Below are 57,671 nucleotides of genomic sequence, written 5' to 3' on the forward strand. Positions count from 1 at the left end.
GCCCCGCACCGACCGGTGCGGGGCCCTCGCGCGTATCCGCCCGGTCGTCAGGAGGCGGCCTTCCTGGCGCCGGAGAAGGCGGCGACGGGGCCGAGCGCGAGGAAGAGGAAGGTCATGGCGTCCTTGCCGTCGTTCCACGCGTCGGTGAGCATGCCGAACTGCTCGAAGAAGAGCTCGGTGAAGGAGAAGCCGAACTCCTTGGAGGCGAAGACCGCGATGCCGACGAGCTGGCCGAGGTAGACGGCGCCGAGGGCGAGGATCGCGGAGACGACCGGCAGCACGGGGTTGGCGCCGCCGACCTTGCCGGCGGCGAAGCCGACCGCGAAGCCGACGCCGACCGCCGCCCAGCCGATCTGGGCCTCGATGCCGCCGAGGATCGCGCCGTAGACGCCGGCGGTGACCAGCGCGGCGGCGAGGGCGGCGAGGATGCCGAGGCCGACGTTGTTCCGGCGGGGCGCGGGCGCGGGGGCGGCCGGGTAGGCGCCGAAGGGGTTCTGCCCGGCGGGGGACTGACCGTACGGGTTCTGCCCGGCCGGCGGCTGGCCGTACGGGTTCTGGCCCGCGGGACCCTGGCCGTACGGGTTCGGGCCCGCCGGGTTCTGCGCGTACGGGTTCTGGTCGGCGGGCTGCCCGCCGGGGCCGTACGGGTTGCCGGGCGGCGGAACGGGCTGGCTCATGGTGGTCCCCCTGGACGGTGGCGCACGGGTGTGCGACCGAGAGGGCCGGAGACTAGCAGCCGTCCCGGACAGCGGCCCATCCGTCGCGCGGAGGGCGGAGGCGCTAGAGGCGGTGCGCGGTGCCCGCCGGGGTCGCGCCCCGGGTGTCGAGGAGGAGCTGGGCCTTCACGGCGAGGCCCTGGAGGTCGTACACGCGGTGGTGCTGGAGCAGGACCGTCAGGTCGGCGTGGGCGGCGGCCTCGTAGAGCGAGTCCGCGCGGGGGACGGGGACGTCGCGGACCCGCCAGTCGGGGACGTGCGGGTCGTGGAAGCTGACCGCCGCGCCGAGGTCCATGAGGCGGCCCGCGATCTCGTCGGCGGGGGAGCCCTCGCGGTCGGCGAGGTCGGGCTTGTACGTGACGCCGAGCAGCAGGATCCGGGCGCCGCGCGCGGACTTGCCGTGCTCGTTGAGGAGGGCGGCGGCGCGCTGGACGACGTACGCCGGCATGCGCTGGTTGACCTGGCCGGCGAGTTCGACGAGGCGGAGCGGGCGGTGGCCGCCGAGGCGTTCGACGGGGACGCCGTGGCCGCCGACGCCGGGGCCGGGGCGGAACGCCTGGAAGCCGAAGGGCTTGGTCTCGGCGCAGCGGATGACGTCCCAGAGGTCCACGCCGAGTTCGTGGCAGAGCACGGCCATCTCGTTGACGAGGGCGATGTTGACGTGCCGGAAGTTGGTCTCCAGCAGTTTGACCGTCTCGGCCTCGCGGGGGCCGCGCGCGCGGACCACCTTGTCGGTGAAGCGGCCGTAGAAGGCGGCGGCGGACTCGGTGCACGCGGGCGTGAGGCCGCCGATGACCTTGGGGGTGCCGGCGAGGCCGGGCAGGCGGGAGCCGGGGTCGATGCGGCCGGGGGAGTACGCGAGGTGGAAGTCGCGGCCGGCCCGCAGGCCCGAGCCCTCCTCCAGGAGCTCCCGGAGCGGGCCCTCGGTGGTGCCGGGCGGGACGGGGGACTCCAGGACGACGGTGGTGTGCGGGCGGAGCCGGGCGGCGAGGGCGCGGGCGGCGGCGGTGACGGCGGTGAGGTCGAGGTCGCCGTCGGGGCCCGCCGGGGTCGGGGCGCAGATGACCGCCGTGCGGACCCGGCCGAGTTCGGCGGGGCCGGTGGTGGCGCGGAAGCCGCCGGAGAGCATCCGGCGGATCTCGGAGGCGGTGAGGGAGCCGTCGACCGGGGGGCGGCCCGCGGCGAGCTCGGCGACCGGGCGGGGGTCGGTGTCGAAGCCGACGGTGGCGATGCCGGCGGCGGTCGCGGCCTGGGCGAGGGGGAGTCCGTGGTGGCCGAGGCCGATGACGGCGAGGTCTGCGGGCATGGTGGGCCGTCCTTCCCGGGAGCCGTGACTGACGTGCGTGCCGTACGTATGCAATGTCAGACTAGGAGTAAATATGACCGATATGCGGCATTGCGGGAGCGAAGGTCGCCGAGTGTTATCCACAGGTCCGTGCGGGGGCGGTGGCCGAAGCCACCGGGCCGGTCCAGAATCGGGACTGTGAGCCGGGCCACACCGCGGTCCGGTCGCCCCTGCCCGGACGCGCGACGACGGGCGGGGACCGAGGCACGTACGGACGACGGGAGGCGGCAGCCGTGAGGACAGCGACACTGGGACCCGCCGAGCGCGCCGCCGCCCTGGCGGAGATGGCCGACCGCGAGCTGGACGTGCTCGTCGTCGGCGGCGGCGTGGTCGGCGCCGGCACCGCCCTCGACGCGGTCACGCGCGGGCTCTCCACCGGCATCGTCGAGGCCCGCGACTGGGCCTCCGGCACCTCCAGCCGCTCCAGCAAGCTCATCCACGGCGGCCTCCGCTACCTGGAGATGCTCGACTTCGCCCTGGTCCGCGAGGCCCTCAAGGAGCGCGGCCTGCTCCTGGAACGGCTCGCCCCCCACCTGGTGAAACCCGTCCCGTTCCTCTACCCCCTCCAGCACCGGGGCTGGGAGCGGCTGTACGCCGGCTCCGGCGTCGCCCTGTACGACGCCATGTCCGTCTCCTCCGGGCACGGCCGCGGCCTCCCCGTCCACCGCCACCTCAGCCGCAAGGGCGCCCTCCGCGTGGCCCCCTGCCTCCGCAAGGACGCCCTCACCGGCGCCCTCCAGTACTACGACGCCCAGATGGACGACGCCCGCTTCGTCCTCACCCTGGTCCGCACCGCCGCCGCCTACGGCGCCCTGGCCGCCTCCCGGGCCCGGGTCACCGGCTTCCTCCGGGAGGGCGAGCGGGTCGTCGGCGCCCGCGTCCAGGACGTCGAGACCGGCGGCGAGCACGTCGTCCGCGCCAAGCAGATCGTCAACGCCACCGGCGTCTGGACCGACGACACCCAGGCCCTCATCGGCGAGCGCGGCCAGTTCCACGTCCGCGCCTCCAAGGGCATCCACCTCGTCGTCCCCAAGGACCGGATCCACTCCACCACCGGCCTCATCCTGCGCACCGAGAAGTCCGTCCTCTTCGTCATCCCCTGGGGACGGCACTGGATCATCGGCACCACCGACACCGACTGGGACCTCGACAAAGCCCACCCCGCCGCCTCCAGCGCCGACATCGACTACCTGCTGGAACACGTCAACACCGTGCTCGCCACCCCCCTCACCCGCGACGACGTCGAAGGCGTCTACGCCGGCCTGCGCCCGCTGCTCGCCGGCGAGTCCGACGCCACCAGCAAGCTCTCCCGGGAGCACACCGTCGCTCACCCGGTGCCCGGCCTGGTCGTCGTCGCCGGCGGCAAGTACACGACCTACCGGGTGATGGCCAAGGACGCCGTCGACGAGGCCGTGCACGGCCTCGGACTCGGGGCGTCCCCCGCGCGGAGCGGCTGGGGAGGCGTCGCCCCCTGCGTCACCGAGGACACCCCGCTGCTCGGCGCCGAGGGCTACCGCGCGCTGTGGAACGCGCGCGCCCGGACCGCCGCCCGCACCGGCCTCCACGTCGCCCGCGTGGAGCACCTGCTCAACCGGTACGGCTCCCTGACGGAGGAACTGCTCGCCCTCGTCGCCGAGGACCCCGCGCTCGGCGCGCCGCTCACCGGCGCCGAGGACCACCTCCGCGTCGAAGTCGTCTACGCCGCCTCCCACGAGGGCGCCCGCCACCTCGACGACGTCCTCACCCGGCGCACCCGCGTCTCCATCGAGACCTTCGACCGCGGCACCCGCTGCGCCCGCGAGGCGGCGGAGCTGATGGCGCCGGTCCTCGGCTGGGACGAGAGCCGGATCGCGAGAGAGGTCGAGCACTACGAGAAGCGGGTCGAGGCGGAGCGCGAGTCGCAGCGGCAGCCCGACGACCAGACGGCGGACGCCGCCCGGCTCGGTGCGCCCGACATCGTCCCGATCTGACGGGGGCTCCGCCTGACGGAGCGTCCGGGACGGGAGGGAACCCCGGGGCACCGGTGGCGCGTCGTCATACCGGAGTCTGGACCCGGGGGCGCCCGCCGCCGCGAGGTGAGGGACAATGGGCTCTCTTCCAGGGCGGGTTGCCGCAGCGTGCGGAGTGCGGCGGGCGCGGCGGAGATCAGGGATCGCAGAGGGGACGCATGTCGGAGTCGGAGCAGTCGCGGGACACGGCGAAGGACCCCCGGCGGGACGCCGCCGCGGGGGCCGCGACCGACGGCGGACGGGGGACGGTTCCGGCCGCGGGCGAGACGGAGCGGGACGCGGCGGAGCGGGGCGCGGCAGCGCCCGGCGCGACCGCGGCGGACCCGGCGGCCGGCACGGGCCGGGGCGGTACGGAGGGCGACGCCCCGGTAGCGGGACGCGCGGCCGGGACCGCGGCCTCCGCGGCACCGGAGGAGGAGCCGACGGCGCCTCAGGACGCCGTGCCCCCGCGGGCCGTACCGCAGGACGCGCGGCCGGACACCGGCGCCGGAGCGCCGCGGGACCGGGTGCCGGGGACCGAGCCGTCCACCGGGCGGGCCGGGTTCGGCGCCGGGGACGGCGACGGGCAGCGGCCCCCGGCCGACCGGCTCCGCAAGGGCGCCGCGTCCACCACCGCCGAGACCGAGGGCCGGCTGCTCGCCGGCCGCTACCGGCTCGGCGCCCTCGTCGGCCGCGGCGGCATGGGCACCGTCTGGCGCGCCGTCGACGAGACCCTCGGCCGCACCGTCGCCGTCAAGGAACTCCGCTTCCCCAGCAGCATCGACGAGGACGAGAAGCGCCGCCTCATCACCCGGACCCTGCGCGAGGCCAAGGCCATCGCCAAGATCCGCAACAACGGCGCCGTGACCGTCTACGACGTGGTCGACGAGGACGACCGCCCGTGGATCGTCATGGAGCTCATCGAGGGCAAGTCGCTCGCCGACGCCGTGCGCGAGGACGGCGTCCTCACCCCGCGCCGCGCCGCCGAGGTCGGCCTCGCCATCCTCGACGTGCTGCGCTCCGCGCACCGCGAGGGCATCCTGCACCGGGACGTGAAGCCGTCCAACGTCCTCATCGCCGACGACGGCCGCGTCGTCCTCACCGACTTCGGCATCGCCCAGGTGGAGGGCGACCCGTCCATCACCTCCACCGGCATGCTCGTCGGTGCCCCCTCGTACATCTCGCCCGAGCGGGCCCGCGGCCACAAGCCCGGCCCCGCCGCCGACCTGTGGTCGCTGGGCGGCCTGCTGTACGCGGCGGTCGAGGGCTGCCCGCCGTACGACAAGGGCTCCGCGATCGCGACGCTCACCGCCGTCATGACCGAGCCCGTCGACCCGCCGAAGAACGCGGGACCCGAGCTGGAGCAGGTCATCTACGGGCTGCTCGCCAAGGACCCGGCGCAGCGGCTCGACGACGCCCGCGCCCGGGTGCTGCTGCGTGCCGTCCTCGACGCCCCCGAGGCCGCGCCGGAGCCGTCGCCCGAGGTGACCAGGATCGTTCCGCTGCCGACCCGCCCCGAGCGGGAGCAGACGGCGCCCGTCACCGGCCGCGAGAAGGCCCCCGAGCCCGCCGCCGACCGGGTGCGGGGCGCGCTCGCCTCCGTACGGAACGCGGCCGCGGCGGCCAAGGCGGAGGCGAAGGCGAAGGACCGGACGAAGGACCGGGCCAGGGAGAAGGGCCGGGAGCCCGCCCGGCCGGTGCCCGCGCAGGGCGGTTCCCGTCCGGCGCCGGTCCGCGCCCCGCTCACCGACGTCGTGCCCCGGCGCACCCTGGTGATCATCGCCGCGGTCGCGGTCCTCGCCGTGCTCGGCACCATCCTCGCCGTCTCCCTCAACGGCGACGACAAGGGCTCCGAGGGCAAGGGCGGCGACACCACCGTCTCGGCCGGCACCACCGCCGGCGGCGACGGCGGCTCCGGCGACGGCGCGAACACCGGCGGCGCGTCCGGCGACCCCACCGAACAGGGCGGCGCCCAGCCCGGCGACAACGGCGCCACGGGAGACGGCGGCGCCACCGGTGCGAACGGCGCCACCGGTGCCGCGGACGGCTCCACCGGCCGGACGGACACCACGCCCACCGCCAAGCCCAGCACCGGCCCCACCCTCCCCGCCGGCTACGCCATGGTCACCAACGACCGCTTCCGCTTCTCCATGGCCATGCCCGCCGGCTTCACCATGCGTCCCATACCCGGCTACGACGGCGGCGCCATATGGAGCGAGAGCGGCGGCTTCCCGCGCGTCCAGGTGGACTTCAACGCCAGCCCCAAGGACGACGCCAAGGCCGCCTGGCTCGCCGCCATGGGCAGCGTCCGCCTGACCAGCACCGCCTACCAGCACATCCGCATCGACGCCGTCTCGTACAAGGGCTACCCGACCGTCGCGGACTGGGAGTTCGAGCGGACCCAGAAGGGCACGCGGGTCCACGTCCTCAACCGGGGCTTCAAGGTGGACGCCAAGCACGGCTACTCGATCATGGTCAGCTGCAGGGCCGAGGAGTGGAACGGCGCGGAGTGCCGGACGCTGCGCGAGACGGCGTTCGCCACGTTCAGCCCCAAGGACTGACCGACGCCCGTATCGTGAGGGACCCGGGACGACCGAAGCGCAGGGGGAGGCGCCGTGGACGAGTACGCGGGAAGAGTCCTCGCGGAGCGCTACCGCCTGCCGCTGCCGCCGTCCGCCGGTGACGGCGCGCTCGCCGACCCGGCCGAGACCGACATCCGGGCCTTCGACACGTACAGCGGGCAGGAGGTGCGGATCCGTCAGGTCCCGCTGCCCGAGTTCGTCGACGCCGAGGTCCTCGGCGAGGGACCGGAGCCCGCGGGCCCGTACGGGGGCGGCGCCACCCGCCGGCCGGCCGAACCGGTCGTCCGCCGGGCGATCGAGGCGGCCCAGGCCGCCGCCCAGGTCCCCGACCACCCGTTACTCGACCAGGTCTTCGACGTCTTCGCGGAGGCCGGCTCGCTGTGGATAGTGAGCGAGTACGTCGCCGCCCGCCCGCTCTCGGCCCTCCTCGCCGAGGGCCCGCTCAACCCGTTCCGCGCCGCCGAGATCGCCGCGGACGTCCTCACCGCCCTGCGCGCCCTCCACGCCCACGGCTGGGTCCACCGCAACATCACCGCCCGCACGGTCCTCGTCTGCGACGACGGGCGCGTCGTCCTCACCGGCCTGGCCGCCGGCGCCGCCGAGGAGGCCCTCTGCGGCTACGCCCCCGTCCCCGACCCCGAGGACCCGGCCTTCCGCACGCCCGCGGCGGAGTTCGGGGAGGCGGAGGGGTACGGGGAGGGGTACGGGTTCGGGGAGGGGCCCGGAGAGGAAGAGGACCCGGAGGAGCACGAGGGATACGCGGAGCACGAGGAGCACGAGGAGCACGAGGAGTACGCCGGGGAGACCGGCGAGGTGTACGAGCCCGAGGCGTACGACCCCGGGGACGACTCCGAGGTCTACGACACGGGCGAGTACGCGGCTCCCGAGGCGCCGCCCGAGCCCGAGACCGAGCCCGATCCCGTTCCCTACGGCGTCGATCCCTACGGCCGGGCGGCACCGGCGCCCCGGCCCGCGAGCCCGCCGGAGGTCCCGGCCGTGCCGCCCAGCGCCGATCCGCGGGCCGCCCGGGCGGGCGCCATCGCCGCCTACCGCGCGGCCACCCGCGCCGCCGCCGCCCGCCTCGGCGACACCCACGCGCTCCCGGCCCCGCGCCCCGCCGAGCCCGCCCCCGAAGCGGAAGCCGGACCCGAAGCCGTCACCGGACCGGAGGCCACCCGTCCCGGCCCGGCGCCCCAGTGGTGGGCCCGCACGCCGGACGACGAGGACGACGAGGACGACGACGGCGAGGACGGCGACGACGGGTACGACGGGTACGACGGCGGGTACGACCGGGGCGGTGGCGGCCCGCACCCGCCCCGTCTGATGCTCAAGGGCACCTGGAGCGACGGTCCGCACGCCTCCCGCGACGGCGCGCCGCACGTGCCGGCCGGCGGCGGGTCCGTCCTGCCCGGCTCCGGGCGGCCCGCGCTGCCCGCCGGCTTCGCGCCCGCCCCCGAGCCCGCGCGCACGGTGCCGGCCCCCCCGGTGCCGGCGGGGGAGCGGTACCGCGGCCCGGAGACCCGGCTCGCCGCCGAGCGGGCCCGGCAGACCCGGATCGCGGTCGTCGGCGCCGTCACCGAGCGCTGGGCGCCCGAACAGGCCGGGCCCGTGCACGAGAACTGGCGGCTCGCCCCACCCATCGGCCCCGCCACCGACCTGTGGGCGCTGGGCGCCCTGCTCTACCGGGCCGTGCAGGGCCACGCCCCGTACCCCGAGGACAGCGCGGCCGAACTGGTCCAGCTGGTCTGCGCCGAGCCGCCCGCCTTCGCCGAGGAGTGCGGCCCGCTGCGGCCGGTGGTGGAGTCGCTGCTGCGCCAGGACCCCACCGAGCGACCCGACTTCGAGGAGCTGCGCGGCTGGCTGCGGTCGCTGGTCCGGTCCGCGCCCGAACCGGAGCCGGAACCCGCCGCCGCGCCGCCGAGGTTCGACGCCAGGCGGCTGCCGATCCTGCGCCGCAGGGGCGAGCTGGTGCGCCGCCGTCGCGGGGCCGCCGGGTCGGGCCGCCACCGGCACCGGCGCGGCAAGGAGTCCCGCCGCGAGCAGGCCGCCCCGCCCGCCCCCGTACCGGAGGAGCAGCCGGCGGCGCCGCTGTTCGAGGAACAGCCGCCCGAGGCGTACGAGCCCCGCCGGGCCGCCGCGTACGACGACGGGCACGGCGCCTACGGCGACGGGTACGGCGACGGGTACGAGGACGGCTACGAGCACGCGGTGCCCGAGCCGCCGCGCCGGTCCGGGCGCGCCGGGGCCGCCCCGCGCGCGCTGGGGCGGCGGGTGCTGCTCCTCGTCCTGCTGCTGACCGGCGGCGCCCTCGCGTACATCGCGGTCGCGCTGCCGCGGGGGGACGAGGAGCCGCCCGGCGCCCGCCCGTCCGCGTCCGCGCCCCAGGCCACCACCGCGCCCGCCGCGCCGAGTTCACCGGCGGCCACCCCGTCGGCGCCGTCGACGCCGTCGACCCGGCCCCCGTCCTCCGCCCCGCCGCCGTCCGCCCCGCCGTCCGCCCCCGGTCCGGCCCTGGCCGCCGGGTACGCGCTGCGCGAGGACCCCGAGGGCTTCCGGATCGGCGTGCCGCGCGACTGGCGGCGCAGCCCCATCAACGACGCCGGTCAGGTCCGGTACACCGGCGGCGACTTCACGCTGATCGTGGTGCCGGGCCGGGACAGCGTCCAGGAGCACGGTTCCGACCCGCTGGAGTACCAGAACGCGCGCGAGCGGGAGCTGGAGCCGTACCGGCAGTCCAGCTGGTCGCAGCAGGTGAGGGCCCGGCGGGTCGACATCGGCCGCACGCCCACCGCCGAAGGGCAGTACACCTGGCTGGACAGCACCGGCCGCGAGGTCTTCGTCCACAACCTGGCGCTGATCGACGGCGGTCGCTACCACGTCGTCCAGGTCATCGGGCCGGAGAGCGACCGCGACAAGGTCTCGGAGATCTACGGCGAGGCCGTGAAGGGCTTCCGCCCGGGCCGCTGAACGGGCCGCTGAACGGGTCGCCGGGCGGGCCGTCCCCTCCGGCCCCCGGCTCCCCGGCGGCCGGCCCGCGTCACGGTGCGGTTCCTTTGCGGGCCCCGAGGTTCCGTCCACCGTGCCCTCCTCCGTAACCTGGCATCCGAAGCAACGGGGCGGGGGCACGTGGAACACACTCAGGGCACAGGGGCGGGGCTGCTGCTCGCCGGGCGGTACCGGCTGAGCGAGTCCATCGGGCGCGGCGGCATGGGCAAGGTCTGGCGCGCGCACGACGAGGTGCTGCACCGGGTCGTGGCGGTGAAGGAGCTGACGGCGGGTCGGTTTGTCGCCGAGGCCGACCGGCTGGTGCTGCACGCCCGCACCCAGAAGGAGGCGCGGGCCGCCGCCCGGATCACCCACCCCGGCGTGGTGACCGTCCACGACGTCCTCGAACACGACGACCGGCCCTGGATCGTCATGCAGTTCGTCGACGGCCCGTCGCTCGCCGACGCCGTCAAGGAGGCCGGCACGATCGAGCCCCGCGAGGCGGCCCGGGTCGGCCTGCACGTCGTCGGCGCGCTGCGGGCCGCGCACGCGGCCGGGGTGCTCCACCGGGACGTGAAGCCCGGGAACGTGCTGCTCGCCCGGGACGGGCGGGTCCTCATCACCGACTTCGGCATCGCGGCGATCGAGGGCGACTCCACCATCACCCGCACCGGCGAACTCGTCGGCTCCATCGACTACCTGGCGCCCGAGCGGGTCCGCGGCGGCGACCCCGGCCCGGCGTCCGACCTGTGGTCGCTCGGCGCGACCCTGTACACGGCGGTCGAGGGCACCTCGCCGTTCCGCCGCACCTCCCCGATCAGCACCATGCAGGCCGTCGTCGGCGAGGAACCGCCGTACCCGGCGAACGCGGGGCCGCTCGCCCCCGTCATCGTGGCGCTGCTGCGGAAGGACCCGGAGAAGCGGCCCAAGGCGGACGAGGCCGGGCGGATGCTGCTCGACGCGATGGAGGGCCGCAGCCCGGAGACCGCGCAGGCGTACGTGCCGACGCAGCGGATGCGGCTGGACGAGGGGCGGCCGGGCGCGCCGGGCGGCCCGGAGGAGGGGCCGGCGGGGGCGCCGCGCACCGCCGAGTGGCCCGTCGCCGGGCAGACCTCCACCACCCGGCACTCCGCACCGGTCCCGGACCCCGCCGTCCCGGCGCCGACGCCCGCCTCCGTCCCCGCCGGAGGGAAGGGCCGCTGGCGGTCCGCCGTGCTCACGGCGGTGCTCGGCGCGGTCGTCGCGGGCGGCGCCGTCTTCGCCGTGATGCAGTACGGCGGCGACGACCGCGGCCCCGGCCCTGGCCCCGCCCCGACCACCGGCGTCACCGCGTCCGGGCCCACGGCGGCCGGCCGCGGGGCAGTGGCGGCGGACGGCGTCCCGGAGGGCTGGCACCGGGTCGAGGACCCGGCGGGTTTCAGCCTCGTCGTGCCGGACGGCTGGAAGCGCCAGACGGACGGCGACAACATCGACTACACCCCGGACGGCGGGCGCCACCGGCTGCGGATCAGCATCGACACCAGCCCCGACTTCGAGAACCCGTACCTCCACCTCCTCGACCTGGAGAAGACGCTCAAGAAGCGGATGGACTACCGGCGGGTGTGGCTCAACCAGAACACCTACCGCGACCAGGTCCGGTCCGCGCTCTGGGAGTTCACCTGGACCGAGAAGCAGAACTTCCCGGGGCCGCGGCACGCGATCGACCAGATGTACTTCGCCGACGACGGCACCGAGTACGCGCTCTACATGACGTCGCCGGAGTCGAGCTGGGAGACGACCCGACAGCAGTTCGACACCGTCCTCCAGCACTGGCGGGCACCCGGCGCCTGACGGCCGGAAAAATCTTCCCCAGGACCCCCCGTCGGCCGTAAGCCCCTGATCAGGGCTTATGTGCCAGTGATCACTGGCGGTATGTGTGCGGGGGGTGAAAACGCGTTACCGGCGGGTACCCAAAGGCCGGAACGCCGCCTACCCTCGGCGTCATGACGGACACGCAGGCTGCCACCGCCGCTTCCCCGGTTCCCGCCGACGCCGCGCAGGCGGCCCGCCCCGCCGCCCCGGCCGGCGCGACCAACCCGGTCGCCCCCGCGCCCGCCGGCGCCCGGACCGCCGCCGACGTCGTCACGCCCGACCTCGTCGCCCGGCTCACCCGGGGCGTGATCGGATCCGGCCGCACCGCCAACCACACCCCCTTCACCGGGAAGAAGCTGGCGGACCTGCCCGAGGCCACCCCCGAGGACGTCGCCGAGGCGTTCGACCGCGCCCGCGCCGCGCAGACCGCCTGGGCCGCCACCCCCGTCCGGGCCCGCGCCGCCGTCCTGCTCCGCTTCCACGACCTGGTCCTCGCCCGCCAGTCCGAGGTCCTCGACCTCATCCAGCTGGAGACCGGCAAGGCCCGGCTGCACGCCCACGAAGAAGTCCTCGCGGTCGCCGTCGCCGCCCGCCACTACGGCCGCAGGGCCGCCGCGTACCTGCGTCCCAAGCGGCACACCGGCGTCGTCCCGGCCCTCACCAAGGTCACCGAGCTGCGCCAGCCGCGCGGGGTCGTCGGCCAGATCGCCCCCTGGAACTACCCGCTCGAACTCTCCGTCGGCGACGCCCTGCCCGCCTTCGTGGCCGGCAACGCCCTCGTGATGAAGCCCGACACCGAGACCGCGCTCACCGCGCTCTGGGCCCGCGACCTGCTCATCGAGGCCGGACTCCCGGCCGAGGTCTTCCAGGTCGTGCTGGGCGAGGGCCCGGTCGTCGGCCCCGAGGTCGTCCGGCACGCCGACTACGTCTCCTTCACCGGCTCCACCCGCACCGGCCGCGAGGTCGCCCAGGGCGCCGCCGCCCGCCTCGTCGGCGTCTCCCTGGAGCTCGGCGGCAAGAACGCCATGCTGGTCCTGGAGGACGCCGACGTCGAGAAGGCCGCCGCCGGCGCCGTCCGCGCCTGCTTCTCCTCCGCCGGCCAGCTCTGCATCTCCATCGAGCGCCTGTACGTGCACGAGTCGGTGGCCGACGCCTTCCTGGAGCGCTTCGCCGCCCGCACCCGCGCCATGCGGCTCGGCAATTCCCTCGCGTACGGCGCCGACATGGGCTCCCTCGTCGGCGAGCGGCAGCTGGAGACCGTCGTCCGGCACGTCGACGAGGCCGTCGCCAAGGGCGCCCGACTGGTCGCCGGCGGCGTCGCCCGCCCCGACATCGGCCCCCTCTTCTACGAGCCGACCATCCTCGACGGCGTCGAGGCCCCGATGTCCGTCTGCGCCGAGGAGACCTTCGGCCCGGTCGTCTCGGTCTACCGCTTCCGCGACGAGGACGAGGTGATCGAGCGCGCCAACGCCACCCCGTACGGCCTCAACTCCTCCGTCTGGACCACGGACGCGCGCCGCGGTCACGCCGTCGCCGCCCGGCTGCGCACCGGCACCGTCAACATCAACGAGGGGTACGCGCCCGCGTACGGCAGCGTCCGCGCCCCGATGGGCGGCATGAAGGACTCCGGCCTCGGCCGCCGCCACGGCTCCGAGGGCATCCTCAAGTACACCGAGGCCCAGACCGTCGCCCAGCAGCGCGTGATGCCGCTCGCGCCGTCCTTCGGGATGGACGACGAGACGTACGCGAAGGTGATGAGCCTCTCCCTGAAGGCGCTCAAGGCCCTGCGCCTGAGCTGACCCGCCGCGCCCGTTCCCGCCCCTTTCCCGTCCTTTTCCCGCCCTTTCCCGCCCTTTTCCCGGCGACGTCCTGCGAGGAGAGCCATGACCGCGGTACCCCCTGCCCGAAATCAGGACGAGGACGACGCGTACGACTACGACGTCGTCGTGGTCGGCTCCGGCTTCGGCGGCTCGGTCACCGCCCTCCGGCTCACCGAGAAGGGCTACCGGGTCGGCGTCCTGGAGGCCGGCCGCCGCTTCACCCGGGAGACCCTGCCGAAGAACTCCTGGGACCTGAAGAACTTCCTGTGGGCCCCGGCGCTCGGTCTGTACGGCATCCAGCGCATCCACCTGCTCGGCAACGTGATGGTACTGGCCGGCGCGGGCGTCGGCGGCGGCTCGCTCAACTACGCGAACACGCTGTACGAGCCGCTGGCGCCGTTCTTCGACGACCCGCAGTGGAAGGACATCACCGACTGGCGGGCCGAGCTCGCCCCGTACTACGACCAGGCCAAGCGGATGCTGGGCGTCCGCCTCAACCCGACGATGACCCCCTCGGACGTGCACCTGAAGGCCACCGCCGAGGCCATGGGGATCGGCGACACCTTCCACATGGCACCGGTCGGCGTCTTCTTCGGCGACGGGCAGGACGCCGACGGCACGGCACGGGCCAAGCCCGGCGGCGAGGTCCCCGACCCCTTCTTCGGCGGCGCGGGCCCGTCCCGCAAGGCGTGCACCGAGTGCGGCGAGTGCATGACGGGCTGCCGCCACGGCGCCAAGAACACCCTCAACGAGAACTACCTCTACCTCGCCGAACAGGCGGGCGCGGTCGTCCACCCGATGACCTCGGTCGTCGCCGTCACCGAGGACTCGCGCGGCGGCTTCGCCGTGAAGACCCTCCCCACCGACGACCGCAGGAAGGGCCGAGGCCGCACCTTCACCGCCCGCCGGGTGGTGCTCGCCGCCGGCACGTACGGCACCCAGACCCTGCTGCACCGGATGAAGGACAGCGGGCTGCTGCCCCGGATCTCCGCCCGGCTCGGCGAGCTGACCCGCACCAACTCCGAGGGGCTGGTCGGCGCCCAGACCACCGACCGCCGCTACCGGCGCAAGCACGGCCACCCGAAGGCCGACTTCACCCGCGGCGTCGCCATCACCTCGTCCGTGCACCCCGACGCGCACACCCACATCGAACCGGTCCGCTACGGCAAGGGCTCCAACTCGATGGGCGGGCTCACCGTCCTCCAGGTCCCCTACAGCGCCCACCGGGTGCGCGACTGGGCCCTCCACATGGCCCGGCACCCCGTCCTCGCGCTCCGCTCGCTCTCCAACCGGCGCTGGTCCGAGAAGACGATCATCGGCCTGGTCATGCAGTCCCTCGACAACTCGCTGACCACCTACCGCAAGCCCGGCGGCATCGGAAAGGGCCTGCTCACCGCCCGGCAGGGGCACGGCGCGCCCAACCCGACGCAGATCGAGGCCGCGACCCGGGCCGCCACCCTGCTCTCCGAGGAGATCAACGGCTTCGCCGGCTCCAACATCGGCGAACTGATGGGCACCCCGCTTACCGCGCACTTCCTCGGCGGCTGCCCGATCGGCGCCGACGCGGAGTCCGGCGTCATCGACCCGTACCACCGGCTCTACGGCCACCCCGGCATCTCGGTCGTCGACGGCTCGGCGGTCTCCGCCAACCTCGGGGTGAACCCGTCCCTGACGATCACCGCCCAGGCGGAGCGGGCCATGTCCTTCTGGCCCAACAAGGGCGAGGAGGACCCGCGGCCCCGGCAGGGCGAGGCGTACGCGCGCCTGGCGGCGGTCGAGCCGAAGACGCCGGCGGTCCCGGCCGAGGCGTTCGGCGCCCTGCGGCTGCCCTTCCTCGGCATCCCGGCGGTCCCGCCGAAGAAGACGCCCTGAGGCGTAAGGAAGTGGAAAGAGCGCGGAAAGGGCGCTGCACCCCCCTCCGAGTGCAGCGCCCTTCCGGCTTTTCGGTGTTGCTGCATAGATGACCAGCGGGCCCCGTCATTGGTTGTAGGCGTTGCGCGGGATCTTCGTGTGACGCGCGTCACACGCGGAGGGGTGCTGGGTGGGGCTGGGCGGGCCCGGGCGTGAAGAGGGCCCGTGCCGCGATTCCGGTCGCGGCACGGGCCCTGGGGCGGCACCGGTGTCAGGGCAGCGGCGGTGCCGAGCGGAGCGGCGCCGGGGGGTCGCGCCGCGTCGGGGGAGGGAAGTCGGAGGGGACGGGTCGGAACGGTGGGGGAGGAGGATGAGCCGGTTGCGGTCGGCCCCGGGCGTCCCCGGGACCGACCGCCCTTTCTGGGTGACCGGGCTGCTGTCCCCTGCCGTCCGGTCACGCGCGCTGGAGCGAGGTCCCACGACGTACGAGAAGCACGTCACACGCTCCAGCGAAGCCACGCGTGGTTTCTTACGGGCCCGCCCCTGGCTGGCACGGACACCCCGCTCAACGAAGCCCGGCGGGGGCCGGTCACGCGCCGTACGGGTGAGTCCGGCACCGAACGCGGGTGCGGAACCCCACCCGCGGGGTGGGGCTCTCCGGGCGGCGGGGCTGGGCTCTCGGCTCGCGGGGTGCGGCTCTCCCGTCGGATCGGGGCGGGCTCAGACGCGGCCCCGGCACAGCTCCAGCATCGTCATCGCCAGCGCCGTGCCCGGCTTGCCCAGCGCGTCCCGGTAGTGGGCGAGCACCTCCATCTCACGCGCCAGGTTCACCCGCCGGCCGCCCGAGGAGATCCGGGCCTCCTGGATCACCGCCGAGACCGCCATCCGCTCCTGGATGAGGCCGATGATCCGGTCGTCCAGCGCGTCGATCCGCTCGCGCGCGTCACCGATCAGCGAGGCCGCCTCGTCGGTGCGGGCGCCGGTCAGCTCGGTGGGGGTCTTCGTGGTCATGCGGGGCTCCTGGTGTTCCTCGTGGGGTGGAGGCCCCGGCCCGGCACGGCCCGGGAAACGCCAGACGCCCCGGGCCTTGTCGGCCCGGGGCGCCTGGGGAAGTCGCTGTTGTCAGTTGCTCAAGCAGCACGACCATGGCAGCCGGTGGGCCGGTTGCCATAGGTAAACAGGAAGGTCGAGTGCGTGCGCATGGCGCCCAGTATGGACCCCGCCCGGCACCCCGGGGCAAGCCGGGCCCGGATGGTGAGACGAAGGCCACCCGCGTTCGGATGGTGAGACGAAAAGCGACACGCGCACGCCGGTAGAATCGACAAATAGCCCCCTCCTTCGGGAACCCCCTACCGCCGGAAGGCCGCCGTAGTGTCATCAGCGTCCCCCGCTGCCGCGCCCGACGTCACCAACCCGGACGTAGTCCTCGTTGTCGACTTCGGCGCCCAGTACGCCCAGCTCATCGCCCGCCGCGTCCGCGAGGCCCGGGTCTACAGCGAGATCGTCCCGTCCACCATGCCGGTGGCCGAGATGCTGGCCAAGAACCCGAAGGCGATCATCCTCTCCGGCGGTCCGTCGTCCGTGTACGCCGAGGGCGCCCCGCGCCTCGACCGCGCGCTCTTCGAGGCCGGCGTCCCCGTCTTCGGCATGTGCTACGGCTTCCAGCTCATGGCGACGACCCTCGGCGGCACCGTCGACAACACCGGCGCCCGCGAGTACGGCCGCACCCCGCTGCACGTCACCAAGGCCGGCTCCACCCTCTTCGAGGGCACCCCGGTCGAGCAGTCCGTGTGGATGTCGCACGGCGACGCCTGCTCCGCCGCCCCCGAGGGCTTCACCGTCACCGCGTCCACCGACGTGGTCCCGGTCGCCGCCTTCGAGAACGACGAGAAGAAGCTGTACGGCGTCCAGTACCACCCCGAGGTGCTGCACTCCACGCACGGCCAGCAGATCCTGGAGCACTTCCTCTACCGCGGCGCCGGCATCCAGCCCACCTGGACCACCGGCAACGTCATCGAGGAGCAGGTCGCGGCCATCCGCGCCCAGGTCGGCGACAAGCGCGCCATCTGCGGCCTCTCCGGCGGCGTCGACTCCGCCGTGGCCGCCGCCCTCGTGCAGAAGGCCATCGGCGACCAGCTCACCTGCGTCTACGTCGACCACGGCCTGATGCGCAAGGGCGAGACCGAGCAGGTCGAGAAGGACTTCGTGGCCGCCACCGGCGCCCGCCTGGTCGTCGTCGACGCGCAGGAGCGCTTCCTCACCGCCCTCGCCGGCGTCTCCGACCCGGAGACCAAGCGCAAGATCATCGGCCGTGAGTTCATCCGCGTCTTCGAGCAGGCGCAGCTGGAGATCCTCCAGGAGGAGGGCCCCGAGGTCGCCTTCCTCGTGCAGGGCACCCTCTACCCGGACATCGTCGAGTCCGGCGGCGGCACCGGCACCGCCAACATCAAGTCGCACCACAACGTGGGCGGCCTCCCCGACGACATCGAGTTCGAGCTGGTCGAGCCGCTGCGGCAGCTCTTCAAGGACGAGGTCCGGATGGTCGGCCAGGAGCTCGGCCTGCCCGAGGAGATCGTCCAGCGCCAGCCCTTCCCGGGCCCCGGCCTCGGCATCCGCATCGTCGGCGAGGTCACCAAGGAGCGCCTGGACCTGCTCCGCGAGGCCGACGCCATCGCCCGCGAGGAGCTGACCGCCGCCGGTCTCGACCGCGAGATCTGGCAGTGCCCGGTCGTGCTGCTCGCCGACGTCCGCTCCGTCGGCGTCCAGGGCGACGGCCGCACCTACGGCCACCCGATCGTCCTGCGCCCGGTCTCCTCCGAGGACGCCATGACGGCCGACTGGTCCCGCCTGCCGTACGAGGTCCTCGCCAAGATCTCGACCCGCATCACCAACGAGGTCGCCGACGTCAACCGCGTCGTCCTCGACGTCACCAGCAAGCCCCCGGGCACCATCGAGTGGGAGTGACCCCTCCCGCACGCGCCTGAGGCCGCCGCCCCGCACCGCGGGCGGCGGCCTCGCCGCTTCCCGCCCCGTGTGTTTGAGTGCTGCGACCCGTCCGACCAGACCGGTCCCGTCCGGCCTCTGGTGACTTGACCGGCCGGGCGTTACCTTCCGGCGCATGACCGAGACACCGGCCCCCGTCCCCGTCGACCGGCTCCACTTCGCCATGCCGCCCGTCCACGCGACGGCCGAGGAGGAACGCGCCCACCGCAAGCAGCGGCTCGCCGGCGCCCTCCGGCTCTTCGGGCGGCTCGGTTACGAGGAGGGCGTCTCCGGCCACATCACCGTCCGCGACCCCGAGTACGACGACTGCTACTGGGTGAACCCCTTCGGCGAACCCTTCGGCGACCTCACCGCGAGCGACCTCGTCCTCGCCAACGGAGAGGGCCAGGTCGTCCACGGCGACCACCACGTCAACCAGGCCGCCTTCACCGTCCACGCCGCCGTCCACCGGGCCCGCCCCGACGCCGTCGCCGTCGCCCACACCCACTCCACCCACGGCCGCGCCCTCGCCGCCCTCGGCGAACTCCTCGACCCCCTCACCCAGGAAGCCTGCGCCTTCTACCAGGACCACGCCCTCTACGACGCCTACACCGGCGTCACCGTCGACGCCGAGGAAGCCCGCCGCGTCGCCGTCGCCCTCGGCCCCTTCAAGGGCATCGTCCTGCGCAACCACGGCCTCCTCACCGTCGGCACCTCCGTCGACGCCGCCGCCTGGTGGTTCCTCTCCATGGACCGCTGCGCCCGCATCCAGCTCGCCGCCCGCGCCGCCGGCAAACCCGTCCTCATCGCCCACCAGGACGCCGTCGCCACCCGCGAACAACTCGGCGGCGACCTCGTCGCCTGGATCAACTACCAGCCGCTCTGGCGCAGGATCAGCCGCGCGGAGCCCGAACTCCTGTCGTAGCACCATCGCTTCACCCTTCTGTACGTCAAGGCGATGGCCCGGCAATCACTCTCCGGCGGGGCGCACGCGGCCCTTCCGAGCCCCCTCGGTGCGGCACAATTCCGAGGAACCAGCGGCACGTTGGGCTCGGGACTCGGGAAGTGACGGCACCGTGGCGGTTCAAGAGGCGAGACAGTACGGCGGGCGCCACGGCGCCGGCGACCATCCGACGGCCTGCGCCGGCTGCGCCCACTGCGGCGAGACCGGCCACCGCCGCGCCGTCGCCGCCTTCCTCGCCCGCCGCGAGGAACTCGCCGCCGGCCACGGCGTCCCCGCCGCCGTCGCCCACTCCCCGGTCGCCGCCCGCCAGTGGGTCTCCGACGAACTCGCCCAGTCCGCCCGCGCCGTGACCGCCCACGGCCGGGAGGCCGGACTCGCCTGGCTCGCCCGCGTCCGCACCGGCAGCCTCGCCGCGATCTGGGCCGCCGTCCTCGCCCTCCTCCTCGGCCAGGCCCTCACCGCCCTCGGCACCGGCTGGACCGCCGCCCGCACCGCCGGCCTCTGCACCGCCGTCCTCCTCGCCGTCCCCCTCACCGCCGCCGCCCACGCCCACCGCGCCCGCGGCGGCCTGCTCGCCGCCGTCACCGGAGAGGACAACCGGCTCTCCACCACCCGGGCCGTCGCCGCCGCCTGGCTCCTCCTGCTCTGCTACGCCCTTCTCTTCCTCACCCTCCGCTCCCTCACCACGCCCACTCCCACTCCCACCCCCACCCCGGGGCCCTTCGACCTGGCCGGCGCCGCCGCCCTCGTCACCGTCCTCGCCCTCGTCTCGGCCGTCGCCGTCACCGCCCGGCTCGTCGTCTCCACCCGGATCGCCGCCCGGCGGCTCCAGAAGGTCCGCGCCGAACGGCCCCGCGCCGCCGACCTCCTCTGCGACGACAACGGCCGCGCCGACCTCGCCGACGTCCAGTACGTCCTCGTCTCCGGCGCCGTCCTCGTCTTCACCGCCGTCCGGCTCGCCACCGCCCCCGACCGCCTCCCCGCACCGCCCTGGTCCCTCGCCCTCCTCGTCGCCGTCTCCGCCGCCTGGCACCTCGCCGCCAAGTGCACCGAAGGCGGCCCGCCCGTCGTCCACGCCGTCGTCCGCGCCCGCGAGGCCGGCGACCTCGACGCCCCCATCCGGGTCGGCGACGACATCGAGATCCGCGGCCACGGCTTCGTCCCGCCCGGCGCCGCCGCCCCCGACCCACTGACCCGGCTCGTCGTCCGGATCGGCGCCGTCCACGCCCACGTCCCCCTGGTGCCCGTCCCCGGCGGCTTCGCCAACCCCACCGACACCCTCCTCACCGTGCCGCTCCCCGCCGACGTCGAACCCGGCCGGGTCGAGGTCTCCGTCGTCACCGCCGCCGGATTCGAGACCGACCGGGTCACGATCGACGTCGCCGACTGAACATCCGGCCCCTTCCTGTGTCCCTCCACAGGCCGAGCGGAGAGAATCAGTCCGCGAACAGTCGTACGGCTGCGTGGAGAGGTGACCGGACATGAGCGAGCACACGGACCGCCCCGGCGGACCCACCCTGAGGGACCGCACCGACGCCTGGAAGGCCACCGCCTCCCGTTACGCGCTCCTCCCGCTCCGGATCTTCCTCGGCGTCACCTTCGTCTACGCCGGCCTCGACAAGCTCACCGACCCGGCCTTCCTCGCCGACACCGGCACCGGCTCCATCGGCGAGACCATGCGCGGTGTCCGCGACTCCTCCGCCGTCCCGTGGCTCGTCGACCTGGCCCTCCACAGCCCCAGCGGCTTCGGCTACGCCCTCGCCCTCGGCGAACTCGCCGTCGGCCTCGGCACCCTCCTCGGCCTCCTCGCCCGGCCGGCCGCTCTCGGCGGCGCCCTCATCTCGCTGAGCCTCTGGCTCACCGTGAGCTGGCAGGTGCACCCGTACTACCTCGGCAACGACCTCGCCTATCTCATGGCCTGGCTGCCGCTGCTGCTCGCCGGCGCCCCGGTGCTGTCCGCCGACCGTCTCCTCGCCGAACGCCGCCGCAGGCCGTAGGCCACCCAGGTCAGCAGCCCCGCCAGACCCAGCCCGCCGCACATCACCGGCACCGCCAGCCACCACGGGGCGGTCCACCAGCCGGCCAGATCCCCGCCGTACGCGGCGGCCAGGCCGAGCGCGGCCAGACCCACGACCAGCCGGCCGGGCCGGAACTCATGAAGCAGCACGGGTGACCTCCACCTGTCCGAGACCGACCTCCAGCGAGAGGTCGAGCGTCCCCGCCGGCTCCGTGCCGGCGGGCGGGTTCAGCGTCCGCGTCTCGTCGCGGTCCGGGGCGATGTCGATGTCGTCGGCCGGCTGCCCCGGCAGCTGGAGGTCGCCGAGCCCCACCTGGGCGCGCAGCCGCACCACCGCGTCCCGCGGCACCAGCACCTCCAGCTTGCCCGCGCCCACATCGACCGCCGTCCGCACCGTCGTCCCCTCGGGCACCGACAGCCGGGACAGGTCCAGCGTCCCCACCCCGGCACCCAGGTCGTACCGCGGCTCCACCGCGGCCACCGCGGCCGGCGTCCACGTCCGGCGCGTCCACTCCGTGGTGATCTTCTCCGGCAGCGCGACCGCACCGGCCAGCAGCGCCGCCGTCACCACCACCTGGAAGATCGTGCCGAACCCGGTCCGGCCCAGAAAACTGCTGACCACGAGCCCCGTGCCGAACACGGCCAGCGCCGCCGTGAGCCCCGTCGCCAGGCTGACGCCCAGCGGCTGCGACTCCCACGTCAGGGCCGTGCCCGTGATCGCCGCCGCCAGCGCGAGGAGATGGACGAGCCCCGCGATCGACGCCGGGCCGCGCCGCACCGACGGCTCCGGCCGCGCGCCGACTGGCGCGCCCCACCGGCTGCCCGGTCGGGGCACCTCGCCGCCGACCCGGCCCTCCGCGTCGACGATCCCGGCCGGCCCCCACATGTAACCGAAGGCCACCTTGCCCGTCGAACCGTCCTTCACGATCGGGTCGCGCCACCACGACATCATCTGGCTCTCGATGTACGTCAGCGGCGGCGCCTTCGCCTCCGGCGGCACCGGGACCCGCACGTGCGGCACCTTCGGCCGCGCCTCCGGGTCCCGCTCCGCCTCCTCCTCGGCCGTGTGCCGGCGCTGCGACCAGTACGCGGCACCCGCCGTCACCAGCGACAGCAGCACCGCGAAGCCCACCATCGAGTTGGTGCGCAGCATCGACAGGAAGATCCCGCAGCCCACCAGCGCCATCAGGATCGCCGCCAGCGTCGCCCCGGACACCCGGCCGGTCAGCAGCCGTCTGCCCTCGCTCTCGTCCTCGCCCACGAGCGGGATCAGCAGCCAGGCGAAGCCGTAGAAGATCAGCCCGATGCCGCCCGTCACCGCCAGCACCGCGAGCACGATCCGGAAGATCACCGGATCCATGTCGAAGTGCCGGCCGAGACCGCCGCAGACCCCGCCGACCACTCGGCTCGTCCGCGAGCGGCGCGGCGGGAACGCGGGAGCGTCACCGGCCGCGGGTGGGGCCTCGTGCTGCGTGGGCCGCGAAGGCGTCGAACTCGTCATGGCTCCATGGTGAACGCCCGGGGCCCCGGGTCGGCACCGGGAACGACCCTGGCACGACCCTGATATTCGGCGGCCCGGCACGCCGGTGCCGACCCCGAGGAGAACCAGGGGGCGATCTCAGGGCCGACCCTGATGCCCGGCGGCGGCCGGACGTGTGACGATCGGTGCATGTCCGCAACCGCTCGCGTCACCGACCTCGACGAACCGCCCGTGCGCAGGCTCTACCGCAGCGCCGACGGGCGGTGGCTCGGCGGTGTCGCCCGCGGTCTCGCCGGACACCTCGGCCTGCCGGTCGCCTGGGTGCGCGCCGTGTTCGCGGTGCTCGTGTTTACCGAGGGCCTCGGGCTGCTGCTCTACGCGGTCTTCTGGATCGTCGTCCCGCTCGGCCTCGCCGGCCGGGCCGAACCCCTCTCCCTCTTCGAGCGCACGGAGGACGGCAGACGCCGGCTCCGCAAACCCGACCGCGGCCAGATCGTCGCCCTCGTCGCCCTCGCGGCCGGCGCGTCCGTCTTCATCGCGAACCTGCGGATCGACGGCGAGACCGGACGGTACGTGTGGCCGACGATGCTCATCGGTCTCGGCGTCGTCCTGGTGTGGCGGCAGGCCGACAACGCCCGCCGCGACACGTGGACCGGCCGGACCGTCGGCCAGGGGCGCGGCTTCCACCTCGTCCGGGGGCTCGTCGGCGTCGCCCTGGTCGGCACCGGCCTCGCCGTCTTCGTGGTCGTGCGCGGCTCCGTCGCCCAGATCGGCACCGCACTGACCGCCGCTGTCGCCGTGCTCACCGGCATAGCGCTGCTCGCCGGTCCCTGGCTGATAAGGATGTCGCAGGACCTCTCCGCCGAGCGGACCCTGCGCATCCGCGCCCAGGAGCGGGCGGAGGTCGCCGCCCACGTCCACGACTCCGTCCTCCACACCCTGACCCTGATCCAGCGGAACGCCGACGACGCCGGCGAGGTCCGCAGACTCGCCCGCGCCCAGGAGCGCGAGCTGCGGAACTGGCTGTACCGGCCGGAGGGCTCCGGCGGGGACGACGAGGAGCCGGAGACCCTGGCGGAGGCGGTGAAGCGGGCCGCCGCCGAGGTCGAGGACAAGCACGGGGTGCCGCTGGAGGTCGTGGTCGTCGGCGACTGCCCGCTCGACGAGAAGCTGACCGCGCAGATGAAGGCCGCGCGCGAGGCGATGGTCAACGCCGCGAAGTACGGTGGCGAGGGCGGGGCGGTCCAGGTGTACGCGGAGGTGGAGGGGCGCACGGTGTTCGTGTCGGTGCGCGACCGCGGCCCCGGGTTCGACCTGGACGAGGTCCCCGAGGACAGAATGGGCGTACGAGAATCGATCATCGGCCGGATGCAGCGCAACGGCGGCACGGCCCGGCTGCGGGCCGTGCCGGGCGGGGGCACCGAGGTCGAGCTGGAGATGGAGAGGGCGGACGGATGAGCGACGACAGCGGGGCGGCGGCCGGGGCCGGCGGGACGACGGAGCCGGGTGCGGCGGGCGGCCCCGGCCGCCGGGTGCGGGTCGTCCTCGTCGACGACCACCGCATGTTCCGTACCGGGGTGCAGGCCGAGATCGGCCGGACCGACGTCACCGGGGTCGAGGTCGTCGGCGAGGCCGCCGACGTCGACCAGGCCGTCACCGTGATCACCGCGACCCGGCCGGAGGTCGTCCTCCTCGACGTGCACCTGCCCGGTGGCGGCGGGGTCGAGGTGCTGCGCCGCTGCGCCGGGCTGATGGCCGCCGCAGAGGACCCGGTCCGCTTCCTCGCGCTCTCGGTGTCGGACGCGGCGGAGGACGTGATCGGCGTGATCCGGGGCGGCGCCCGCGGCTACGTCACCAAGACGATCACCGGCGACGCCCTGGTGGACTCGATCTTCCGGGTGCAGGAGGGCGACGCCGTGTTCTCCCCGCGGCTGGCCGGCTTCGTCCTGGACGCCTTCGCCTCCACCGACGCGCCCCCGGTGGACGAGGACCTGGACCGGCTCACCCAGCGGGAGCGCGAGGTGCTGCGGCTGATCGCCCGTGGCTACGCGTACAAGGAGGTCGCCAAGCAGCTCTACATCTCGGTGAAGACCGTCGAGTCGCACGTCTCCGCGGTGCTCCGCAAGCTCCAGCTGTCCAACCGGCACGAGCTGACCCGCTGGGCCGCCGCGCGCCGGCTGGTCTGACGGAGCAGGCGCTCGCCGGGTGTACCGGTCAGGCGACGCGGGTGGCGCCGGCGAAGGGCATCTCGTCGATGGGTGCGATCCGGACGGGGGCGCCCGGCCGGGGCGCGTGGATCATCTGGCCGCCGCCGATGTAGAGGCCCACGTGGCTGATGCCGGAGTAGAAGAAGACCAGGTCGCCCGGGGCCAGCTCGGAGCGGGAGACCCGGCGCCCGGCGTTGATCTGGGTGTATGTGGTGCGCGGCAGCGAGACGCCGGCCGCGCGCCAGGCGGCCTGGGTGAGTCCCGAGCAGTCGTACGCCGAGGGGCCGGTGGCGCCCCAGACGTACGGCTTGCCGAGCTGGGCGCGGGCGAAGGAGAGGGCGGCGGAGGCACGGCCGGCGGGGGCGGCCACCGGCGCCCGGCCGCCGGAGGTCCGGTCCGCGGACGCCCGGTCCGCGCGTGCCGGGGAGCCGCCGGCGATACCGGCCGCTCCGTTCGCGCTGTTCGCTCCGGTCGAGCCGCTCGCCGGGGCCGGGGCGGTGGTGCGGGCGGCGGAGGCCGCCTCGTACCGGGCCCGTTCCTCGGCGGTGAGGCGGGCGAGGAGGCGTCGTGCGGCGGTCAGCTTCGTGAGGACGGCGGCCTTCTGGCGGCGCAGCTCCGCCTCGTGGGTGCGCAGCGCGGCGAGCCGGCCGGCGGATTCGGCGCGGAGCTGGGCGAGGGCGGCGAGCTCCCGGCGTACGGCGGTGACGGCGGCGGCCTGCCGGGCGCCCGCCTTCTCGGCGAGGGCGGCCCGCTCCAGGTACGCGTCGGGGTCGGAGGTGAGGACCAGCTGGACGGCCGGGCCGAGGCCGCCGGAGCGGTACTGGGCGGCGGCGACGGCCCCGAGACCGCTGCGGACGGTGTTGAGGCGTTCGGTGCGGCGGGCGGCCTCGTCGCGGAGCGCGTCGAAGGAGGCGCGGGCGGCGTCGGCCCGTTCCCGGGCGCCGTTGTACCGCTGGGTGGCGGCCCCGGCCTCCTCGTAGAGCCGGTCGACCTCGGCCCTGACCTGGGCGGGGGTGCGGTCGGGGCGGGCCGGGTCGGCGTGTCCCGCGCCCTCGAAGAGGGTGGCGGTGGCGGCCGAGGCCAGGACGAGCGTGGCGGCCGTGCGGGCCGCGGGGCGGCCCGGCGACGGGGGCCGGGGTTTTCGGTGCGCTGCCACGAGGGCGGGTCACATCCTCTCCCTGTGGGGGACGGTGCCGGCCGGGGCCGGCGGCGGACCGCACAGGGGAGACGGGCCGCCGCCGGGGTTCTCCGGCGGGGGCGGCCGGCACCGCCGGGCGGACCGGCGGGGTGGGGAGCCGGCCACCTGGGGCAGGACGCTAGACCCGGGCGTCACGCCCCGGCGGCGGGTTGACCGCTATTGGCGCCGGATGACCCCCGGGGACCGTTCCCTTTCGCGCGCGGGGGCGGTCGGCGACGGTTCCCCGGGGGCGGGCGACCGAAGCGGGGGAGCGGGTGGACCCGGCCGCCGAGCGCTGCTAAGGGCCCGGTTAGGCTCCGCCCCATGGACGTCCTCATCAATGTCTTCGTCGCGCTCCACATCATCGGCATCGCCTCGCTGCTGGGCGGATTCCTCACCCAGATGAAGGCGATCGGCGCCGGCACGGCCCGCTTCACCCCGGCGATGCTGCACGGCGCGCTGACCATGCTGGTCACCGGCGTCGCGCTCGTCGGCCTCAACCAGGCCGACGACCAGACGGTCAACAACATCAAGGTCGGCATCAAGCTGCTGATCCTCGTGGTGATCCTCGGCATCGTCTACGTCAAGCGCGACGACGAGACCGCCGACAAGGGCCTCTTCGCCGCCGTCGGCGGTCTGACCACGGCGAACATCTTCATCGCCACCCTCTGGACCTGAGCCCCCCGGCCGGTCCGGACCGCTCCGGCGCCTCCCGGTGTGCGCCCTCACACCGGGAGGACGCCGAAGGCGGGCCCGGTTGTCGGCGCGGCGTCCTAGACTCGGGAGGCGATGAGCAGCCTCTTTGACGACAGCTTCCTGGCCGGCCTCCAGTCCCACTCCCCGGAGGACGTCCCGCCCCCGCCCGAGGACGACGAGCACGGCGCCCCGGCCGCGGAGGAGGTCCCGCACGACCTGTTCGGGGAGCACTTCGACGCGCCCCCGCCCCGCGACCCGTACTACCGCGACGGCGCCCACCGTCCCGTCGTGGACCCGGCCGCCCTGCTGGACGGGCTGAACGAGCAGCAGCGCGCCGCCGTCGTCCACACCGGTTCCCCGCTGCTCATCGTGGCCGGCGCCGGCTCCGGCAAGACCCGGGTGCTCACCCACCGCATCGCCCACCTGCTGGGCACGCGGCACGTGCACCCCGGCCAGATACTGGCGATCACCTTCACCAACAAGGCCGCCGGCGAGATGAAGGAGCGCGTCGAGCAGCTGGTCGGCCCGCGGGCCGCCGCGATGTGGGTGATGACCTTCCACAGCGCCTGCGTCCGCATCCTGCGCCGCGAGTCGAAGAAGCTCGGCTTCACCTCGTCCTTCTCGATCTACGACGCCGCCGACTCCAAGCGCCTGATGGCGCTGGTCTGCCGCGACCTGGACCTCGACCCGAAGAAGTTCCCGCCGAAGTCCTTCAGCGCCAAGATCTCCAATCTGAAGAACGAGCTGATCGACGAGGAGACCTTCGCCGACCAGGCCGCCGACGGCTTCGAGAAGACGCTCGCCGAGGCGTACCGGATGTACCAGGCGCGCCTGCGCGAGGCGAACGCGCTGGACTTCGACGACATCATCATGACGACGGTCCACCTGCTCCAGGCGTTCCCGGACGTCGCCGAGCACTACCGCCGCCGCTTCCGCCACGTCCTCGTCGACGAGTACCAGGACACCAACCACGCCCAGTACACCCTGGTCCGCGAGCTGGTCGGCACCGGCTACGACGACCTCGGCCCGGCCGAGCTGTGCGTGGTCGGCGACGCCGACCAGTCGATCTACGCGTTCCGCGGCGCGACGATCCGCAACATCCTCCAGTTCGAGGAGGACTACCCGGACGCGACGACGATCCTGCTGGAGCAGAACTACCGCTCCACCCAGACGATCCTCTCCGCGGCCAACGCGGTCATCGAGCGCAACGAGTCGCGCCGCCCCAAGAACCTGTGGACCGACGCCGGCGCCGGCGCGATGATCACCGGCTACGTCGCGGACACCGAGCACGACGAGGCGCAGTTCGTCGCCGACGAGATCGACCGGCTCACCGACGCGGGCGAGGCGAAGGCCGGCGACGTGGCGATCTTCTACCGGACGAACGCGCAGTCCCGCGTCTTCGAGGAGATCCTGATCCGCGTCGGCCTGCCCTACAAGGTCGTCGGCGGCGTGCGCTTCTACGAGCGCAAGGAGGTCCGGGACGTCCTCGCCTACCTGCGCGTCCTCGCCAACCCCGAGGACAACGTGCCGCTGCGCCGGATCCTCAACGTGCCGAAGCGCGGCATCGGCGAGCGCGCCGAGGCGATGATCGACGCCCTCGCGCTGCGCGAGAAGATCACCTTCCCGCAGGCCCTGAAGCGGGTCGACGAGGCGTACGGCATGGCGGCCCGCTCGGCCAACGCGGTGAAGCGGTTCAACACGCTCATGGACGAGCTGCGCACCATCGCCGAGTCCGGCGCGGGCCCTGCGGTCGTCCTGGAGGCCGTCCTGGAGCGGACCGGCTATCTGGCCGAGCTGCAGGCGTCCACCGACCCGCAGGACGAGACCCGGATCGAGAACCTGCAGGAACTCGCCGCCGTGGCCCTGGAGTTCGAGCAGGAGCGCGCGGAGGCCGAGGGCGCGGAGACGGCGGGCGCGGGGACGCTCGCCGAGTTCCTGGAGAAGGTCGCGCTGGTCGCCGACTCCGACCAGATCCCCGACGAGGACGAGGAGGGCTCCGGCGTCGTCACGCTGATGACCCTGCACACCGCGAAGGGCCTGGAGTTCCCGGTGGTCTTCCTCACCGGCATGGAGGACGGCGTCTTCCCGCACATGCGGGCGCTCGGCCAGACCAAGGAGCTGGAGGAGGAGCGGCGCCTGGCGTACGTGGGCATCACCCGCGCCCGCGAGCGGCTGTACCTCACCCGTTCGTCGATGCGCAGCGCCTGGGGCCAGCCCTCGTACAACCCGGCCTCCCGCTTCCTGGAGGAGATCCCGCCCGCGTACCTGGAGTGGAAGCGGACCGGGGCGATGGCGAAGCCGGCGGGTCCGACCTCGGGGATCGCGTCCTCGCTGTCGTCGTCGCTGTCCTCGTCGCGCGCCCGCTCCGGCCCGTCCGGTTTCGCGACGCGCCGCGCGGCCTCGGACAAGCCGGTGGTCGCGCTGGCGGTCGGCGACCGGGTCACGCACGACCAGTTCGGCCTGGGCACGGTGATGGCGGTGACGGGCTCCGGCTCGGACGCGCAGGCGACGATCGACTTCGGCGACGAGAAGCCGAAGCGGCTGCTGCTGCGGTACGCGCCGGTCGAGAAGCTGTAGGCCACGACGCGTGAGGGCCCGGTCCGTTCCCGGACCGGGCCCTCACGGCGTACGGGGTGCGTACGGGGTGAGTGGCGTTCAGCTCGTCGGGTCGAGGCCCTTGCTGCGCAGCCACGTCAGCGGGTCGATCGCGGAGCCGCCGCCGGGCCGCACCTCGAAGTGCAGGTGGGGGCCGGTGGAGTTGCCCGAGTTGCCGGAGTAGGCGATGACGTCGCCGGCCTTGACCTGACCCCAGCGGATCTTGGTGCTGCTGAGGTGGCAGTACCAGGTCTCGGTGCCGTCGGCGGCGGTCACGATCGCCATGTTGCCGTAGGCGGAGTTCCACTGGGTGCGGACGGTGCCGTCGGTCGCGGCCATGACGGGGGTGCCGTACTGCACGGGGAAGTCGATGCCGGTGTGCACGGACATCCAGTTGACGCCGGACTGGCCGAAGCGGGCGCTGAGCTGGTGCAGTTCCACCGGCAGCATGAACTTGGGCCGCATGGCCTCCCGGCGGGCGGCCTCCTCCGCGCGCTTCTTCTTCTCGGCGGCCTGGCGCGCCTTGAGGTCGATGCGCTCCTGGGTGCGGCTGGCGCGGTCGCCGAAGTCGCGGACGTCGGCGTCGAGGGCGCTGAGCTGGGTGTCGAGCGCGGTGTTGGCGGGGACCTGCTTCACGGCGGCCGGGTCGGCGGCGGCGAGCGCGGTGGTGGTCTTCTTCTGGGGGGCCTCGGGCTCGGTGCCGGTGAGGCCGCTGACGGAGGCGGCGGCGATGCCGGCGACGCCCATGACGCAGGCCGAGGGGACGGCGACGGTCAGCAGCGCGGAGCGCTTGGCGGGGGTACGGCGGCGGGCGCGGGCTCCGCCGGCGGCGCGGCGGCCGGGGCGGGCGGCGGTGTCGGCACGGACCTCGGCGGCGGGCTCGCCGGCCTCGTCCCCGGGCACGTCGTGCGCGACGACCTCGTAGGTCTCCGTCCCGGGCTCGCCGGCGGCCTCGGGCTCGTACCCCCCGTCGGGCCGCGCGTATCCGGCCTCGGGCTCGTACGACGGCTCGGGGTGCTCGTACCCCGGCTCGGGCTCGTACCTGGTCTCGGAGGCGGCTTCGTAGCCGGGGAACGTGAACTCGGCGGTGTGGTCGACGCGTTCGGTCTCGGGGACGTACTGCTGGGGGACGACCGGCTCGGCGAGGTCCGCGGCCTGGTTCCAGGCGGTGGCGTCGAAGGCGCCGGTGTCGGTCGCGAAGGCGGGGGCGGCCCACTGGCCGGTCGTGTCGTACGCCTCGTGGCCGTACGCGCCCTGCGCCGCGTAGGCGCCGGAGTGCAGGGTCTCGTACGCGCCGGTGGCGGGGGCCGCGGTCCAGGCGGAGGCGTCCCACTGGCCGGTGGTGTCGTACGCGTCGGGCTGTCCGTACGCCGTCGCCGCGTAGGGGTCGGCGACGGTGGCGGTCGCGGTGGTCCACTGGCCGGTGGTGTCCCACTGGCCCGTCGTGTCGTACGCGCCGGAGGCGGCGTACTGCCCCAGGTCCCACTGGCCGCTGTGGCCGGTCGAGTCCGTGTCGGACCAGGCCCCGAAGAGCGGGTCGGCCGCGAAACTGCCGGTGGTGTGGGCGCCGTCTCCGGCGTACCCGGCGTGGGGGTGCTGGTCGTTCACCAACGTCTCTCTCGCCTCGGCAGCAGGACCAGTCCGGGGCGGGCCCGTCAGGGGGTGTCCCGGGGGGAAGCAGTGGCGCGACTGTACCCGGCGGTATGCGGGACCGACAATCTTCGGAAGGGTTTGCGGGCGCAGGAAACGGGCAATCGGCCGTGTTTCGCCAGCTCACACACAGAGCTTTGGCCTTGTGTTCGAGGAACGTTCGAAGAACGGCCCCGGGGGTGTCGCCCGCCGGCGGCGCGTCAGGCCACCGAGGCCGCCCCCTCGCCTGCCGCCTCCTCCGCCCCGCCCGCCCCCTCCGCGTCCAGAGCCTCCAGGACCCCCGCCGCCACCGTCGGATGCACCGGCAGCGCGAGATGCCCGATGCCGCTCACCCGCACGCTGTGCGTCAGCAGGTCGGGGTGGTCGAGACGGGCCGTCTCCACCGGCACCATGATCCGGTCCAGATCGCTCCAGAAGCTCACGAACCGGGTCCGGCAGCCCGGCGCCGGCTCCGCCAGCTCCCGCAGCACCTCCGACCCCGGCCGCATCTGCCGCACCAGCGGGTGCGCGTCCGCGAGCGGCGACCCGGCCGTCGTGCCCGCGTGCGGAGTGCCCAGCGTGACCAGCGTCCGCACCCGCACGTCACCACCCAGACGCTGTACGTAATAGCGGGCGATCAGACCGCCGAGGCTGTGCCCGACCACGTCCACCTCGGCCCGGCCGGTGCGCTCCAGGATCCGGTCGACGTGCCGGCCCAGCGCCACCGCGGCGGTCCGCAGGTCGCCGGTGAACGGGGAGTAGTCGAGGCAGGCGACGCGGGTGCGGCCGTGCCGGGCGAGCGCGCGGCGCAGCACGAGGAAGACGGACCGGTTGTCGACGAGACCGTGCAGCAGCACGACCGGCCGCCCGGCGCCGTTGTCCCGGCCGTCCCCGTCGCCCCCGCTGCCCCGGCCCTCCCGGTCGTTCCGCTCGTTCCGGTCGTCCTTCCGGTCGTCGTACCGGTGGTCCCGGCCGCCGGGGACGAGTCCCGACGGGTAGAGGACGAGGCGGCCGGTGAGGACCGCGGCTTCGAGGGTGGTGGCCTTCAGCAGGGTGGTGACCTTGGAGAACTCCATCGCCGACCTCCCGTGCGGCACAGGGCCGGGCGGTGCGCCGGACCGCCGGGGTCCCGTGCCGTACGGACGGCGGCACGGAACCCCGGCGACCGGCGTCGCGGCTCCTTTCGCGCACGGCCCCGCGGGCGGCTGGTGTGGCCCAGGAGGAGGGCCGGAACGGGGCAGAGCGCGGAACGAACGTGTCCCACGTGTGATTTCCCCCTCGCGGGGCTCCGCGAAACGGCCCGTTGCGGGATGCTGTCGATAACGTTCGTTCACCTCCCCGGCAGAGTTGCGCGGGGGTCGCATGTGGAGGCAGTGATGGGTGTGACCGGTCCGATCCGCGTGGTCGTCGCCAAGCCGGGTCTCGACGGCCACGATCGCGGGGCCAAGGTCATCGCGCGCGCCCTGCGCGACGCCGGGATGGAGGTGATCTACACCGGGCTGCACCAGACGCCGGAGCAGATCGTCGACACCGCGATCCAGGAGGACGCCGACGCGATCGGCCTGTCGATCCTCTCGGGGGCGCACAACACGCTCTTCGTCAAGGTCATCGAGCTCCTCAAGGAGCGCGACGCGGAGGACATCAAGGTCTTCGGCGGCGGCATCATCCCCGACGCCGACATCCCGCCGCTGAAGGAGAAGGGCGTCGCGGAGATCTTCACGCCGGGCGCGACGACCGCGTCGATCGTCGACTGGGTCAACGCGAACGTCCGCGTGACGGCCGCCTGACCCCGCGCCCCGCCGCACCCGGCCGGGAGCCCCCTCCGACGAGGCTCCCGGCCGCGGGCGCGCCGTCTTCACCTCAGACGCGCGCCCCGTCCAGCTCCGCGCACATCCGGGCCCGGAGGTCCAGGGTGGCCACCAGGCGCTGGAACGCCTCCGCCCAGTACGCGCCCGCGCCGGGCGCCGTGTCCTCCGCTTCCGGGGCCGCGGCGGCCAGGGCCTCCAGATGCCGGGCGGCCGTGGGGGAGAGGCAGCGCTCCGCCAGGCCCATCACCCCGCTGAAGCTCCACGGGTAGCTGCCCGCGTCGCGCGCGATGTCCAGGGCGTCGATCACCGCCTCGCCCAGCGGCTCCGCCCACGGCACCGCGCAGACCCCGAGCAGCTGGAACGCCTCCGACAGGCCGTGCGCCGCCACGAACGCCGCCACCCACGCGGCCCGTTCCGCCGGGTCCAGCGTCGCCAGCAGCTGCGCCCGCTCGGCCAGCGACGAGGTGCCGGGGCCCGTCGCCGGCGGCACCGACGGGGCGCCCAGCAGGGCGCGCGACCAGGCCGCGTCGCGCTGCCGCACCGCCGCCCGGCACCAGGCCGCGTGCAGCTCCGCCCGCCAGTCGTCGGCGACCGGCAGCGCCACGATCTCCTCCGGCGTCCGCCCGCCGAACCGGGCCGGCCAGCAGGACAGCGGCGCCGCCTCCACCAGCTGCCCCAGCCACCAGGACCGCTCGCCGCGCCCCGACGGCGGCACCGCCGCCACGCCGTCCCGCCGCATCTCCTCGTCGCACTCGTGCGGCGCCTCCACGACGACCGTCGGCACGGACGCCGTCCGGTCCAGGCCCACACAGGTGACCGCCCGGTCCGCCATCCGGCCCGCGAGCGCCGACTCCGGCAGCGCGGAGAGCAGTTCGGCGGCGGTCGCCCGGACGTTGCGGCTGCGGTCGGCGAGGGCCGCCTCCAGGAACTCCTCGTCCGCCGCGGACAGTCCCGCGCGCAGCGAGTCCAGGAACATCAGCCGGTCCTCGGCCCGCTCCCCGGACCAGGTCGCCGCGAGCAGCGCCCGCCCCGCCGCCGGATCCTTCGCCCGTACGGCTCCGAGCAGCGCGACCCGCTCCGCGAACAGGCCCTCCTCCCACAGCTCCCGCACCGCCTCGGCGTCCTGAGGGTCCGGCAGCGTGCCGCCCGCGCCGGCACCCCGCAGCGCGAACCGCCACTCCGGGTTGAGCCCCGCCAGCCACAGCCCGCGCGGGCCCGCGAACGCCAGCGCGTGCGGCCGCAGATCGGTGCGCGCCCGGGCCGCGTCCAGCAGCGCCGGCAGCGCGGCGGCCGGCGCCCGGAAACCGCGCTCCACGGCCAGCGCCAGCCACTGCGGCAGCAGTTCGGCGAGGTCCGGCGCGGTGCCCCGGCGGCCACCCGACGGGGCCGGGGCGGCGCGCCCGGCGAGCAGCAGGTCGAGCCGGCGCCGGGCCGCTTCCGGCAGCGGCGGGCGCGGGTCGTCCGCGGCCGGCGGGGGCGGTACGGCGGCGGGCCCGGGCCGCAGCCCCGCGCGGCGCCGCAGGGTCTGCCGGGCGGCGGCGCCGAGCAGCGCGGCGGCGGCGCCGGCGCCGCGGGTGCCGGACGGCGGGCGGCGGTCGGTCCCGAGCAGCGCGGACGTCATCAGGTCTTCCCAGCTCGCCTCGGGCGGGGTGTCGGTCGTCGTCACGTCTCCTCCTCGGTCAGGGGCTCGGCGGCGGGTGCGGAACGGCGGCGGAGGGTCACAGCAGCGGCACCGTCTCCGCCGGGGCCTCCGGCGACCAGGCGGCGAGCGGCGTGAAACCCCGGTGGCCGCACTCCCCGAAGACGGTCAGCGGCCCGCCGCCCGACAGGGCCAGCAGGCGCCACAGACCGGGGCGGGAGCGGTCGCCGCCGGTCAGCGGCAGCGCCTCGCGGCCGTCGGCGTCCGCGAGCTGCCACCCGTACTCGGCCCGCGCGGGCACCACCCCGGTCAGCGTCACCGGCCACGACTCCAGCCACGGGTCCTCCCGCAGCGCCCGCCCGTACGCGTCCGCCGCCGCCCCCACCGGGCCGCCCGGCGGCGGCACCACGGGACCGGCCACCGGCACCAGCGGCTCGCCCGGCTCCGCCCGGAGCTGACCCGCGCCCGCGTGCGGCGTCAGCTCGCCCTCCACCAGCGCGCCGACCGGCAGCGTCAGCGCGGGCGCGCGGCCCGCCGCCCCGAACGACAGCAGCAGCGCCGTCCGGCCGCTGTCCGTGCCGTACAGCCAGAGGCGACGGGTCGTCAGCCGGCCGTCCCCGGAGTCGTACTGGGCGAGGACCAGCCACCGGTCGCGCACCGCCGTGCCGCCCGGCGCGGCCGGCAGCCCGACCCGGGTCCGCACCGTCGCCGCCAGCGGCCCGGGCAGCCGGTCGGCGGCCAGCCACGCCCGGTCCAGCAGATGGACGAGCGCGCACTCCTCCAGGAGCCGCGCCGGCCAGTTCGGACCCGAGCCCGGTATCGCCCCCAGCTCCCGGACCCGGCCCGCGAGCCCCGGCGCCTGCGCGTCGACCATGCGGGCCGCGGTCTCCTCCCACAGGCCGTACCCCCGCTGCCCGGCCGCCGCGAGCCCGCCGCGCACCAGGTCCGCGAGGCGGCGCTCCAGCTCCTCCGCGCCCGCCGTCACCCGGGCGGCCCGCCGCTCCGCCCGCCGGCGGGCCGCCTCCGGATCGGCCGGCCGACCCCCCTCCGCCCGGCGGACCGCCGCCGCGGTCCCCCCGCGCCGCCCCGCGAGCCACGCGGCCGCCCACTCCGGCGGCCCGGCCCCGTCCGGCACGGCCGCCCCGTCCGCCGCCCACAGCAGCAGCAGTCCCAGCACGTGCTTGCACGGGGACTTGCGGCTCGGGCAGGTGCACGCGAACGCCGGCCCGGCGAGGTCCGCGACCGCCCGGTACGGCGTGCGGCCGCTGCCCTTGCAGCTCCCCCAGACGGCCCCCTCGGAGCAGCCCGCGCCGCTCCACGGCCCGGCCGCGCCGAGCCCGCTCCCCGCTCTGCGCGACGCGTCGTCAGGAGCCAGTGCCAGCACCTGGTCGGACGTCCAGCGCATCCCCGTCGCATTCATGTACCTGACGGTATTCTTCGCCACTGACAACGCAGTTGACCTGCGGTTCGTCGCTCCAGGGCCGCCCCGGGGACGGAACAGCTTTGCCGGTCCTTTACGGTGCTGTGCGAGCTCGCGTGAACCAGCGCGCGACCTTACGTCCGCACTGATCGTGCAGGGGGAGTACCACCATGAACCGCACCGTCCGCACCGCCGTCTCGGCCCTCGCCGCAGTCGGCCTCGCGTTCGGGCTCGGCGCCTGTTCCGAGGTGGCCGACAAGGCCGCCGACGAGGTCGACAAGGCCGTCACCGAGAGCTACGAGGTGACCTACGAGGTCACCGGCACGGACATCACGTCCATCGAGTACCACGCCGGCGACGGCACCGCGATGCAGCCGAAGGTCGAGACCGAGAAGAAGCCCGCCACGCCGTGGAGCAAGACGGTGAAGCTGCACGGCATCATGCCGCCCGCCGTCATGCCGGTGACCGCCAAGCCGGCCGACCTCGTCTGCAAGGTCGTCTACGAGGGCAAGGTCATCAAGGAGGCCAAGGGCGAGCAGGCCATGGCCGGCGGCTGCGTCGCCGTCTCCCCGGTCTTCAACTGACCCTCCCCGGGCTGGCATTCGGGCCCCGAAACCACCCCTGACCTGCGGCGGCAGCCGATTGTCAGTGGCGTGGTGCACCGTGGATCGCACAGCAGGTCGAACGATCTGGAGGGGGATCCATGACCGTGCCCGAAACCATCCCGCAGCCCGGCGCCGGTGCCGTCACGGACACCGGCCCGGGCGGCGCCCGGCCTGCCGCGGAGGCCCTGCGGCCCCACGCCGAGGACGCCTTCGCCCACGAACTCGCGGCGCTCGCCGCCACCGACGACCGCCCCAGGCCCGCCCGCTGGCGCCTCTCGCCCCGGGCCGTCGCCACCTACCTCCTCGGCGGCACGCTCCCCGACGGCACCGTGATCACGCCCAAGTACGTCGGACCCCGCCGCATCGTCGAGGTCGCCGTCACCACGCTCGCCACCGACCGCGCTCTGCTGCTCCTCGGCGTCCCCGGCACCGCCAAGACCTGGGTCTCCGAGCACCTCGCGGCAGCCGTCAGCGGCGACTCCACCCTCCTCGTCCAGGGCACCGCCGGCACCCCCGAGGAAGCCATCCGGTACGGGTGGAACTACGCCCGGCTGCTCGCCGAGGGCCCCAGCCGCGCCGCCCTCGTCCCCAGCCCCGTCATGCGGGCCATGGCCCAGGGCGCGACCGCCCGCGTCGAGGAGCTGACCCGCATCCCCGCCGACGTGCAGGACACGCTCATCACCATCCTGTCCGAGAAGACCCTGCCGGTCCCCGAACTCGGCGAGGAGGTCCAGGCCGTCCCCGGCTTCAACCTGATCGCCACCGCCAACGACCGCGACCGGGGCGTCAACGACCTGTCGAGCGCGCTCCGCCGCCGGTTCAACACCGTGGTGCTGCCGCTGCCCGCCAGCCCCGAGGACGAGGTCGAGATCGTCGCCCGCCGCGTGGAACAGCTCGGCCGCTCCCTCGAACTGCCCGCCCTGCCCGAGGGCGTCGAGGAGATCCGGCGGGTCGTCACCGTCTTCCGCGAACTCCGCGACGGCGTCACCGCCGACGGCCGCACCCGGCTCAAGTCCCCGTCCGGGACGCTCTCCACCGCCGAGGCCATCTCCGTCGTCACCGGCGGCCTCGCGCTCGCCGCCCACTTCGGGGACGGCGTGCTCCGCCCCTCGGACGTCGCCGCCGGACTCCTCGGCGCCGTCGTCCGCGACCCGGCCGCCGACCGCGTCGTCTGGCAGGAGTACCTGGAGACCGTGGTCCGGGAGCGCGACGGCTGGAAGGACTTCTACCGCGCCTGCCGCGAGGTGAGCGCATGACGGCCCTCGCCGCGGCGGACGCCCCGGCGGACGCGCGCGGGCGGGCCGACTGGCCCCTGCTGCTCGGGGTCCGCCACCACGGTCCCGGCTCCGCCCGCGGGGTGCGCGCCGCCCTGGACGCGGCCCGGCCCGACGCGGTGCTGATCGAGGGACCCGCCGAGGCCGACGCGCTCGTCGCCCTCGCCGCCGACCCGGAGATGCGCCCGCCCGTCGCCCTCCTCGCGCACGCCGCCGACGACCCCGGCCGGGCCGCCTTCTGGCCCTTCGCCGCCTTCTCGCCCGAGTGGACCGCCGTCCGCTGGGCCATCGGCCGGGGCGTCCCCGTCCGCTTCGTCGACCTGCCCGCCGCCCACACCCTCGCCACCGCCGACCCCACCTGGGGCGACGGCGAGGACGAGGCCGACGGCGGCGCCCGGATCGACCCGTTCGCCGAACTCGCCCGCGCCGCCGGGTGCGACGACCCCGAGCAGTGGTGGGAGGACGTCGTCGAACTCCGCGACGGCGCCGACCCGCTCGCCCCCTTCGCCGCCGTCGCCGACGCCATGGCCGCCCTCCGCGAGCGGTACGGCCACGGCGGGCACCCGCGCGACCTCGTCCGCGAGGCCCACATGCGACTCCGGCTGCGCGCCGCCCGCAAGGAGTTCGGCGACGCCGTCGCCGTCGTCTGCGGCGCCTGGCACGTGCCCGCCCTCGCCCGGCGGACCACCGTCACCGCCGACCGCGCCCTCCTCAAGGGCCTGCCCAAGGTGAAGACCGAACTGACCTGGGTGCCCTGGACCCACCGCCGGCTCGCCCGCCGCTCCGGATACGGCGCCGGGATCGAGTCCCCCGGCTGGTACGGCCACCTGTTCGCCGCCCCCGACCGGCCCGTCGAACGCTGGATGACCAAGGTCGCCGGACTGCTCCGGGAGGCCGACCACCCCGTCTCCTCCGCCCACGTCATCGAGGCCGTCCGGCTCGCCGAGACCCTGGCCGCCCTGCGCGGCCGGCCGCGCCCCGGCCTCGACGAGACCACCGACGCCGTCCGGGCCGTCCTCTGCGACGGCTCCGACGTGCCGCTCGCCCTCGTCCGGGACCGGCTCGTCGTCGGCGACGTCCTCGGCGAGGTCCCGGCCGCCGCCCCCGCCGTCCCGCTCCAGCGCGACCTCAGCCGGCTCCAGCGCTCGCTGCGCCTCAAGCCCGAGGCCGACGAGCGGGAGCTCGGCCTCGACCTGCGCGGCGAGACCGACGCCGCCCGCAGCCGCCTGCTGCACCGGCTGCGGCTCCTCGGCGTCGACTGGGGCGAGCCCGCCGCCGGCCGCGCCGGCACCGGCACCTTCCGCGAGACCTGGCGGCTGCGCTGGCAGCCCGAACTGCACGTCCGGGTCGCCGAGGCAGGCGTCTGGGGCACCACCGTCGAGGCCGCCGCCACCGCGCGGGCCGAGGCCCGGGCCCTCGCCGCCGACACCCTCGGCGAGATCACCGCGCTCGCCGAGCGGTGCCTGCTCGCCGGGCTCACCGACGCGCTCCCCGCCGTCCTCGGCGCCCTCGCCGACCGGGCCGCGCTCGACGCCGACGTGGCGCACCTGGCCGACGCGCTGCCCGCCCTCGCCCGCGCGCTGCGGTACGGGGACGTGCGCGGCACCGACACGGCCGCGCTCGCCGGCGTCGCCGCGGGCCTCGCCGAGCGGATCTGCGTGGGCCTCCCGCCCGCCTGCGTCCACCTCGACGCCGACGCCGCCGCGCAGATGCGGGACCGCCTGGACGCCGTGCACTCCGCCATCGGCCTCCTGCCCGGACCGGACGAGGGCCCGGACGCGCTCGTGCTCCGCTGGGCCGGGGTGCTGCGGCGGCTCGCCGGCGGCGAGCGGGTGCCCGGGGTGATCCGGGGGCGGGCGGCCCGGACCCTGCTGGACGAGGGACGGCTCGCGGACGACGAGACCGCGCGGCTCATGGGACTGGCCCTCTCGCCCGGCACCCCGCCCGCCGACGCCGCCGCCTGGATCGACGGGTTCGTCGGCGGACCCGGCGGCGGACTGCTCCTGGTCCACGACGACCGGCTCCTCGCCCTCCTCGACGGCTGGCTCGCCGGCGTGCCCGCCGACGCGTTCACCGACGTCCTCCCGCTGCTGCGGCGCACCTTCGGGGCGTACGAGCCCGGTGTCCGCCGCACCCTCGGCGAGCTGGCCGCGCGCTGGCCCGGGTCCACCGCCCCCGGCCCCGCCGCCCCCGTCCCCGGGTTCGCCGCCGCGCTCGACGCGGAGCGCGCCGACGGCGTCCTGCCCCTGCTCCGGCTCGTCCTCGACGGCCCCGACACGGAGGAACCCGCATGAGCAGCACCGACGAGCGGCTGCGCCGCTGGCGGCTGGTCCTCGGCGGCGCCGCGGACGAGACCGCCGGCCGCGCCCTCTCCGGCACCGACGCCGCCATGGACGCCGCCCTCGCCGCCCTCTACGACAGCCGGGACGGGCGGGACGGCCGCGACGGCGGCGGGGAGCGCGCCGGCGGGCTGGGCGGCTCCGCGCCCTCCGTCGCCCGCTGGCTCGGCGACATCCGCGGCTACTTCCCCAGCTCCGTCGTGCAGATCATGCAGCGCGACGCCATCGACCGGCTCGGGCTCTCCGCGCTGCTCCTGGAGCCGGAGATGCTGGAGGCCGTCGAGCCCGACGTCCACCTGGTCGGCACCCTGCTGTCGCTGAACAAGGCGCTGCCCGAGACCACCCGGGAGACCGCCCGGGCCGTCGTCCGCAAGGTCGTCGCCGGCCTGGAGGCCCGGCTCGCGGCCCGTACCCGGGCGACCGTCACCGGCGCCCTCGACCGGACCGCCCGGATCAGCCGCCCCCGCCACCGGGACATCGACTGGGACCGCACCCTGCGGGCCAACCTGAAGCACTACCTCCCCGAGCACCGCACGGTCGTCCCCGAGCGGCTGATCGGCCACGGCCGCGCCTCCCGCGGGGTCCGCAAGGAGGTGGTGCTCTGCATCGACCAGTCCGGCTCGATGGCCGCGTCCGTGGTGTACGCCTCCGTGTTCGGCGCCGTCCTCGCCTCGCTGAGGTCCGTCGCCACCCGGCTCGTCGTCTTCGACACCTCCGTCGTCGACCTCACCGACGCCCTCGACGACCCCGTCGACGTCCTCTTCGGCACCCGGCTCGGCGGCGGCACCGACATCAACCGGGCGCTCGCCTACTGCCAGTCCCGGATCACCCGCCCCGCCGACACCGTCGTCGTCCTCGTCAGCGATCTGTACGAGGGCGGCATCCGCGACGAGATGCTGAAGCGGGTCGCCGCGATGAAGGCGTCCGGCGTGCAGTTCGTCGCCCTGCTCGCCCTCTCCGACGAGGGCGCCCCCGCCTACGACCGCGAGCACGCCGCCGCGCTCGCCGCCCTCGGCGCCCCCGCCTTCGCCTGCACCCCCGACCTCTTCCCCGAGGTGATGGCCGCCGCCCTGGAGATGCGGCCGCTGCCGATACCCGACACCGCCTGACCGTCGGCCGGCCCCGTACGGAATCCGTCGTCGCCGGGCCACCCGGACGGGTGGCCGCGGGCCGACTGAGGCCCATATCACACTCCCGGCCGAGTGCCCCTCACCCCGTCCGCCGGTGTGGCGTGAGGGGCGCAACCCCCGCCCCCCGCCTGCCCCGTCGGGGCCGGAGGTGTCCGTGCGGGGGGCCACGGACAGCCCGTTCGCCCCTACGTTCTGTGACCCGTATCACCGCGCGGTTGTGATCTGCGATTTAGGGACCCACGTCCCACGGGGATAACCTGCGAGACGGACATGCCGCGTCCACGGACACCGTGTACGCCTCCCTAGTGACAGCGCAGTCACGTTGCCCTCCGCGGCACGCCCACGCAGACAACGAACCGCGATCATCTAGAAAAGGGACGCGCGTGGACCTGTTCGAGTACCAGGCGAGGGACCTCTTCGCCAAGCACGGTGTACCGGTGCTGGCCGGTGAAGTCATCGACACGCCTGAGGCGGCGCGCGAGGCCACCGAGCGTCTTGGCGGCAAGTCGGTCGTCAAGGCCCAGGTGAAGGTCGGCGGCCGCGGCAAGGCCGGCGGCGTCAAGCTCGCCGCCACCCCGGACGAGGCCGTCGCCCGCGCGACGGACATCCTGGGCATGGACATCAAGGGCCACACGGTCCACAAGGTGATGATCGCGGAGACCGCTCCGGAGATCGTCGAGGAGTACTACGTCTCGTACCTCCTCGACCGCACCAACCGCACCTTCCTCGCCATCGCCTCCGTCGCCGGCGGCATGGACATCGAGCAGGTCGCCGAGGAGACCCCCGAGAAGGTCGCCAAGGTCCCGGTGGACGCCAACAAGGGCGTCGACATCGAGAAGGCCCGCGAGATCGTCGCCGCCGCCCAGTTCCCGGCCGAGGTCGCGGACAAGGTCGCCGACGTCCTCGTGACCCTGTGGAAGACCTTCGTCGCCGAGGACGCCCTCCTCGTCGAGGTCAACCCGCTCGCGAAGGTTGCCTCCGGCGAGGTCATCGCCCTCGACGGCAAGGTCTCCCTGGACGCCAACGCCGACTTCCGCCAGCCGGAGCACGAGGCGCTGGAGGACAAGGACGCGGCCGACCCGCTGGAGGCCGCGGCCAAGGCCAAGGGCCTCAACTACGTGAAGCTCGACGGCTCCGTCGGCATCATCGGCAACGGCGCCGGCCTGGTCATGTCGACCCTGGACGTCGTCGCGTACGCCGGTGAGAACCACGGCGGCGTGAAGCCGGCCAACTTCCTCGACATCGGCGGCGGCGCCTCCGCCGAGGTCATGGCGAACGGCCTGGAGATCATCCTCGGCGACAAGGACGTCAAGTCCGTGTTCGTCAACGTCTTCGGCGGCATCACCGCCTGCGACGAGGTCGCCAACGGCATCGTGCAGGCCCTGGAGCTCCTCGCCTCGAAGGGCGAGGAGGTCACCAAGCCGCTGGTCGTGCGCCTCGACGGCAACAACGCGGAGCTGGGTCGCAAGATCCTGTCGGACGCCAACCACCCGCTGGTGCAGCGCGTGGACACCATGGACGGCGCGGCCGACAAGGCCGCCGAGCTCGCGGCTGCGAAGTAAGGGAAGAGGGACAGAACAGCCATGGCTATCTTCCTCAACAAGGACAGCAAGGTCATCGTCCAGGGCATGACCGGTGCCACGGGCATGAAGCACACCAAGCTCATGCTGGGTGACGGCACCAACATCGTCGGCGGCGTGAACCCGCGCAAGGCCGGCACCGTCGTCGACTTCGACGGCACCGAGGTCCCCGTCTTCGGCACCGTCGCCGAGGCCATGGAGAAGACCGGCGCCAACGTCTCGGTCCTCTTCGTGCCGCCGGCCTTCGCCAAGGCCGCCGTGGTCGAGGCCATCGACGCCGAGATCCCGCTCGCCGTCGTCATCACCGAGGGCATCGCCGTCCACGACTCCGCCGCGTTCTACGCGTACGCCGTGGAGAAGGGCAACAAGACCCGCCTCATCGGCCCGAACTGCCCCGGCCTCATCACCCCGGGCCAGTCGAACGCCGGCATCATCCCGGGCGACATCACCAAGCCGGGCCGCATCGGCCTGGTCTCGAAGTCCGGCACGCTGACGTACCAGATGATGTACGAGCTCCGTGACCTCGGCTTCTCCTCCGCCGTCGGCATCGGTGGCGACCCGGTCATCGGCACCACGCACATCGACGCCCTCGCGGCGTTCGAGGCGGACCCCGACACCGACCTGATCGTCATGATCGGCGAGATCGGCGGCGACGCCGAGGAGCGCGCGGCCGACTTCATCAAGGCCAACGTCACCAAGCCGGTCGTCGGCTACGTCGCGGGCTTCACCGCGCCCGAGGGCAAGACCATGGGCCACGCCGGCGCCATCGTCTCCGGCTCCTCCGGCACCGCCCAGGCGAAGAAGGAGGCCCTGGAGGCCGCCGGTGTGAAGGTCGGCAAGACCCCCACCGAGACCGCCAAGCTGGCGCGCGCCATCCTCGCGGGCTGACGCACCACGGCGAGACCGTAAGCGAGTGGGCCCCGCCCCTCCCGGGAGACCGGGCGGGGGCGGGGCCCACTCGCGTGCCGGCTACCCCGTGAAGGGCACCAGCCGCTCCGGGCCCGGGTTCGGCTCGGACCGCAGCCTGTCGCGCAGCTCCACGTCCTCCTCGCCGAGCTTCTGCGGGCCGCCGCGCACCGGGACGCCGTTCACGACCTGCCCGGGCGCGATGTCCGGGATGTAGCGGGTGGGCGCGGTCACCGCCGTCAGGGCCGTCACGCCGATGAGGGCCGCCGTCACGCCGGCCACCGTCCGCGTCATCCGCCGGGCCCGCCGCTCGCTGCCGCCCCGGACCGCCCGCGCCTCCGGCAGCGTCGCCGTCGGCGCCTCCGCGACCAGCGTGGCGAGGCGCCGCTGCAGCGCGTCCGGGTCGGCCAGCTCCGGCACCGCCCGGCCGAGGGTCGCGTGCGCGTACAGCAGGCGGTTCGCGGCGGCCGGGGTGCTCGCCTCCGTCTCCGCCGCCGTCTCGGGCAGGTCGAGCCCGAGCCCGTCGTAGAGCAGCACGGTCCGGCGGTACGGCGCCGGCAGGTCCAGCAGCGCGCCCAGCAGCGCCCGCCGCCCGGCCTCGGTGGGCGGGGCGTCGGGGTGCTTGTGGGTGCGGCGCAGCCGGTGCCAGGGCGAGAGGGCGTACTCGTACGCCGCCGCCCGCACCCAGCCGACCGGGTCGGCGTCCACGGCCACCTCGGGCCAGTGCTCCCAGGCGTGCCGGAAGGCGTGCTCGACGGCCTCGCGGGCGAGCAGGCGGCGCCCGGTCAGCAGGAACGTCTGGTGGGCGAGCCCCGGGGCCGCGTACCCGTACAGCGCGTCGAACGCCTGCTCGGGCGTGAGCGCCGCCGGCTCCGGCGCCCGCTCCCGTGCGCGCTCCGGCTCCTGCACCGGCGCGGGCTCCTGCTCCGGTGCGAGCTCCCGGCCTCGCGCCGACCGCTCCGGCGCGCGTTCCGCCGGCGGTTCCGGTTTCAGGCGCTCCTCGGGGGCGCGCCGCGCGGGCGCCGAAGCGGCGGCGGGTGCGGGGGAGGGGGCGCGGGGCGGCTTGGCGGCGCGTTTCGCGGCGGCCCTCGGCCGGACGTTGCCGGCCGGCGGCGGGGTCGGGCCGCGGTCCGCCGGCGCCCCGGTGAGCAGCTTCAGGTACGCCTCGCGCTTGCGGCCCCGGGGGGACGAGCGGCCGGTCTCCCACGCCTTGACCGTGGCCTTCGTGACGCCCATGGCCTCGGCGACCTGTTCCTCGCTCAGGGCGAGCGCCTCGCGCAGCCGGCGCCGCTCCTTCGGTGCCGGCAGCGCGGCGGCGGTGGAGGGGGGCGCGGTGTCGCCGCCCCGGCTCGTCTGGCTCATCGACGTCGACCTCCCGCGGAGCACCTCTGGGCGGAAAAGTACATAAACGTATATTGAGCGACACAACGGAGGTTTGCCTGTTACGCCGCGAAAGCGCGTGTCGTTGGCAGCATGGCCCCGTGACCCAGCTGACCGAGCACTCCCTGGCCCAGGGCGGGCGTTCCGCCGCCTTCGCCACCGCCTGCGTGCGCGGCGGGGTCGCCGCCGGGCTGGGCCTGGGCGCGCTCGCGGTCCTGGTGATCGTCGCCTGGATCGGCTCGCCGTTCGCCGACAGCGGCGCGGGCGGCGCCCTGCACCTCGCCGCCGGACTGTGGCTGCTCGCCCACGGCGTGGACCTGGTGCGCACCGACACCCTCAGCGGGGTGCCCGCGCCGCTCGGGATCGTGCCGCTGCTGACCGCCGTGCTGCCGGTCTGGCTGGTCTTCCGGACCGCCCGGTCCACGCTCGATCCGGCCGACGCGACCCGCCCGCGGCCCTCGCCGGCGGGCGCGCTCGGCGCGGTCTCCGGCGGATACCTGCTGGTCGCGGCCGTGATCGTGGTCTTCAGCGCGAGCGGCCCGCTGCCCGCCGACCTGGTCACCGCCGGGCTGTGGCTGCCGGGCGTGGTGCTGGGCGCGGCGGGCGCCGGGGTCTGGACCGCGCTGGGCCGGCCGCTGCCGGGCCGGGAGGAGACGGCGGCGGCGCTGCGCGGCGCGGCCACGGGACTGGTGACGCTGCTGGCCGGCGGGGCGGTGCTCGCGGGGACCGCGCTGGTCTGGCGCGCGGGCGCGGCCCGGGCGTCGTACGAGGGCCTTGCGGGGGAGTGGTCCGGTCGGGTGATGCTGGCGCTGCTCGTCGTCACCCTGCTGCCGAACGCGGCGGTCTGGGCGGCGGTGTACGGCCTGGGCCCGGGGCTCGTTCTCGGCACGGGCGCGCTGGCGACGCCGCTGGGGCTGGCCGGCGACCCGGCCGTGCCGCCGTTCCCGCTGCTCGCGGCGCTGCCGCCGGAGGGGCGCGGCGGCTGGCCGCAGTGGGCCGCGGCGGCCGTGCCGCTGGTCGCGGCGGTGGCGCTGGGCCGTTCAGTGGGCCGGGCGGCCGGCACCGGCGGGGCCCGGGAGACGGCGCTGGCGGCGCTGGGCGCGGCCTGGGTCTCCGGGGCGGCGGTCGCGGTGCTGGCGGGCGCGGCCGGCGGCCCGCTCGGCTCGGGCCGGCTGCTGGCCTTCGGGCCGGTGGCGTGGCAGGCGGGCGCGGCGGCGGTGCTGTGGGGGGTGGCCGTGGGCCTGCCGACGGCGCTGGCGGTACGGGCCTGGCGCCGCCGGGAGCCCCGGGTGCGGACGCCGAAGGCCCCGAGGCCCCCGAAGCCGCCGAAGCGGCCGGGGAAGCCGGAGCCGGTGCTCGCGGCGGCCGGAGCCGCCTCGGGCTCCCGGGAGCGGCAGGGCCTTACGGGCCCCGACCTGTCCCTGGACGACGAGGGCTACGAGCCGTACGACTACCTCCCGGCCGCCTGGGAGACCCCGGCCCCGCCCGCCCCGGACGCGCGACCGCCCCGGCCGTCGGCGACGACCGGGGCGGAAGGCCCGGCGGGGGAGGCCCCGACGGGCGAAGACGCACCGCACGAGGGCGTACCGGACGCAGGCGCCCCGCACGAGGGCCCGGCGGCCGGCAGCCCGGCGGCCGACGGCCCCGCGTCCGTCTAGTCGCGGACCCCGAAGCCGTCCCGCAGCGGCTTGGGCAGCAGGTCGTTGCAGGCCACCGCCCCCGCGTGGGTGAGGGCGTCGTCCCGGCACTCGTAGAAGTCCTTGTAGACCAGCTGCATCGTGAAGCCGACGGCCACGATCGCCAGGGCCACCGCCGACGCCACCAGGCCGCTGATCGCCGCCGTCCGCATCGAGCGGGCCGGGCTCGGGGCGGCCGGCGCCGTGGACGGGCGTCCCGAGGGCTGGGACGCGGGCTGTGATTCCGGCGACACCTCGGCCGCCCGCTTCGGCTTGGCCCGCAGCGCGCTGATCCCCCAGTACAGCGAGAGGGCGCCGAGCAGCAGTGCCAGCTCGGGGATGTCGAAGATCGCGAAGAAGAAGGCCCACATGCCGCCGAGGACCGCGTACCGGGCGCGCCGCTGGGCCGGGTCCGTCGGGTCCCAGCGCAGCCCGGGCCGCTCCGGCCCCGACCCGCCGGTCCCGCCGCCCTGGCCTCCCTGGCGCTCCGGGCCGCGCCCGAAGCCGTCCGACGAACGGCCCGGCTGGCGCGGGCTCCAGCGCCCGTCGGGCGAGCCCGTCACGGGCGACGACGACGGTTCGGCCCGGTCGCCGTCCTGGCCCTCCCGGCCGTCCGACCCCTCCGGCAGACGCGGCTGCCACGGCTGGTCGGGCTTGCCCTCGGGCGGCGGGGCGAACGGGTTGTTGTCGTTCGTGGACTGGCGATCCGGCATCTGCTGGACGTCTTCCCTCTGTCGTCGTGACCGTCGTCGCACCGGGTGGCACACCGGCGTCGGACCCTGACGCTACCGCCCTGCCCCGCCCCCGTCCCGTGGGGGCCGCCAGGAGTGCCGGTATCGTTGCTGACGGTCGAGCCATTCGTAGGGTTCCCCGTATCGACGGGCACGATTCGTTCGTAGGACCGCACAATAACCACGGAAAGAGTGACCCAGTGGCTGCCGCCCGCCTTGTCGTTCTGGTCTCCGGGTCGGGTACCAACCTCCAGGCCCTGCTCGACGGCATCGCCGCCGACCCCGAGGGCTTCGGCGCGGAGATCGTCGCCGTCGGCGCCGACCGCGGCGCCATCGTGGGCCTGGAGCGGGCCGAACGCGCCGGGATCCCCACCTTCGTGTGCCGGGTGAAGGACCACGCCAGCCGTGAGGAATGGGACCGCGCCCTGACCGAGGCCACCGCCGCGTACGCGCCGGACCTCGTCGTCTCGGCCGGCTTCATGAAGATCCTCGGCAAGGAGTTCCTCGCCCGGTTCGGCGGCCGGGTCGTCAACACCCACCCGGCGCTCCTCCCCAGTTTTCCCGGTGCCCACGGGGTGCGTGACGCGCTCGCCCACGGCGTGAAGGTCACCGGGTGCACCGTCCACTTCGTCGACGACGGCGTCGACACCGGCCCGATCATCGCCCAGGGCGTGGTCGAGGTGCGGGAGTCGGACGATGAAGCCGCTCTGCACGAGCGCATCAAGGAAGTCGAGCGCTCGCTGCTCGTCGACGTCGTGGGGCGCCTCGCCCGGCACGGCTACCGCATTGAGGGACGAAAGGTTCAGATCGGTGAACACGGACACCGTTAAGCCCATCCGCCGCGCGCTGGTCAGCGTCTACGACAAGACCGGTCTGGAGGAGCTGGCCCGCGGTCTGCACGAGGCCGGTGTCGAGCTCGTCTCCACCGGCTCCACCGCCGGGAAGATCGCCGCCGCCGGCGTACCGGTCACCAAGGTCGAGGAGCTGACCGGCTTCCCCGAGTGCCTGGACGGCCGCGTCAAGACGCTGCACCCGCGCGTGCACGCCGGCATCCTCGCCGACCTGCGCCTGGAGTCGCACCGCGAGCAGCTGGCCGAGCTGGGCGTCGAGCCCTTCGACCTGGTCGTCGTGAACCTCTATCCGTTCCGCGAGACCGTCGCCTCCGGCGCCACCCCGGACGAGTGCGTCGAGCAGATCGACATCGGCGGCCCGTCGATGGTCCGCGCCGCCGCCAAGAACCACCCGTCGGTCGCCATCGTCACCAGCCCCGAGCGGTACGCCGACGTGCTCGCCGCCGTCCAGGCCGGCGGCTTCGACCTGACCGCCCGCAAGCGGCTCGCCGCCGAGGCGTTCCAGCACACCGCCGCGTACGACGTGGCCGTCGCCTCCTGGTTCGCCGACGACTACGCGGCGGCGGACGACAGCGGCTTCCCCGACTTCCTGGGCGCCACCTACACGCGCAAGAACGTCCTGCGCTACGGCGAGAACCCGCACCAGGGCGCCGCGCTCTACGTCGACGGCACCGGCGGCCTCGCGGAGGCCGAGCAGCTGCACGGCAAGGAGATGTCGTACAACAACTACACGGACACCGACGCCGCGCGCCGGGCCGCGTACGACCACGCCGAGCCCTGCGTCGCGATCATCAAGCACGCCAACCCGTGCGGCATCGCGATCGGCGCGGACGTCGCCGAGGCCCACCGCAAGGCCCACGCGTGCGACCCGCTCTCCGCGTTCGGCGGCGTCATCGCCGTCAACCGCCCGGTCTCCGTGGAGATGGCCGAGCAGGTCGCCGAGATCTTCACCGAGGTCATCGTCGCCCCCGGCTACGAGGACGGTGCCGTGGAGATCCTCGCCAAGAAGAAGAACATCCGCGTGCTGAAGGCCGAGGGCGCCCCGAGCAACCCGGTCGAGGTGAAGCCCGTCGACGGCGGCGCCCTGCTCCAGGTCACCGACCGCCTCCAGGCCGACGGCGACGACCCGGCGAACTGGACCCTCGCCACCGGCGAGGCCCTGTCCGCCGACGAGCTCGCCGAGCTCGCCTTCGCCTGGAAGGCGTGCCGCGCGGTCAAGTCCAACGCGATCCTGCTCGCCAAGGACGGCGCCTCCGTCGGCGTCGGCATGGGCCAGGTCAACCGCGTCGACTCCGCCAAGCTCGCCGTCGAGCGGGCCGGCGAGGAGCGCGCCCGCGGCTCGTACGCGGCCTCCGACGCCTTCTTCCCCTTCCCCGACGGCCTGGAGATCCTCACCGCGGCCGGCGTGAAGGCGGTCGTCCAGCCCGGCGGCTCGATGCGCGACGAGCTCGTCGTCGAGGCCGCGGAGAAGGCCGGCGTGACGATGTACTTCACCGGCACCCGCCACTTCTTCCACTGACCGGCACGCGCCTGTGGGGCCCTCCTCGTCAGGAGGGCCCCACGGGCGTCTCTGGTCTAATGGACGGGCCCTGGCCCGGCCGGCAGTAGTGGAGACGTGGTGTTGGACGTACTGAGACGACCGTCGGCGGACCCCGCCGGTGAACGGCCCGCCGAGGACCCCGCCGCCGCGCCCGTCCCGTACCTCCCGTACGTCCTGATCGCGGTCGTCCTCACCGGTCTGTACTTCCTCTACTCCTGGGTGCAGTACGACCACTTCCGCACCCCCTCCTGGGACCTCGGCATCTTCGGGCAGGCCGTCCGCTCCTACGCCGAGTTCCGGCTCCCGGTCTCCGACATCAAGGGCCCCGGCTTCCCCATACTCGGCGACCACTTCAGCCCGGTGACGGCGCTCCTCGCCCCGCTCTACTGGATCTGGCCCTCGCCGGTCTGCCTGCTCTTCGCGCAGGCCGCGCTCTTCGCCGGCTCCGCCGTGATCGTCGGCCGCACCGCCCAGCAGATCCTCGGCAGCCGGGCCGCGGGCCTCGCGCTCACGGTCGCGTACGGGCTCTCCTGGGGCCTCCAGGAGGCCGTGAAGTCCGACTTCCACGAGATCGCCTTCGCCGTCCCGCTGCTCGCCCTCACCTGCCGGGCCCTCCTCCTCGGCCGCTGGACCGCCGCCGTCGCCTGGTCGGCGCCGCTCGTCCTCGTCAAGGAGGACATGGGGCTCACCGTCGCCATGGTCGGCGTCGTCCTCGCCCTCAAGGGCCAGAAGAAGCTCGGCGCCGCCCTCGCGGGCTTCGGCGTCGCCTTCTTCGCCCTCACCGTCCTCGTCCTCATCCCCGCCGCCAGCAAGCTCGGCCAGTACGACTACTGGGCCAAGATCGAGAAGACCGGCGCCGGCGCCGAGACCTCCCTCGGCCAGATCGCCGTCTCCGCGGTCACCTCCGGCGAGCGCTGGGAGATGGTCCTGTACCTGCTCGCCATCACCGGCTTCCTGGCGCTGCGCTCCCCGCTGGTCCTGCTCGTCCTGCCCACCCTCGGCTGGCGCTTCGTCTCCCAGGACGCCAACCACTGGGGCATGCACTGGCACTACAGCGCCGTCCTGATGCCGGTCGTCTTCCTGGCCCTGGCCGACGCCGTCCGCGCGGTCCGCACCTCGCCGCGCGCCTGGCTCGCCGCGTACGGGAAGGTCGCCGTCGCCGCCGCCACGGCCGTCGCGCTCACCCTGGCCGCGAACCTGCCGCTGCGCGACCTGCTGAAGCCGGAGACGTACGCCGCCGACGCCCGCGCCGAGCAGGCGCGCGCCGCCGTCGCCGCGGTCCCCGAGGGCGCCAGCGTGGAGGCCGACGTGCCGCTCCTCGCCCACCTCACCGCGGACCACACGGTCTACTGGGTCGGCACGTCGAAGGGCGCCACCCCCGACTACCTCGCGCTCGACCTGCGCGGCTGGTCGGGCCAGACACAGGACCCGGCCGTGACGGCTTCGCAGTTGCATCCGGAGGCGGCGTACGAGGTCGTCCACCGCTCCGAGGGCTTCGCGGTGCTGAAGCGGAGGTAGCCGCAGCGGAAGCGGCGGACACGCCGAAGGGCCCGGTTCCAGGCGGAACCGGGCCCTTCGGCGTGCGGACGGCTCAGAAGCGCGGGCGCTTGAACCAGGCGGCGGCGTCGGCCTTCGCGAAGAAGACGATGATCAGCACGCCGAGCGCCAGGGCGGCCACGGAGGCGTTCTGGCCCTGGGCCACGTTCGCCACACCGCCCAAGGTGACCAGCGAGCCGTAGACGATGGCGGAGATCCGGATGCCGTTGCCGCCGTTGGCGACCTTGGCGGCGATGACGACGCCCCAGATGCCGAGCGCGATCGCGAACACGGCGAGGCCGAGGACCACACCGGTCACGGCGTCGGACGAGGAGGAGCTGCTGTTCGCGTAGGTGCCCGCCAGGGCGGCGACCGCGATGCCGCCGAGGATCTGGAGGATCGCGATGATCCAGACCAGCACCCGGGCCGTCTTGACGGTGCCGGGCATGACGGCCATGCCGGGCGCGCCGTACGGGGCGCCGGGGTAGGGGCCGTACGGGGAGGCGGGCGGGGCGGCCGGGTAGCCGTAGGCGCCCTGCTGCGGGACGCCCTGCGGGGCCTGCGGGTAGCCGTAGCCCGGCTGACCCTGCGGGGGCTGGCCGTAGGGGTTGTTCGGTTCGCCGAAGCTCATCGGGGTTCCTCCGTGAAGGTCTCGTGCGGGGACGGACGCGGCCCGCGAGGAGGGACTTTCCCGGTGTGTGAGCGGATTCCCCCCGGCACTTTCCGCGGCACTGGCTGGTTATCGTCGTCGCAGCCGCGAGGTGTTGTCCAGTCGGTACGGGCCGGAGTTGTGCACGTGCAATCCTCCGCGCCCGCCCCGCTCCGCCGCGCGGGGCGCCGCCGGACCCCCGGGCCGCGCCCCGGGCGGGAGCCGGGACGGCGGCGAATTGGAATCAGGCGGGGGTCATCCGGGAGGATGTCCCCATGAGCGCCCAGATTCTCGATGGCAAGGCCACCGCGGCCGCGATCAAGTCCGACCTGACCGTCCGTGTGGCGGCCCTCAAGGAGCAGGGCGTCACGCCCGGACTCGGCACCGTCCTGGTCGGCGACGACCCGGCCAGCCAGAAGTACGTGGCGGGCAAGCACCGCGACTGCGCGCAGGTCGGCATCGCGTCCATCCAGCGCGAACTCCCCGCGACCGCCACGCAGGAGGAGATCGAGGCGGTCGTCCGGGAGCTCAACGAGGACCCGGCGTGCACCGGTTACATCGTCCAGCTGCCGCTGCCGAAGGGCATCGACGAGAACCGGATCCTGGAGCTCATGGACCCGGCGAAGGACGCCGACGGCCTGCACCCGACCAACCTCGGCCGGCTCGTCCTCAACGAGCCCGCCCCGCTGCCCTGCACGCCGAACGGCATCGTCACCCTGCTCCGCGCCCACGGCGTGGAGATCAACGGCGCCGAGGTCGTCGTCGTCGGCCGCGGCGTCACCATCGGGCGCCCGATGCCGCTCATCCTGACCCGCCGCTCCGAGAACGCCACCGTGACGCAGTGCCACACCGGCACCCGCGACCTCTCGGCGCACCTGCGGAACGCCGACATCATCGTGGCCGCCGCCGGCGTGCCGCACCTGATCAAGCCGCAGGACGTGAAGCCGGGCGCGGCCGTCCTCGACGTCGGCGTCTCCCGCAACGCCGAGGGCAAGATCATGGGCGACGTGCACCCGGACGTCGCCGAGGTGGCCGGCTGGATCTCCCCGAACCCCGGCGGCGTGGGCCCGATGACCCGCGCGCAGCTGCTCGTCAACGTCGTCGAGGCCGCGGAGCGCGCGGCCGCGGCGCACTGACATGACCTCGGGGAGCCCGGCGTCGCCCGGGGCCCCGGACGGCCCGCGGGAGCTGCCGCGCGGCCGGGTGGCGAAGTCGCGGCGGGTGCGGGGATCGCGCCGGCCGCCGACCGTCACCACCGACACGGCCACGCCCGAGGGCGGCGGCCGGGCGGCGGGCGGCGACGCCCCCGCGCCGGCCCGGCAGTGGCCGCTGCTCCTCGTGCTGGGGACGGCGGCGCTCGGACTGCTCGTGGTGGGGACGGACCCCTTCTGGCAGTCCTTCCGGGTCGGGACGATGATGGTCGGCGCCGCGCTGCTGCTCGGCGCGGTGCTGCGGCGGGTGCTGCCCTCGGTCGGCATGCTCGCGGTCCGCTCGCGCTTCACCGACATGATCACGTACGGCGTGATGGGCTCGCTGATCGTGCTGCTCGCGCTCATGGTGCAGCCGAAGCCCTGGCTGAAGATCCCGTTCCTCGAGGACATCCTCCATCTGACGGTGACCTGAGCCCGCGTCCGGGCACGACGACGGCGCCCGCCCTCTCCCCCGTGGGAGGGCGGGCGCCGTCGTGATCAAGGGTCATGTACGCGCCAACGAAAGGGCAAGTTCGGGCCGCGCGCTGTGGCACGGAGGTGACCATTCCGGTACATCCGGACCCCCGGGACGGGGTCCCGCTCGCCGCCGCGAGCTGCCATCCTTCGGGGGGAGGCGGGACGGCAGGGACGAGGGGGGCACACATGTCGGCGTGGAAGTCGCTGTCCGGCGAACTGGATCCGGACGTACGGGCGTTCACCGCGCGCCTGCGGCTGGTCATCGACCGCAGCGGCCTCGGCGTCGTCGCCGTCGCCGAACGCACCGGACACGACCGGGCCGACTGGGACGCCTACCTCCACGCCCGCCGGCCCGTGCCCCGGAGCGCCGTCGTCGCGCTCTCCGACGTCACCGGCGCCGACCTCGGCCCCCTCACCGCCGCGTGGGAGCACGCCGACCGCGCCTGGAAGCGCCTCCTGCGCGAGCGGGCCGTACCGGCCGAGGCAGCCGAGCCGGAGGACGGCGCACGGTACGGGGGCCGCGCGCCGGAGGGTGGGGGCCGCGCGCCGGAGGGCGTACGGGAGCGGAGCCCGGAGCCGCGGGACGAGCCGCCCGCCGAACAGACCCTGCGCTTCCGGAAGGCCGTACCGCCGGACGCCACGCCCGCGGCGGGACCCGCGCCCGCCTCCGTACCCGCGCCCGCGCCGGGACCCGCGAGTGCGCCCGTACCCCCTCCCGTACCCGCCCCCGCCCCGCGCGCGGCGCGGCGGGGTGGGCCGCTGCTCTACGCCGCCGGGATCGCCGGGGCCGCGCTCGTCGTCACCGCCGCCGTCCTCCTCGCCGACCTCGGGGGGTCCGGCGGCGGCGCCGCGCCGGCCGCCGCCCCGACGCCGTCCGCGACCACCGCCGCGCCCGCGCCGACCCCGAGCCTGCCCGAGGGGGTCCGCTGCACCGGCGCCGACTGCGGCGGCCTCGACCCGGAGGACATGGGCTGCGGCGGGCCGCACGCGGTCACCGTCGCGAGCACCCGGATCGGCACCGCGTTCGTCGAGGTCCGCTACAGCGAGGTCTGCGCCGCCGCCTGGGCCCGGATCACCGCCGGGTCGGCCGGCGACGAGGTCAGCGTCCAGTCCGGGACCGCCGTCCGGGTGGCGAACGTCCTGGCGGGCGGCGACACCGACGCGTACACCGCGATGATCCCGGTCGGCTCCGGAGGCGACGCGCGCGCCTGCGCGGCCCTCACCGGCGGCGAGGACGGCTGCACGGGAGAGTGAAACGCCGACGGGGTGAGCCGCACCACAAGGGGGTGGGGGTGCGCGGGGGCCCGGGTCCGATAGCCTGACCGCCGGATATCTCTTCACGTCGAGACATCGATCGATCATGAAGCGGTATCCAGACTCAGGGGCAGGGACCCCCACCGCCAGCTGTCTTACGGAGATCGCCATGACCCGCACTCCCGTGAATGTCACCGTGACCGGCGCGGCCGGCCAGATCGGCTACGCGCTGCTCTTCCGCATCGCCTCCGGCCACCTGCTCGGCAAGGACGTGCCGGTCAAGCTGCGCCTCCTCGAGATCCCGCAGGGCGTCAAGGCCGCCGAGGGCACCGCCATGGAGCTCGACGACTGCGCGTTCCCGCTGCTCAAGGGCATCGACATCTTCGACGACCCGAACAAGGGCTTCGAGGGCGCCAACATCGGCCTGCTCGTCGGCGCCCGCCCGCGCGGTCCGGGCATGGAGCGCGGCGACCTGCTCGCGGCGAACGGCGGCATCTTCAAGCCGCAGGGCGAGGCCATCGCCGCGCACGCCGCCGACGACATCAAGGTCCTCGTGGTCGGCAACCCGGCCAACACCAACGCCCTCATCGCCCAGGCCAACGCCAAGGGCGTCCCGGCCGAGCGCTTCACCGCGATGACCCGCCTGGACCACAACCGCGCGCTGACGCAGCTGGCCCAGAAGACCGGCTCCTCGGTCACCGACATCAAGCGCCTGACCATCTGGGGCAACCACTCCGCCACCCAGTACCCGGACATCTTCCACGCGGAGATCGCCGGCAAGAACGCGGCGGACGTCGTCAACGACGAGGCGTGGCTGGCCGACACCTTCATCCCGACCGTCGCCAAGCGCGGCGCCGCGATCATCGACGCCCGGGGCGCGTCCTCCGCCGCCTCGGCCGCCAACGCCGCCATCGACCACGTCCACACCTGGGTCAACGGCACCGCCGAGGGCGACTGGACCTCCATGGGCGTCCCGTCCGACGGCTCCTACGGCGTCCCGGAGGGCCTGATCTCCTCCTTCCCGGTCACCTGCAAGGACGGGAAGTACGAGATCGTCCAGGGCCTGGAGATCAACGACTTCTCCCGCGCCCGCATCGACGCCTCCGTCAAGGAGCTGTCCGAGGAGCGCGACGCCGTCCGCGAGCTCGGCCTCATCTGAGCCGTCCCGCAGTTCCTCCCACGCCCCCGGCCGGGTCCCCGGCCGGGGGCGTGGTGCGTTCGGGAGGTTTTTTCGTCATCCCGTGTTGTGCGTGTCCCTCGGAATGTAGTACTTCTTATACATGAGCGAGCAGGTGCATAACAGGCTCTCGGTCGTCAGGGCCGAGCGGAAGGTTTCCCGGCAGGCGCTGGCCGAGGCAGTGGGCGTCCACTACCAGACCATCGGCTACATCGAGCGCGGCCAGTACAACCCCAGCCTCGACCTGGCCCTCAAGCTGGCCCGGTTCTTCGAGCTGCCGGTGGAGGCGTTGTTCTCCCTGGAGCCGTTCCAGCCGCTCACCGCAGAGGTCTACGGGAGGAAGCAGTGATGACCGCGACGCGCTTCGACCAGCGCATGTACACCGTCATGAACCGGCGGGAGGCGGCGGCCCTCTACGCCACCGCGGCCCGCCGCCGCGCCGTCGTCGGCGTGCACGTCGCCCTCACGGCCGTGGGCGTCGTGGCCTGGAACGCCACCGTCTTCGCGGACGACACCATCGGCCTGATCGCCGTCCTGGCCGTCCTGCTGCCGTGGATCATCGCCACCGGCGCGATCAACGCCGCCACCCGGGGCCTGCTCGAACTGCGCGGCCGGATGCTCGACGAGCGGCAGCTCGTCGAGCGGGACCGGGTCCGGGCGACGGCCCACCGCGTCACCGGCTGGCTGCTGCTCGCCGCCACCGCCGCCCTGGCGGTGCTGGCCCGGACCACGGACGTCGAACTGGGCGGGCTCGCCCTGCCGTTGATGGTCGGCGTGTTCGTCGTGCACCGCATGATGCCGCTGTGGATCGCGATGCTCCGCACCGAGGACGAGCCCGCCGACGCGGACGCCTGACGGCACGGCCTCCGTACCGTCAGGCGTCCCGGCTCAGCCCTTGCGCGGGGTGTACTGGCCCGGCACCATCCGGGTCGTGACGGCGATCCGGTTCCACGCGTTGATGACGACGATCGCGCCGATCACCCGCGCCAGTTCGTCCTCGTCGAAGTGCTCGGCCGCCGCCGCGTACACCTCGTCGGGGACGAAGCCGTCGGTGAGCACGGTGACCGCCTCGGTGAGGGCGATCGCGGCCAGCTCCCGCTCCGTGTAGAAGTGCCGGGACTCCTGCCAGGCGGACAGCTGGACGATCCGCTCCACCGTCTCGCCCTCGGCGACGGCGTCCTTGGTGTGCATGTCGAGGCAGAAGGCGCAGTGGTTGAGCTGCGAGGCCCGGATCTTGATCAGGTGGTACAGCACCGGGTCCACGCCCTTGGCGGCCTCCTGCTCCAGCCGGCTCATGGCCCGGTAGAACTCGGGAGCCCGCTCGAACATGTTCATGCGCGGGGTGTGCGCGTGGGCGAGGGACGGGGTGGCGGAGGAGTGCGTCGTGGTGGTGGTCATGGCGCCACCGTACGAAGCCGATGGCATGCCGCTATGGTCCATTCCCATGCGGAACGACTGGGCCACTTTTGGCGCCGACCTCCACCTGGACCTGCGCGGCACCCGGCTGCGCGCCGGCCTCATGGACGCCCTCCGCGAGGCCGTGCGCGGCGGGCGCCTCGCCCCCGGCAGCCGGCTGCCGTCCTCGCGCCAGCTCGCCGCCGACCTCGGCGTCGCCCGCAACACC

Annotated in this window: 45 protein-coding genes (1 of these 45 running past the window's edge); 32 read left to right on the top strand and 13 right to left on the bottom strand. The window is 74.8% G+C overall.

The genetic code is table 11. The annotated features are described in order from the left end of the window. Positions 1–47 precede the first annotated feature (47 nt). A complete protein-coding gene (locus ACFVQZ_RS24470; protein ID WP_383626034.1) occupies positions 48–677 on the bottom strand; it encodes a hypothetical protein in 630 nt (209 codons plus the stop codon). 103 nt (positions 678–780) lie between these two features. Beyond that, on the bottom strand, positions 781–2,022 hold the full coding sequence (locus ACFVQZ_RS24475) for a nucleotide sugar dehydrogenase (protein WP_383626037.1): 1,242 nt from the start codon (positions 2,020–2,022) through the stop codon (positions 781–783). A 272-nt stretch (positions 2,023–2,294) separates the two neighbouring features. On the opposite strand from ACFVQZ_RS24475, the gene ACFVQZ_RS24480 reads away from it, so the two are divergent. From ACFVQZ_RS24480 to ACFVQZ_RS24505, 6 genes are all read left to right on the top strand, one after another. Beyond that, positions 2,295–4,031, top strand: coding sequence for a glycerol-3-phosphate dehydrogenase/oxidase (locus ACFVQZ_RS24480; RefSeq protein WP_383626040.1), 1,737 nt, complete (start codon positions 2,295–2,297; stop codon positions 4,029–4,031). A gap of 197 nt (positions 4,032–4,228) precedes the next feature. After that, entirely contained in the window at positions 4,229–6,610 is a 2,382-nt protein-coding gene (locus ACFVQZ_RS24485) for a serine/threonine-protein kinase (RefSeq protein WP_383626043.1), read from the top strand. Between the two features lie 54 nt (positions 6,611–6,664). Beyond that, positions 6,665–9,598, top strand: a complete 2,934-nt coding sequence (locus ACFVQZ_RS24490) for a protein kinase (RefSeq protein WP_383626046.1) — start codon at positions 6,665–6,667, stop codon at positions 9,596–9,598. A gap of 159 nt (positions 9,599–9,757) precedes the next feature. Continuing rightward, positions 9,758–11,446 carry a serine/threonine-protein kinase gene (locus ACFVQZ_RS24495; protein WP_383626050.1) on the top strand — a complete coding sequence of 563 codons (1,689 nt, stop codon included), beginning with the start codon at positions 9,758–9,760 and terminating at the stop codon, positions 11,444–11,446. 152 nt (positions 11,447–11,598) lie between these two features. Next, positions 11,599–13,266, top strand: a complete 1,668-nt coding sequence (locus tag ACFVQZ_RS24500; protein WP_030494317.1) for a succinic semialdehyde dehydrogenase — start codon at positions 11,599–11,601, stop codon at positions 13,264–13,266. 84 nt (positions 13,267–13,350) lie between these two features. Next, positions 13,351–15,159, top strand: coding sequence for a GMC oxidoreductase (locus ACFVQZ_RS24505; RefSeq protein ID WP_383626053.1), 1,809 nt, complete (start codon positions 13,351–13,353; stop codon positions 15,157–15,159). Between the two features lie 699 nt (positions 15,160–15,858). Here the strand turns inward: ACFVQZ_RS24505 and ACFVQZ_RS24510 are convergent. Continuing rightward, a complete protein-coding gene (locus ACFVQZ_RS24510; RefSeq protein ID WP_030494319.1) occupies positions 15,859–16,149 on the bottom strand; it encodes a chorismate mutase in 291 nt (96 codons plus the stop codon). Positions 16,150–16,509: 360 nt separating this feature from the next. Between ACFVQZ_RS24510 and guaA the strand changes: the two genes are divergently transcribed. The 4 genes from guaA (at position 16,510) to ACFVQZ_RS24530 (ending at position 21,081) form a co-directional block, all read left to right on the top strand. Beyond that, complete coding sequence (gene guaA / locus ACFVQZ_RS24515) at positions 16,510–18,102, top strand: glutamine-hydrolyzing GMP synthase (RefSeq protein WP_030494320.1); 1,593 nt, start codon at positions 16,510–16,512, stop codon at positions 18,100–18,102. Between the two features lie 154 nt (positions 18,103–18,256). Beyond that, on the top strand, positions 18,257–19,045 hold the full coding sequence (locus tag ACFVQZ_RS24520) for a class II aldolase/adducin family protein (RefSeq protein WP_030494321.1): 789 nt from the start codon (positions 18,257–18,259) through the stop codon (positions 19,043–19,045). A 151-nt stretch (positions 19,046–19,196) separates the two neighbouring features. Next, positions 19,197–20,474, top strand: coding sequence for a hypothetical protein (locus ACFVQZ_RS24525; protein WP_030494322.1), 1,278 nt, complete (start codon positions 19,197–19,199; stop codon positions 20,472–20,474). 91 nt (positions 20,475–20,565) lie between these two features. After that, positions 20,566–21,081, top strand: coding sequence for a DoxX family protein (locus tag ACFVQZ_RS24530; protein ID WP_383626058.1), 516 nt, complete (start codon positions 20,566–20,568; stop codon positions 21,079–21,081). A 156-nt stretch (positions 21,082–21,237) separates the two neighbouring features. On the opposite strand, the gene ACFVQZ_RS24535 is transcribed toward ACFVQZ_RS24530, so the two are convergent. Beyond that, entirely contained in the window at positions 21,238–22,602 is a 1,365-nt protein-coding gene (locus ACFVQZ_RS24535) for a PspC domain-containing protein (RefSeq protein WP_383626061.1), read from the bottom strand. 168 nt (positions 22,603–22,770) lie between these two features. Here ACFVQZ_RS24535 and ACFVQZ_RS24540 point away from each other — a divergent pair, with 168 nt between their 5' ends. After that, positions 22,771–24,039, top strand: a complete 1,269-nt coding sequence (locus tag ACFVQZ_RS24540) for a PspC domain-containing protein (protein ID WP_383626064.1) — start codon at positions 22,771–22,773, stop codon at positions 24,037–24,039. Further along, positions 24,036–24,767: a response regulator transcription factor gene (locus ACFVQZ_RS24545; protein WP_030494326.1), complete on the top strand. Its 732-nt coding sequence runs from the start codon at positions 24,036–24,038 to the stop codon at positions 24,765–24,767. Before ACFVQZ_RS24540 ends, ACFVQZ_RS24545 begins: the two co-directional genes overlap by 4 nt. Positions 24,768–24,795: 28 nt before the next feature. Here the strand turns inward: ACFVQZ_RS24545 and ACFVQZ_RS24550 are convergent, their stop codons facing one another. Continuing rightward, positions 24,796–25,944, bottom strand: coding sequence for an NlpC/P60 family protein (locus tag ACFVQZ_RS24550; protein WP_383626067.1), 1,149 nt, complete (start codon positions 25,942–25,944; stop codon positions 24,796–24,798). A 345-nt stretch (positions 25,945–26,289) separates the two neighbouring features. Here ACFVQZ_RS24550 and ACFVQZ_RS24555 point away from each other — a divergent pair, with 345 nt between their 5' ends. Then, complete coding sequence (locus ACFVQZ_RS24555; protein WP_383626070.1) at positions 26,290–26,643, top strand: hypothetical protein; 354 nt, start codon at positions 26,290–26,292, stop codon at positions 26,641–26,643. 111 nt (positions 26,644–26,754) lie between these two features. Continuing rightward, the gene (gene pcrA, locus ACFVQZ_RS24560; RefSeq protein WP_030494329.1) at positions 26,755–29,238 is read left to right on the top strand and encodes a DNA helicase PcrA; all 2,484 of its coding nucleotides are present in this window, start codon (positions 26,755–26,757) and stop codon (positions 29,236–29,238) included. A gap of 78 nt (positions 29,239–29,316) precedes the next feature. On the opposite strand, the gene ACFVQZ_RS24565 is transcribed toward pcrA, so the two are convergent. Together ACFVQZ_RS24565 and ACFVQZ_RS24570 are read right to left on the bottom strand one after the other, a co-directional pair. After that, positions 29,317–30,864, bottom strand: a complete 1,548-nt coding sequence (locus tag ACFVQZ_RS24565; protein WP_383626073.1) for a M23 family metallopeptidase — start codon at positions 30,862–30,864, stop codon at positions 29,317–29,319. A 242-nt stretch (positions 30,865–31,106) separates the two neighbouring features. Further along, on the bottom strand, positions 31,107–31,961 hold the full coding sequence (locus tag ACFVQZ_RS24570) for an esterase/lipase family protein (protein WP_383626076.1): 855 nt from the start codon (positions 31,959–31,961) through the stop codon (positions 31,107–31,109). A 300-nt stretch (positions 31,962–32,261) separates the two neighbouring features. On the opposite strand from ACFVQZ_RS24570, the gene ACFVQZ_RS24575 reads away from it, so the two are divergent. Then, entirely contained in the window at positions 32,262–32,672 is a 411-nt protein-coding gene (locus ACFVQZ_RS24575) for a cobalamin B12-binding domain-containing protein (RefSeq protein ID WP_030494332.1), read from the top strand. A 73-nt stretch (positions 32,673–32,745) separates the two neighbouring features. Here the strand turns inward: ACFVQZ_RS24575 and ACFVQZ_RS24580 are convergent, their stop codons facing one another. Continuing rightward, positions 32,746–34,314 carry a DUF5691 domain-containing protein gene (locus tag ACFVQZ_RS24580; RefSeq protein WP_383626268.1) on the bottom strand — a complete coding sequence of 523 codons (1,569 nt, stop codon included), beginning with the start codon at positions 34,312–34,314 and terminating at the stop codon, positions 32,746–32,748. 97 nt (positions 34,315–34,411) lie between these two features. After that, on the bottom strand, positions 34,412–35,737 hold the full coding sequence (locus ACFVQZ_RS24585) for an SWIM zinc finger family protein (protein ID WP_383626270.1): 1,326 nt from the start codon (positions 35,735–35,737) through the stop codon (positions 34,412–34,414). Between the two features lie 185 nt (positions 35,738–35,922). Here ACFVQZ_RS24585 and ACFVQZ_RS24590 point away from each other — a divergent pair, with 185 nt between their 5' ends. The 6 genes from ACFVQZ_RS24590 (at position 35,923) to sucD (ending at position 43,568) form a co-directional block, all read left to right on the top strand. After that, positions 35,923–36,336, top strand: a complete 414-nt coding sequence (locus ACFVQZ_RS24590; RefSeq protein WP_030494335.1) for a hypothetical protein — start codon at positions 35,923–35,925, stop codon at positions 36,334–36,336. A gap of 119 nt (positions 36,337–36,455) precedes the next feature. Further along, on the top strand, positions 36,456–37,613 hold the full coding sequence (locus ACFVQZ_RS24595) for an AAA family ATPase (protein WP_030494336.1): 1,158 nt from the start codon (positions 36,456–36,458) through the stop codon (positions 37,611–37,613). After that, positions 37,610–39,925, top strand: coding sequence for a DUF5682 family protein (locus tag ACFVQZ_RS24600; RefSeq protein ID WP_383626081.1), 2,316 nt, complete (start codon positions 37,610–37,612; stop codon positions 39,923–39,925). The genes ACFVQZ_RS24595 and ACFVQZ_RS24600 overlap by 4 nt, the downstream gene beginning before the upstream one ends. Then, complete coding sequence (locus tag ACFVQZ_RS24605; RefSeq protein WP_383626083.1) at positions 39,922–41,079, top strand: VWA domain-containing protein; 1,158 nt, start codon at positions 39,922–39,924, stop codon at positions 41,077–41,079. The genes ACFVQZ_RS24600 and ACFVQZ_RS24605 overlap by 4 nt, the downstream gene beginning before the upstream one ends. Before the next feature lie 404 nt (positions 41,080–41,483). Further along, positions 41,484–42,662, top strand: a complete 1,179-nt coding sequence (gene sucC / locus ACFVQZ_RS24610; RefSeq protein WP_030494338.1) for an ADP-forming succinate--CoA ligase subunit beta — start codon at positions 41,484–41,486, stop codon at positions 42,660–42,662. Between the two features lie 21 nt (positions 42,663–42,683). After that, positions 42,684–43,568 carry a succinate--CoA ligase subunit alpha gene (gene sucD, locus ACFVQZ_RS24615; protein WP_030494339.1) on the top strand — a complete coding sequence of 295 codons (885 nt, stop codon included), beginning with the start codon at positions 42,684–42,686 and terminating at the stop codon, positions 43,566–43,568. An 81-nt stretch (positions 43,569–43,649) separates the two neighbouring features. Here the strand turns inward: sucD and ACFVQZ_RS24620 are convergent, their stop codons facing one another. Continuing rightward, on the bottom strand, positions 43,650–44,948 hold the full coding sequence (locus tag ACFVQZ_RS24620) for a helix-turn-helix domain-containing protein (protein WP_383626087.1): 1,299 nt from the start codon (positions 44,946–44,948) through the stop codon (positions 43,650–43,652). A 119-nt stretch (positions 44,949–45,067) separates the two neighbouring features. On the opposite strand from ACFVQZ_RS24620, the gene ACFVQZ_RS24625 reads away from it, so the two are divergent. Next, positions 45,068–46,624 (top strand): DUF6350 family protein, encoded by a 1,557-nt coding sequence (locus ACFVQZ_RS24625; protein ID WP_383626090.1) that lies wholly within the window; start codon positions 45,068–45,070, stop codon positions 46,622–46,624. Here ACFVQZ_RS24625 and ACFVQZ_RS24630 read toward each other — a convergent pair. Next, a complete protein-coding gene (locus ACFVQZ_RS24630) occupies positions 46,621–47,355 on the bottom strand; it encodes a hypothetical protein (RefSeq protein WP_383626093.1) in 735 nt (244 codons plus the stop codon). The genes ACFVQZ_RS24625 and ACFVQZ_RS24630 overlap by 4 nt on opposite strands. A gap of 218 nt (positions 47,356–47,573) precedes the next feature. Between ACFVQZ_RS24630 and purN the strand changes: the two genes are divergently transcribed. The 3 genes from purN (at position 47,574) to ACFVQZ_RS24645 (ending at position 51,282) form a co-directional block, all read left to right on the top strand. Further along, positions 47,574–48,203, top strand: a complete 630-nt coding sequence (purN, locus tag ACFVQZ_RS24635) for a phosphoribosylglycinamide formyltransferase (RefSeq protein WP_383626096.1) — start codon at positions 47,574–47,576, stop codon at positions 48,201–48,203. Beyond that, complete coding sequence (purH, locus tag ACFVQZ_RS24640; RefSeq protein WP_030494344.1) at positions 48,184–49,743, top strand: bifunctional phosphoribosylaminoimidazolecarboxamide formyltransferase/IMP cyclohydrolase; 1,560 nt, start codon at positions 48,184–48,186, stop codon at positions 49,741–49,743. The genes purN and purH overlap by 20 nt, the downstream gene beginning before the upstream one ends. A 102-nt stretch (positions 49,744–49,845) precedes the next feature. Further along, positions 49,846–51,282 (top strand): DUF2079 domain-containing protein, encoded by a 1,437-nt coding sequence (locus tag ACFVQZ_RS24645; RefSeq protein ID WP_107645420.1) that lies wholly within the window; start codon positions 49,846–49,848, stop codon positions 51,280–51,282. A 73-nt stretch (positions 51,283–51,355) separates the two neighbouring features. Here the strand turns inward: ACFVQZ_RS24645 and ACFVQZ_RS24650 are convergent, their stop codons facing one another. Further along, the gene (locus tag ACFVQZ_RS24650) at positions 51,356–51,931 is read right to left on the bottom strand and encodes a hypothetical protein (protein ID WP_030494346.1); all 576 of its coding nucleotides are present in this window, start codon (positions 51,929–51,931) and stop codon (positions 51,356–51,358) included. Between the two features lie 293 nt (positions 51,932–52,224). On the opposite strand from ACFVQZ_RS24650, the gene ACFVQZ_RS24655 reads away from it, so the two are divergent. The 6 genes from ACFVQZ_RS24655 (at position 52,225) to ACFVQZ_RS24680 (ending at position 56,902) form a co-directional block, all read left to right on the top strand. Further along, complete coding sequence (locus ACFVQZ_RS24655; protein ID WP_030494347.1) at positions 52,225–53,085, top strand: bifunctional methylenetetrahydrofolate dehydrogenase/methenyltetrahydrofolate cyclohydrolase; 861 nt, start codon at positions 52,225–52,227, stop codon at positions 53,083–53,085. A gap of 1 nt (position 53,086) precedes the next feature. Next, entirely contained in the window at positions 53,087–53,572 is a 486-nt protein-coding gene (locus ACFVQZ_RS24660; protein ID WP_081958997.1) for a DUF3017 domain-containing protein, read from the top strand. Positions 53,573–53,802: 230 nt separating this feature from the next. Next, on the top strand, positions 53,803–54,870 hold the full coding sequence (locus ACFVQZ_RS24665; protein WP_383626101.1) for a DUF2690 domain-containing protein: 1,068 nt from the start codon (positions 53,803–53,805) through the stop codon (positions 54,868–54,870). A 169-nt stretch (positions 54,871–55,039) separates the two neighbouring features. After that, positions 55,040–56,029, top strand: coding sequence for a malate dehydrogenase (locus tag ACFVQZ_RS24670; protein ID WP_030494350.1), 990 nt, complete (start codon positions 55,040–55,042; stop codon positions 56,027–56,029). Positions 56,030–56,150: 121 nt separating this feature from the next. Then, positions 56,151–56,396 (top strand): helix-turn-helix transcriptional regulator, encoded by a 246-nt coding sequence (locus ACFVQZ_RS24675; protein WP_030494351.1) that lies wholly within the window; start codon positions 56,151–56,153, stop codon positions 56,394–56,396. After that, complete coding sequence (locus ACFVQZ_RS24680; RefSeq protein WP_030494352.1) at positions 56,396–56,902, top strand: hypothetical protein; 507 nt, start codon at positions 56,396–56,398, stop codon at positions 56,900–56,902. The genes ACFVQZ_RS24675 and ACFVQZ_RS24680 overlap by 1 nt, the downstream gene beginning before the upstream one ends. Positions 56,903–56,935: 33 nt before the next feature. Here ACFVQZ_RS24680 and ACFVQZ_RS24685 read toward each other — a convergent pair whose 3' ends face one another. After that, on the bottom strand, positions 56,936–57,445 hold the full coding sequence (locus tag ACFVQZ_RS24685; RefSeq protein WP_030494353.1) for a carboxymuconolactone decarboxylase family protein: 510 nt from the start codon (positions 57,443–57,445) through the stop codon (positions 56,936–56,938). 46 nt (positions 57,446–57,491) lie between these two features. Here ACFVQZ_RS24685 and ACFVQZ_RS24690 point away from each other — a divergent pair, with 46 nt between their 5' ends. Next, positions 57,492–57,671, top strand: partial view of a PLP-dependent aminotransferase family protein gene (locus ACFVQZ_RS24690; RefSeq protein WP_383626106.1) — the 5' end (the start) only. It continues 1,410 nt past the right edge of the window; only the first 180 of its 1,590 coding nucleotides appear in the window; the start codon lies at positions 57,492–57,494; its stop codon lies off the right edge, out of view.

The sequence above is a fragment of the Streptomyces sp. NPDC057854 genome, assembly GCF_042797055.1.
Taxonomy (GTDB): domain Bacteria; phylum Actinomycetota; class Actinomycetes; order Streptomycetales; family Streptomycetaceae; genus Streptomyces.

What these genes read in the sequence shown, in the direction of transcription:
- ACFVQZ_RS24540 (WP_383626064.1), top strand. Translation starts at nt 22,771, where the DNA reads ATGTCCGCAACCGCTCGCGTCACCGACCTCGACGAACCGCCCGTGCGC.
- ACFVQZ_RS24475 (WP_383626037.1), bottom strand. Translation starts at nt 2,022, where the DNA reads ATGCCCGCAGACCTCGCCGTCATCGGCCTCGGCCACCACGGACTCCCC.
- ACFVQZ_RS24580 (WP_383626268.1), bottom strand. Translation starts at nt 34,314, where the DNA reads ATGACGTCCGCGCTGCTCGGGACCGACCGCCGCCCGCCGTCCGGCACC.
- ACFVQZ_RS24585 (WP_383626270.1), bottom strand. Translation starts at nt 35,737, where the DNA reads ATGCGCTGGACGTCCGACCAGGTGCTGGCACTGGCTCCTGACGACGCG.
- ACFVQZ_RS24545 (WP_030494326.1), top strand. Translation starts at nt 24,036, where the DNA reads ATGAGCGACGACAGCGGGGCGGCGGCCGGGGCCGGCGGGACGACGGAG.
- ACFVQZ_RS24530 (WP_383626058.1), top strand. Translation starts at nt 20,566, where the DNA reads ATGAGCGAGCACACGGACCGCCCCGGCGGACCCACCCTGAGGGACCGC.
- ACFVQZ_RS24665 (WP_383626101.1), top strand. Translation starts at nt 53,803, where the DNA reads ATGTCGGCGTGGAAGTCGCTGTCCGGCGAACTGGATCCGGACGTACGG.
- ACFVQZ_RS24660 (WP_081958997.1), top strand. Translation starts at nt 53,087, where the DNA reads ATGACCTCGGGGAGCCCGGCGTCGCCCGGGGCCCCGGACGGCCCGCGG.
- ACFVQZ_RS24620 (WP_383626087.1), bottom strand. Translation starts at nt 44,948, where the DNA reads ATGAGCCAGACGAGCCGGGGCGGCGACACCGCGCCCCCCTCCACCGCC.
- ACFVQZ_RS24680 (WP_030494352.1), top strand. Translation starts at nt 56,396, where the DNA reads ATGACCGCGACGCGCTTCGACCAGCGCATGTACACCGTCATGAACCGG.
- ACFVQZ_RS24500 (WP_030494317.1), top strand. Translation starts at nt 11,599, where the DNA reads ATGACGGACACGCAGGCTGCCACCGCCGCTTCCCCGGTTCCCGCCGAC.
- ACFVQZ_RS24590 (WP_030494335.1), top strand. Translation starts at nt 35,923, where the DNA reads ATGAACCGCACCGTCCGCACCGCCGTCTCGGCCCTCGCCGCAGTCGGC.
- ACFVQZ_RS24670 (WP_030494350.1), top strand. Translation starts at nt 55,040, where the DNA reads ATGACCCGCACTCCCGTGAATGTCACCGTGACCGGCGCGGCCGGCCAG.
- sucD (WP_030494339.1), top strand. Translation starts at nt 42,684, where the DNA reads ATGGCTATCTTCCTCAACAAGGACAGCAAGGTCATCGTCCAGGGCATG.
- ACFVQZ_RS24535 (WP_383626061.1), bottom strand. Translation starts at nt 22,602, where the DNA reads ATGACGAGTTCGACGCCTTCGCGGCCCACGCAGCACGAGGCCCCACCC.
- ACFVQZ_RS24650 (WP_030494346.1), bottom strand. Translation starts at nt 51,931, where the DNA reads ATGAGCTTCGGCGAACCGAACAACCCCTACGGCCAGCCCCCGCAGGGT.
- ACFVQZ_RS24675 (WP_030494351.1), top strand. Translation starts at nt 56,151, where the DNA reads ATGAGCGAGCAGGTGCATAACAGGCTCTCGGTCGTCAGGGCCGAGCGG.
- ACFVQZ_RS24685 (WP_030494353.1), bottom strand. Translation starts at nt 57,445, where the DNA reads ATGACCACCACCACGACGCACTCCTCCGCCACCCCGTCCCTCGCCCAC.
- ACFVQZ_RS24510 (WP_030494319.1), bottom strand. Translation starts at nt 16,149, where the DNA reads ATGACCACGAAGACCCCCACCGAGCTGACCGGCGCCCGCACCGACGAG.
- ACFVQZ_RS24605 (WP_383626083.1), top strand. Translation starts at nt 39,922, where the DNA reads ATGAGCAGCACCGACGAGCGGCTGCGCCGCTGGCGGCTGGTCCTCGGC.
- ACFVQZ_RS24655 (WP_030494347.1), top strand. Translation starts at nt 52,225, where the DNA reads ATGAGCGCCCAGATTCTCGATGGCAAGGCCACCGCGGCCGCGATCAAG.
- ACFVQZ_RS24505 (WP_383626053.1), top strand. Translation starts at nt 13,351, where the DNA reads ATGACCGCGGTACCCCCTGCCCGAAATCAGGACGAGGACGACGCGTAC.
- ACFVQZ_RS24595 (WP_030494336.1), top strand. Translation starts at nt 36,456, where the DNA reads ATGACCGTGCCCGAAACCATCCCGCAGCCCGGCGCCGGTGCCGTCACG.
- ACFVQZ_RS24520 (WP_030494321.1), top strand. Translation starts at nt 18,257, where the DNA reads ATGACCGAGACACCGGCCCCCGTCCCCGTCGACCGGCTCCACTTCGCC.
- pcrA (WP_030494329.1), top strand. Translation starts at nt 26,755, where the DNA reads ATGAGCAGCCTCTTTGACGACAGCTTCCTGGCCGGCCTCCAGTCCCAC.
- ACFVQZ_RS24575 (WP_030494332.1), top strand. Translation starts at nt 32,262, where the DNA reads ATGGGTGTGACCGGTCCGATCCGCGTGGTCGTCGCCAAGCCGGGTCTC.
- ACFVQZ_RS24485 (WP_383626043.1), top strand. Translation starts at nt 4,229, where the DNA reads ATGTCGGAGTCGGAGCAGTCGCGGGACACGGCGAAGGACCCCCGGCGG.
- ACFVQZ_RS24555 (WP_383626070.1), top strand. Translation starts at nt 26,290, where the DNA reads ATGGACGTCCTCATCAATGTCTTCGTCGCGCTCCACATCATCGGCATC.
- ACFVQZ_RS24600 (WP_383626081.1), top strand. Translation starts at nt 37,610, where the DNA reads ATGACGGCCCTCGCCGCGGCGGACGCCCCGGCGGACGCGCGCGGGCGG.
- ACFVQZ_RS24470 (WP_383626034.1), bottom strand. Translation starts at nt 677, where the DNA reads ATGAGCCAGCCCGTTCCGCCGCCCGGCAACCCGTACGGCCCCGGCGGG.
- ACFVQZ_RS24570 (WP_383626076.1), bottom strand. Translation starts at nt 31,961, where the DNA reads ATGGAGTTCTCCAAGGTCACCACCCTGCTGAAGGCCACCACCCTCGAA.
- ACFVQZ_RS24630 (WP_383626093.1), bottom strand. Translation starts at nt 47,355, where the DNA reads ATGCCGGATCGCCAGTCCACGAACGACAACAACCCGTTCGCCCCGCCG.